The sequence below is a fragment of the Trebonia sp. genome (assembly GCF_030042015.1).
Classification (GTDB): Bacteria; Actinomycetota; Actinomycetes; order Streptosporangiales; family Streptosporangiaceae; genus Trebonia.
Genome location: NZ_JASIAL010000473.1, coordinates 1 through 47,630 on the forward strand (window position 1 = coordinate 1; position 47,630 = coordinate 47,630).

The window sequence follows — 47,630 nt, forward strand, 5'->3', positions numbered from 1 at the left end:
GCGGCTCAGCCCACTCCTTCGGCTTCGCGATCTACTCCGCCGCCCACGACCGGTACGAAGACGCCATCCTGCTCACCGGACTGCCCACCGGAACACCCCAGCAAGCCCTCGACACCGCCTGCACCGTCCACCTCGCCGGCCTCGGCCACGAACCCGGCAACTGAACCCACGACGAATTAACGGAGCTACCCACTTAGCCATACGTCTAGCATCGCTTGATGCCAGCTGCTGCGGACCACGTATTCACTAGTCCCGCCTCTCTGCTTGCCGCGCTGTGCGGCCGCTCTCCTAAATGATCTTGCTGGCTTTGTTTGTCATCCTTGATCCATGATCTTCCAAGCCGTCACACCCTTTCCTCGGGGCCTTCGCCGCGTCGCGGACTGTCGCATTCCGGCTTGGGGTGATCGGTGCCCGACAGCGTAAGTCGGCGCGTCGCGCACCCATTCTGGTAGCTGATCGGTAACGTTGCGTGTCATCTGAGTCGTGTCGGGGGTGGGAGCTGGGTGGAGAGATACCGTGCGTTCGCGGTGCGGCTGCCGTCGGGGGTCCGGTACTGGACAGTGGCGGACGACGGCTGGGGGTTCACGGGGCGGCGGACGGGTTCTTGCTGCACCTGCGGCTGGGCCGGGACCGGGCGGAGTCGAGCACGAGGGCGTATGCGATCTCGCTGGCGCTGTTTCTTGACTGGTGCGCGGGGGCGGGCCTGGAGTGGCAGCGGGCTCCTCAGGTCCTGGGCCGGTTCGTGCACTGGCTGCGCTACCACGAGCCGGGACGGGCCGGGCCGCCGGATCTGTCCCGGCCGGTGCGGGGCGAGCGGCGGGTCAACTGCGTGCTGGCGGCGGTGCGGGAGTTCTTCCGGCATGCCGTCTCGGCCGGGCTGGCCGGGCCGGGCACGCTGCGGGCGCTGTTCGAGGTGGCCGGTGACCGGCCGGTGCCTGCGGAGGCTCGCGGCGAGGGTCTCGCCGGTGCCCGGCTGCGGCCCCGGCACCGGCTGCGCGAGCCGGAACGCGAAGCCGAGGCCATCAGCGACGAGGAGGTCCTGGAGCTGCTGCGGGCGTGCCGGAACGCGCGGGACCGGTTCATCGTGCTGGCGCTGTGGCGGACGGGGCTGCGGCGCGGCGAGCTGGCCGGGCTGCGGCGGGAGGACGTGCACTTCGTGCCGGACGCCACCCGGCTCGGCTGCGGCGTGAAGGGACCGCATGTGCACGTCCGGCGCCGGGACAACCCCAACGGGGCCGCGGCCAAGTCGCGGCGGTCCCGGGCGGTGCCCGCCGACTGGCTGGTCGTGCAGGCATACGACCAGTACATGAGCGACCGGGATGCCTGCCTGCCCGCTCAGTCGTGCGATTTCCTGCTGGTCAACCTCGCCCGCGGCCAGGTCGGCGGGCCGATGCGGCCCGGCGCGCTCAACGAGCTGCTGGAGGCACTGTCGGAGCGGGCGGGACTGGGCCGGCGCGCCCGCCCGCACATGGCCCGGCACGGGTTCGCGGCCAACGTGTCGGCCTCGGGCGCGACGCTGGATGAGATCAGGGACCTGCTGGGGCACCAGTCGTTCACCGCCAGCGCGGTCTACCTGCACCCCGGCCATGAGCGGCTGCGGGAAGCGGTCGACCGGGTCCCGGTGCCGCGCGGCAGCGCTCACGAGGTCCTCCGGTGACCGCGCAGCTGGCGGCGGTTCCCTGTCCGGACGCCGCAGCCGGCGATGAGCTGGCCGTCCTGCGGGGCATGCTGCGGCCGGACTTCCTGGCCCGGGCAGGCTGGGATCCCGTGGCACAGGTCCTTACCCCGGTGCGCGGTGACCCGCTGCTCAGCCTGAGGGAATGCGCGGTGGCCGGCTGCACCGCCTCGGCCGCGCACAGGCGGGCGGACCTGTGCGTGACGTGCCGCAAGCGGTGGAAGGCCGGCGAGCTGGCATGGGAGGACTTCCTCGCCCGGCCCTGCGGCGGCAGGTCCCGCGGTGAGCGGCCTTGCCTGGTGACGGGCTGCCCGCGCCCGGGTGAGTCCGGTGAGCGGCTGTGCGCTGCCCACGCCGCGCAGCGCCGGCGGCATCCTGGCCTGCCGGCCGAGTTGTGGCTGGCCCGGCCGGAGGCCGGGCCGCTGCCCTCGTTCGGGGCCTGCATCGTGGCGTCGTGCGCGGCCGCGGCGGCGAACCGCTCGGGAATGTGCAGCGCTCACAGCATCGCGTGGTGCCGCCACCGCCGTGATCACGGCGGCGCGGTCCTGGCCGAGTGGGCACGGCACGCTGCCCCGGCGGACGTGGCCGGGCACGAGGTCGTCCTGCGCGGCCTGCCCGAGCGCGTGATCGCAGAGCTGCTGGCCGGGCTGCAGCGGCGCACCGACGCCGGGCTGAAGACCCTGCCCACCTCGACCCGCTGCCTGGTCAAGCTGCTGCACGCCCGGCAGGCGGGCAGCGTGCTGGACCTGGCCCGGGTCCCCGGCGCGGAAATCCGCCCTGATGCCCGCCAGCTGCTGCGGTGGCTGGTATCGGAGCTGTACTGCCTGCTGTCCGGGCCGGAGAAGGAGCGGGCCAGGGACGTCTGGCAGCTTCGGGTATTCGGGCTGCCCGGCAAGCTGGACTTCACCGGCATCAGCCAGCGGTGGCTGCGCGAGGCGGTCAAATGGTGGGCGGCCGAGGACCTTCCGCTGCGCCGCGGCCGGGCGCCCGCCGACTCCGCCCGGGACACCATCCGCGCAGCCGAAGTGCTGTCGCTCAGCCTGCGCCTGTCCCGCGACGACGGCGGGCACCACCCCGCCGCGCTCGGCCGCCAGGACATTACCGCGTTCGCCAGCCGGCTGGCGCACCAGCAGCGGACCGGGGAGATGACTCCGGAGTCCCGGCTGCGCCTGACCCGCCGCATCTTCCGGCTCCTCAACGACGTGCACGCCCTGGGCATAACCGGCACGGGAGAAATCGCCGCCGGCCTTCCCGCCTCCTTCGTCTTGCGCCGCAGCGACATCCCCAAACACCCCGACCGTGTGCCCCGGCCGCGCAGCCTGCCCGACATGGTGCTGAAAGTGATCGCTGAGAACCTGGAGGTGTTCGAAAAGCGCTGCGGCGTGCCCGAGCGGCGGATCACCGAACTGCTCATCGACACCGGCCGCCGCCCCGATGAGATCTGCACCCTGGGGTGGGACTGCCTGGAACGGGACCCGTCCGGCAGCCCGGTGCTGATCTATACCGACGCCAAGAACAACCGGCCCGGCCGGCGCCTGCCCGTCAGCGAGGCCACCGCCGCCGTCATCACCGCGCAGAAGGACTGGACCCGCCGCCGCTACCCGCGCACCCGGCCCGGTGACCTGGCGCTGTTCCCCTGCGACAGGGGCAACAGGGACGGCACCAAGCCGATCCGCGCCGACGCCTACGGCAACGCCCACCGTGTCTTCGCCGACGAGATCGCGCACCTGCTGCTCGACGCCGACGGCCAGCAGGTCAATCCCGCCCTGGTCGTGCCGTATGCCTACCGGCACTCCTACGCCCAACGGCACGCGGATGCCGGGGTCCAGCCCGACGTGCTGCGCGAGCTGATGTCGCACCGCTCCATGCGCACCACCACCGGCTACTACCGGATCACCGAGAACCGGCTGCGCACCGCCGTCGACAAGGTCGCCCGCCACCAGTTCAACGCCGCCGGGCAGCGCGTCTTCACCGGCATCGCCGGGCTGCTGTCCGACGAGCACGCCCGCATGCGCGTCGGCCAGGTCGCCGTCCCGTTCGGCGTGTGCACCGAGCCGTCCAACGTCAAGGCCGGCGGCCACGCCTGCCCCTGCAAGTACACGTGCACCGGCTGCGGGCATTTCCGCAGCGACCCGTCCTACCTGCCCGAGCTCAAGTCCTACCTCCAGCAGCTGCTGGCCGACCGGGAACGCCTGCGCGCCGCCACCGGCCTGCAGCCCTGGGCACGCGCCCAGGCCGCCCCGCCCGGTGAGCAGGTCAGCCAGGTCCGGGAGCTCATCCGCCGGATCGAGGCCGACCTGGAAACCCTCAGCGACACCGACCGGGCGCAGATCCGGCAGGCCGTGGCCGCGATCTGCGCCGCCCGGCAGACCGTCAGCCTCGGCATGCCCGCCATCCGGCCCGCAGCCGACGGCGGGTGACCCGCTGGTGACCGGGACAACCGCGCTCGCCGAGGCCCGCCGCCGCGACGTGGCACGCCGGCGGCAGCGCGTCCGCCAGGCCCTGGCCGAGATGCGCGCCCAGGCCGCCGAGATCACCATCTCCTCGGTCGCCGCCCGCGCCCGCGTCCACCGGTCGTTCATCCACCGCCACCCCGACCTGCGCGCCGCCGTCATCGCCGCCGCCGAGGACCCCGTCACCAGCGGCCCAGCCGCAGCCAGCACCGTCAGCCGCCGGTCGCTGCAGGCCGACAACGCCAACCTCCGCGAACGCAGCCGGCGCCTCGAACAGCACGCCAGCAGCCTCCAAGACCGGCTGTCCGAACTGCTAGGCACCCAGGTCAGCCAGCGCACCGGCCTCGGCCCGCCGCCCGGCATCGCCGCGCTGAAGGACCAGGTCCAGGCCCTCCAGCAGGAGAACCTCGACCTGCGCCGCCGCGCCGAAGAACGCGAGGAAGAACTCGCCGCCGCACGGGAAGCCAACCGGCGGCTGATGGCCGGGCTGAACAAGGCACGTTCCTGAACCGGACCGCGGCAGGTCAGGAAAACCGGGCCCCCGGCGGCACCCGCACCGCACTACCCCCTGAGCCAATCCGGCACAGGCACCGGGACAGTCTCGTGAGCCAGCCTCTCAGCCCGGACACCGTCAACCGGACCGCCTTCATCCGCTTCCTCTAACCTGAAGGTCACCGAACCGGCCGCGGCGATGAAGGAACCCTGCGGCCCCGAGACTCACCTCCGCGCCAGCATCGCGGGACTTACAGGCAACGGCACACCGGTTTCCCGATTTGCGACCTGCTCACACGACCCGCGCATGTCCACGACACACGCCGCGCACGCAATGGCATCAAGAACACAGTCTGACCTGGGCAAATACAGAAATCGGACATTTCAACCCGAGAGACACATTTCACCCCGAGAGACACACCCATGCACCACCTGATGATCATGGTCAGTTCCGCCCGCTTTGCGGGGCGGAGGTAGCCCCTGGCTGTCGTCGGCACACTTAGCAAGGGCTACGACCTGGACTACGTCTGGAGGCAGATCGACCCGTCCCTGGCGCAGAACCCGGCCGGCTACTACATCGAGCCCACCGAGAAAGGCAGCGAACTTCCTGGCCGCTGGTGGGGCCCGGCCACGCAGGCGCTCGGCTTTGCGCCGGGCCAGCTGGTCGAGCGCAAGGAATATGAGCTGCTGTTCGGCGAGCGCAGGACCCCCGACGGCTCTCCCCTGAGCCGCCCGCCCGCGGGCAGCAAGAAGGCGGCCGGGATCTACGCCGGCCTCCCAGCCGCCGAACCGCAAGCCACCGCCGAGCGTAAGCGAGAACTGCGTGTCCAGGCAGCCCGGCAGGCCCGCCAGAGCCCTTTGTTCTTCGACCTGACCCTTTCCCTGTCGAAGTCGATCAGCATCTTCCACGCCTCTCTGGGCGAGAACGCCCGTCTGGCCCGCGAGGTCGGCGACATCGCTGGCGAACGCTACTGGTCAGGCCTAGTCGCCGAGGTAGACGAGCTGATCATGCAGGCCGTCCAGGCCGGCTTCGGCTACTTCCAGCGGGAAGCGGGCTACACCCGCACCGGCTCGCACCACGCCCGGGCCGATGGTCATGGTTATGCCGACGTCGGCATAAGCACGACCTGCGGCACACGGGCGGCACGCTCACGGCCGCCGCTGGCGCGACCCTGAGAGAACTGATGGCGCGCTTGGGCCACTCCAGCATGCGGGCCGCGCTGATCTACCAGCACGCCTCCCGCGACCGCGACCAGGCCATCGCGAAGGCACTCGGCACGTTCGTGCGCGAGGTCCGGACCGCCGCGGACCAGCCGTCTGCCGGGCGGGGACGCGGCGAGCAGGGCGCGTGACAAAACGCCGTGTGGCACGTGCGTGGCACGCGAGCGCCGCAGGGCACTCGGAGAGCGGGTTATCGAACACCGAAAAATTCGCCTGACCGGCCAGGACGCGAAAGAGCGGGCGACGGGAATCGAACCCGCATGACCAGCTTGGAAGGCTGGGGCTCTGCCATTGAGCTACGCCCGCGCGGTCTGCCAGGCGCAGAAGCGCGCTCACGCACCTTTCGCGCCGACAGGTCGTCACGGGTAGCGTACCGGCTCGTGCCCGCTGTCCGCACTGTGCCCACTGTCCGCACTGTGGCCGCCGACAGCTGAGCGGACCGGGTGCCGCCCGCCTGCACCGCCGCCCCGTCCCGCCGCTGTGCGAGAATCGCTGCCACAGCCGCGGAGCCCACCGCGAGCCCACCGCGAGTCCACCGCCAGCGCAGGACCCAGGCACCAGGCACCAGCGCAGACACCAGACAGAGAAGAGCACGACATGCCCGCCACACCCGAAGCGCAGATAGGCGTCACCGGACTCGGCGTGATGGGCCGTAACCTCGCCCGCAACTTCGCCCGTCACGGCTTCGCGACCGCCCTGCACAACCGGACGACCGCGCGGACGACCGAAGTCATGGACAGCTTCGGCCACGAGGGCACCTTCATCCCCAGCGAGACCGCGCGGGAGTTCGTCAGCTCCCTCGAGACGCCACGGCGGATCGTCATCATGGTGAACGCCGGCCCGGCCACGGACGCGGTGATCGAGGAGTTCGCCCCGCTCCTGCAGCCGGGCGACATGCTCATCGACGGCGGCAACGCGCACTTCAAGGACACCCGCCGCCGAGAGGCGCAGCTAAGGCAAAGCGACATCCACTTCGTCGGGATGGGCGTGTCTGGCGGCGAGGAGGGCGCGCTCAACGGCCCGTCGATCATGCCAGGCGGCTCCACCCAAAGCTATAAAGACCTCGGCCCCATGCTCGAGACGATCGCCGCCAAGGTCGACGGCACGCCATGCTGCACGCACGTCGGCCCAGACGGAGCCGGCCATTTCGTGAAAATGGTGCACAACGGCATCGAGTACGCCGACATGCAGCTGATCGCCGAGGCGTATGACCTGCTCAGGCACGCCGCAGGCGAGGAGCCGCAAGAGATCGCCGGCACCTTCAGGACATGGAACACCGGCCGCCTCGACTCCTACCTGATCCAGATCACCGCGGAGGTCCTCGCGCACACGGACGCGGCCACCAAGCAGCCCTTCGTCGACATCGTCGAAGATGAGGCCGAACAGAAGGGCACCGGCCGCTGGACCGTCCAGGACGCCCTTGACCTGGGGGTGCCGGTCAGCGGCATCGCCGAGGCCGTGTTCGCCAGGTCGCTGTCCGGCCACACCGACCTGCGCGCCGCCGCCCGCGGCCTGCCCGGACCGCGGCGGCGGGCCGTCCCCGACGCGGCCAGCTTCGCCGGCCAGGTGGAGCAGGCTCTCTACGCCTCCAAGCTGGTCTCGTACGCCCAAGGCTGGAACATGATCGCGGCCGGCAGCGCCGAATACGGCTGGGACATCGACCTGGGCGCCATGGCCGTGATCTGGCGCGGTGGCTGCATCATCCGCGCCAAGTTCCTCGACCGGATCCGCGCCGCCTACGCGAGCGACCCGCGGCTGCCGACGCTGCTCGCCGACCCGGATTTCGGCCGGGAGGTCGCGGACGCCCAGGATGCCTGGCGCGAGGTGGTGGCCACGGCGGCCCGCATCGGCGTGCCGGTGCCAGGGTTCTCCGCCGCCCTCGCCTACTACGACGCGCTGCGCGCGCCGCGCCTGCCTGCCGCGCTGGTGCAGGGCCTGCGCGATTACTTCGGCGCGCACACATACCGCCGCACGGACCGTGACGGCTCGTTCCACACGCTATGGGCCGGGGACCGCTCGGAGGTTTCCCTGTGACCCATTTCATTATCCCGAACGATCCGTGGCGCCTCCCCCGCCCGCCCTCCGCCCGGAAAGATGGTGTCCGTCTAGCGGACAGGTGTCCGTCAGCGGCGTGCGGCAGGAACCGCCACCGGTTCGGTGTGCCGCCTGTCGGTCGCCAGACGGTGCGGACCTGCCCTGCCGAAGCCGTGCCAGGCTGCCGCGTCCGCAGGGCGGACATCACTGGTAAGTCTCATTTGTGCGTAAGCCGAACGTTAGCTCTTGACACCTGCCGCAGAAACAGACACGCTTCCGATCAAGCTCAAGTGACCGTGTTGCGGACAACAGTCCGCTGACGGGGACCCCCTTCGGGAGCGATGTGTCCCGCCTCAGAGTGGAGGTTCATATGAAGGCAGCATCCGCCGGGTCCGGCCAGGCGTGGCTGCGCTGTTGAGCTATCCGCATGAACAAACCGGTGAGCCGGGCTGCCGCCCGACCCACCGGACTAACCGCTAACCCACCTCCCAGTGAGCGAGCACAAAAGGAGTTTAGCCGTGTCATATATCCCGGCAACGCGGTGCCTCCGCCGCAGTGCCGTCGTGGCGGCGTTGGCCGCCACGACGCTCGCGCTCGCTGCCTGCAGCAGTAGCAGCAGTAGCAGCAGCACCACTCCCTCGACCTCGCCGTCGGCGAGTCCTTCGGCCTCGCCGAAGCCCATGCACATCGCCTACATGTCGTTCGCCGTTGACAACACCTACGACGCCCCGATGCTGGCGGCGGCGCAGGCCGTGGCGGACACCTACGGGGCCACGCTGAAGGTGTTCGACGCGGACAACAGCCCGCAGACGCAATACGACGAGCTGCAGACCGTCATCAACTCCGGCCAGTACAACGGCATCATCACCCAGCCGATCGAGAGCACCAGCCTGGTCAGCCTCGTCGAGGAGGCGATCGCCAAGGGGATCAAGGTCGTGAACATGGACCAGATCCTCGGACCGGCCCTGGACACCGACGCGCCGCAGGTGACGGGGCTTTCGGCCAACGTGACGTTCGTGCCGACGACGATCGGCACCCAGCTCGGCCAGCAGGTGGTGGCCGCGTGCGCCTCCAAGAGCCTGAACCCGTGCAAGGTCGGCTACCTCTACGACATCAAGGACTCCTCGCTTGACACCGCGATCTACGGTGCGTTCACCGCGGCGATCAAGGGCTCCCCGGTCAAGGTCGTGACGTACGGCCAGTCCTACTTCACCCCGGCGATCGGCCTGACCGCAGTGGAGACGATGCTGGCGGCGCAGCCGACCCTGAACCTGATCGTCGGTTCCGACCAGGGCATCGAGGGTGCCATGACCGCGCTCACGACCACGGACAAGTCCTACTCAGGCAAGCTGCTCCTCGTCGGGTACGGGGCGAGCGCCGCGGCGGTGGCCGGGGTCGAGGCGGGCACCATATTCTCCGATGTGGCCCAGGCGCCCGCCAGCGAGGGCCGGCTGGCCGTCCAGGCGCTGGTCGAGGCGCTCCAGACCGGCAAGGTCAGCGGCGCCATCAACCCGGTGGCCGGCTTGCCTGACGGCGGGATTGTCACGAAGGCGGACGCGAGCCAGTTCACCCCTGAGTGGCCGGGCTGATCGTGCCGGATGCCGTAAACCTCCAGGGCGCGCATGTCGAGCTGCGGGACATCTCCAAGTCCTTCGGCGGGACGCGCGCCCTGGAGGGCGTCAGCCTGACCGTCGGCCGCGGGTCGATCCACGCCCTGGTCGGGGAGAACGGCGCAGGCAAGTCCACCCTCGGAAAGATCATCGCGGGGGCGCTCGCCCCTGATCGCGGCCAGCTCCTGCTTGACGGCGAGCCGGTCCGCTTCCACTCGCCCAGGGACGCGATCGCCCGCGGCGTCATCCTGATCGCCCAGGAACTGGCGATCGTGTCGTCGCTGACCGTCGAGCAGAACGTCTTCCTCGGCGTCGAGCCACGGCAGGCAGGCTTCCAGAACCGCCGCGGGCTGCGCCGCAAGTACACGGAGCTGGCCGCCTCGGTCGGCTTCGAGCTCGACGGCGACGCCAACGCGGGGTCGCTGCGCACCGCCGACCAGCAGAAGGTCGAGATCCTCCGGGCGCTGTGCCGCAACGCTCAGCTGATCGTGATGGACGAGCCGACCGCGGCGCTGTCGCGACCGGACGTGGAGGCCCTGCACAAGGTCATCCGCCAGCTCGCCAGGGACGGCACCACCGTGGTGCTCGTCTCGCACTTCCTGACCGAGGTGCTCGAGCTCGCCGACGAGGTGACGATCCTTCGCGACGGCCGCCTGGTGCGGACGGTGCCGGCCGCCGGGCAGACCGAGGAGTCGCTGATGGCGGCCATGCTCGGCCGGTCGTTCGACGCGACGTTCCCGGCCAAGCACTCCGCCGCGGCGGACGCCCCGGTGGTGCTCTCGGTCCGCGACCTGGTGGCGCCGGGAGTGAACGGCGTGTCGTTCGACCTGCGCGCGGGGGAGATCCTCGGGCTGGCCGGCCTGGTCGGCGCGGGCCGCACCGAGGTGGCCCGCGCGATCTACCGGGCGAACCGGGTCAGCGCCGGCACGATCAGCGTGGCCGGGGAAGGGACCGGCACGGTCGCCCTGACCGGCACGCCGCGCGCCGTCATGCGGGCGGGAGTGGCGATGATCCCGGAGTCGCGCAAGGAGCAGGGCCTGCTGCTCACCCGGTCGGTCCTGGAGAACGTCAGCCTCGCCAACCTGACGGCGGTGAGCACGGCGGGCCTGGTCAGGCCCGGCCCCGAGCGGCGGACCGCGCGCGCGGTGCTGACCCGGGTGGATGTCCGTGGCACCGGTCCCGGACAGGTCGTGAGCGCGCTGTCCGGCGGCAACCAGCAGAAGCTGCTGTTCGGCAGGTCGCTGCTGCGCGATCCGCGGGTGCTGATCGCGGACGAGCCGACCCGCGGCGTGGACGTCGGGGCCAAGCGGGCGATCTACGAGCTGCTTGCCTCGCTGACCGGCGGCGGCCTCGGCGTGCTGCTGATCTCCTCCGACGTCGAAGAAATACTCGGCCTGGCCCACCGCGTGCTGGTCATGCGCGGCGGCCGGGTCGTCGCTGAGCTCACTGGCGACGAGGTGACCGAGGCGGCGATCCTCGGCGCCGCGTTCGGTACCACCGAGAAAGGTGCGTGAATGAGTCAGCCGCAGGCCGCCACGCCCGCCCCGGAGAAGCCGGGGAGCGCGGGCAAGCCGGGTGCCTCGGTCCAGGCCATCCTCCGGGCCCGCCCGGCCGAGTTCCTCGGCCGGGCGCGCGAGGGCGGGATCATCTACCCGTTCATCCTGCTGTTCATCGTGCTGTCGGCCTGGCAGGGCTCGCTCTTCTACGGCAAGACGAACCTGCTCGAGATCCTCGACCAGCAGTCATCGACCGTGATCATCGCGGCGGCCGGCACGATGGTGCTGATCGCGGGCGGCATCGACCTGTCGGTCGGGGCGACCTACGCCCTGTGCCAGGTGATCGCGACCAAGATGGCGGAGACCGGCAACCCGGTCATCGCGATCATCGTCGGGGTCCTCGTCGGCATCGGGGTCGGCGCCATCAACGGCGTGATCGCGACGTTCTTCCGGATCAACTCGCTGATCGCCACGCTCGCGATGTCGTTCGTGATCACCGGCGTCGCCAGCCTGGTCACCAACGGGAACCTGATCTACGCCGGCACCGCCCTCGGCTACGCGAACTTCGCCAGGACGGAGTTCCTCGACGTGACGACCGCGACGTGGACGATGATCGGCGTGGTTATCATCCTCGGCATCGTGCTGTCGCGGACGATCGCCGGCCGCTACATGTACGCCGCGGGCAGCAACGCCGAGGCCGCCCGGCTGGCGGGTGTGCGGGTGCAGTGGATCAAGCTGGTCACGTTCGCGATCAGCGGCGGCGCCGCCGGCCTCGGCGGCATCATCGACGCGTCCCGGGTGCTGTCGGCGTCGTCCGCCTACGGCGGGCCTTCGCTCACGTTCACCGTGCTGGCCGGCATCGTGGTCGGCGGCACGTCGATCCTGGGCGGCCAGGGCGCGATCTGGCGCACGGTGATCGGCACGCTGTTCATCGCGATCATCTACAACGGCTTCACCCTGCTCGGCTGGAACCCGCTCTATGAGCCGATCACCGTCGGCCTGATCCTGCTGCTCGCGGTGGGCGGCGACGCCTGGTCCCGATTGCGCACGAGTTAGCGCCGCGATAGCCCCGCCGCCCAGGCGCGGTTCCCCGGCGAATGTCCAGTGCTCGAGACGCGGCACAACATAGGACCCGAGACGCAGTTTTTGTGTCCGGTTTTATCCCGTTTTGTCCCTACCGTTCGGGTCCTATCTTGGCCCGGGCGCCGCCGACCGCGCCGCGCAGGGGTTCGCCCCTGCGTGACGCCATGTCGCAATCGGCCGCAAACTGTTACGATCGCGGCTACCTCAGCGGCGGGAGGAAACCGGAGTGTCCGATGTAGCCGAGAAGAAGGAGCATCCGCGTGGGGTGGCGGGCACGATCTGGCTGCTGGAGCACGCGCAAGACCTCATATCGGTCGTGGTCGGCGTGCTGCTGGTCGTCATGGCCGTGGTGGTGCTCGTGCTCGGGATCGTCGATTTCTTCCGGGACGTCACGCACGAGTCCGTGGAGACCGCGGCAGTCAACCTGCTCAACCAGATCCTGCTCGTGCTGATCCTGGTCGAGATCACGCACACCGTGGTGCTGTCGCTGCGGGCGCACCACCTGGTCACCCAGCCGCTGCTCGCCGTCGGCCTGGTGGCCGTGATCAGGAGGATCCTCTTCGTGCTCAGCAGCGAGGCAGCGGCGAGCACCGCCGAACTGGCCCTGCTGATCGCGATGGTCGCCGTCTTCGTCGCCGCGCTGATCTTCGTATCGAGATACGACCGTACCGAAACCTGACGTCGGGCTGGCGGGACTCGAACCCGCGGCCTGCCGGAGCGACCCGACCGAGTACCGGGGCCCCGGACGTCATGTCGGCGATACTCGGGGACGTTGCCCAGACTCGGACAGTCGGCTGTCCGTGGCGCGCGATGCGTCATCCCGGAACGCTAGACTCTGGTACGCACGGGCTGTAGCGCAGTTTGGCTAGCGCGCCGCGTTTGGGTCGCGGAGGTCGCCGGTTCGAATCCGGCCAGCCCGACGCTGTGATGGCTTCGGACATCGAGGACACCGGGCTGCTGCCCAGTGAGGCAGGCAACGCTTTTCCCTTGCCGGCGGAGGCCGGGGATGGTTACCCCGTGGCAATTCAGGATGACCAGCGAGGTCAGGCCGGAAATCGCCGTGCTGCTCGAAGCTCCCGACGGGAAGGACCGCGCGCTTGGCGTCTCTTCCTTTTTCGTCTGTTGTTGTCGTGCCAGGCAGGACCGCCATCGCCCCGGCAGGCCGGCGCGGCCAGCGATAGTCCCGTAACCCGCCCCGTCGGTGCCGCATAGGTGCCAATGGCTGGCATATGGCTTGGTGATTTCCCCCGGCCCCGGTGCCCTTGTAGCGTCGCGTACGACGTTCGCGCGGGTTGCGTGCGACGGAAGAAGGGGAGCGAGCGGGCAGGATGGGGCGGCTTGACGGCAAGGTCGCGCTGATCAGCGGGACCGCGCGGGGCATGGGCCGCGCGGCGGCGCTTGAGTTCGCCACGCAGGGCGCCGCGGTATTCGGCTGTGACCTGGATGAGAAGGCGAACGCGGAGACGGTCCGGCTCGTCAGCGAGGCCGGCGGTGTAATGGCGGCGCTCGCGCCGGTCGACCTGGCAAGCGCCAGCGGCGCGCGGGCGTGGGTGGACGCGGCGGTCGCGGAGTTCGGCGGCCTGGACATCCTCTACAACAACGCTTCCGCACTGCGCAACGGCCCGCTCATGGAGCTGTCCGACGCTGATTGGCACTTCACGATCAAGAACGAGCTGGACATCGTCTGGTATTCAGTGCGCGCCGCCTGGCTCGAACTGGTCAGCCGCGGTGGCGGGTCGATCGTCAACGTCGCCTCGATCGCCGCGAAGCTCGGCGCCCGGTTCGCCGGCCAGGTGCCGCATGGCTCGGCCAAGGGCGGGGTGCTGGCCATGACCAAGCACCTGTGCGTGGCCGGCGGCGCGTACGGGATCAGGGTGAACGCCATCCTGCCCGGCCTGATCTACACCCCCGAGACCGCCCGGTATATCGACGACCCGGACGGGCCGCTGCCCGGGATCCTCGCGAAGATCCCCCTCGGCAGGTACGGGCACGCGCATGAGGTCGCCAAGCTCGCTGCGTTCCTGGCAAGTGACGACGCCGCGTTCATCACCGGAGCGGAGATCGCTATCGACGGCGGCGATGGATCGGTGGCCGCGTAGCTGAAGGGGCTGAAATGAGGTTCGCACGCTATGAATATCAGGGGGCCGTCATCGACGGAGTGCTCGGGGCCGGCGACCGGCTGCACGGGCTTGCCCCCGGCCAGGACATCGATGGCGTGATCGGGCGCGGGGGGCTCGCCGCCCTGCTCGACTCTGGCGCCGCCGCGCTGCGCGGTACGTCAGGCCCGGCGGTTGCCGACGTCCGGCTGCTCCCACCGCTGCATCCCGCCTCGATCCGCGACTCCGTCTCATTCGAAGCGCACGTCGAGGGTGCCCGCAAGTCCCAGGAGGGAGCCGTAGACCCAGTGCCGCAGCGGTGGTACGAGGCGCCGTGTTTCTTCTTCACCAGCCCGCATGCCTGTATCGGTGCCTTCGATGATGTGGAGCGCTTCCCGGACTGCGAGCAGTTCGACCTCGAACTGGAAGTGGGCGTCGTCTACGGCGCCTACGGGAAGAACCTCACGCCGGAGGAAGCCGAGACCGGGATCGTCGGATACACGATCTTCAACGACTGGTCGGCGCGGGATCTGCAGCGCCTGGAAGGCCAGCTGCCCTTCGGTTTCTTCAAGGGCAAGGACGGCGCGCACACGCTCGGCCCCTACCTGGTGACCGCGGACGAGCTTGAGCAGCACAAGACCGTCGATGGCTTCCTCGACCTGACGATGCGCGCGTCTATCAACGGCCAGCTGCTCGGCGAGGACTCCCTGGCCAACATGGCGTTCACCTTCCCGGAGCTGATCAGCTTCGCCTCCCGCGGCTCGGTGGTCGCTCCGGGTGATGTCCTGGCCTCGGGAACCTGTCAGCGTGGTTGCCTCACGGAGATCTGGGGCCGGGCCGGCGAGCGGGTCCCGCCGCCGCTGGTCCCCGGCGACGTGGTCACGTTGGAGGTCGAGGCCATCGGCACGATCAGCAACCGCGTGGTCGAGCCCGCTCCGTTCCCGCCGGTCCCGCACGCACGCAAGGGCCAGCCGCGCGGTCCGAGGCACTAGGCCGCGGGCCGCGGGCCGCGCGTTACCTTGTGCCGTGAGCCACGGCCAGCGCGTCCGTGATCGACTTGGCGCCGCCGTGCGCTGTGTGGCCGCCGTCGACTGGGATCTCCGCCCCGTTGATGTACGATGCGCGGGCCGATAGCAGGAAGACGACCACATCGGCGACCTCCTCCGGGCGCCCCTCCCGGCCCGCGAGGGTCTGCGTCACGCTGGCCTGGACGAACACCGGATCGGCGCCATCCAGGATCGGCGTGTCGATCGGGCCGGGATGCACCGCGTTCACCCGGATGCCGCGCCTGGCGAGCTCGAGTGCCGCGACCCGGGTCAGTCCGCGCAGGCCCCACTTCGAGACGGTGTACGCGAGCGCGTGGTGTGCGGTCAGCCCTGCGATGGAGCCGATGTTCACGATCGCGGCGTCATCGTTTTCCGGCATCAGCGGGACCATGGTCCGGATGCCGAGCATGGCTCCGGTGAGGTTGATCCCGATGACCCGCTCCCAGCCGGCCAGGTCCATGTCGAGCAGCCGCGCCCGGTAGGGGACGCCGGCGTTGTTGACTAGCCCATGGACTGGACCGCCGGCCAGGTGTGCCGCCAGGCCGGCCCACTGTTCCTCGCTTGATACGTCCAGGTGCCAGTACTCCATGGAGCCCGGGCCGGCCGTCGTCAGCCGGGCTGCCAGTGCCCTGCCCTCGCTGTCGAGGACATCCGCGCCGATAACCCGCGCCCCCTCGCGGACCAGGATCTCCGCCTCTGCGGCGCCCTGGCCGCGCGCGGCTCCGGTGACAACGACCGTCCGGCCGCTCAGTCCGCAGTCCATCGCCTATGCCTCCGGCGCTCGGATCGGGTCGTGTAGCAGTCCGCCAAGCACCCCCGTGCCGAGTGTCTGCATCAGGTCCGCCGTGAACGCGCCGTCCGGCGCGGTGCGCACCACGGGCACGGGCCCGTCGGCGGCGAACACGGACACACCGCGCTCGTCATGGCCGGTCACGACCCGGCGGGGAATGGAGGGCATCGCAAGCTCCGCATTCATCGCTGCTGGCAATTGCTGGGCTTCATCTCAACACGGCGCGGTCGTCGCGGGCAGTGCACCAGCGATCGGGTTTGGTGATGGCTGGTATGCACAGCGCGCCGTCGGCTCAGTAGACCGCGCGCCCACCGGACAGGTCGAACGTCGCGCCGGTGCTGAACGAGCATCGCTCGGAGGCGAGCCAGGACACGAGCTCAGCCAGTTCCTGCGGTCGGCCCATGCGGCCCATCGGGATGCGCGACAGAAACAGCCGCCGCTCCTCTTCCGGCGCCTTGTCGGTGAGGCCAGCGTCGATCACTCCTGGCACGACGCAGTTCACCAGGACACCGGTCTTGGCCGTCTCCTTGCCCACTGACTTGGTGAAGGCGATCACGCCGGCCTTGGACGCGGAGTATGCGGACATGTCCGGATTGCCGTCCTTCCCCGCGATTGAGGCGATGTTCACGACCCGGCCGTAGCCTCCGGCGATCATCGGCGGCAGGCAGGCGCGGGTGCAGTGGAACACGCCGACGAGGTTGACCATGATCACCCGCTGCCAGGCGCCCGGCGGGTAGGCGGTCACCGGCGCGGTCGGGCCGGCGATGCCGGCGTTGTTGACTAGGACGTCGACGCGGCCCCACCGGCCGAGCACGGCGTCGCGCATCGCCGCGGCGGAGTCCGGGTCGGTCACGTCGACTCGCACCATCAGCGTCTGCTCCGTCCCCGGCCCGGAGTCGGCCGCGGTGGGGGCGTCGATGTCCGCGATCGCCACGCGGAATCCGTCGGCGCGCAGCCGCGCCGTGATCGCGCCGCCGAGGCCGCCGACCCCCCCGGTGACGATCGCCACCCGTGCGTTTGCCGAGGTCATCGCGGAATCAGCCCTCCATCCACGCACAGCGTCTGGCCGGTGAGCGCGGCGGCGGCGTCCGAGGCGAGGAACGCCACCGTGGCGGCCACGTCGCCGGGCGCCAGCGGGCGCGGCAGCGCCTGGCGGGATACCACGTCCTCGAACAGCGCGGCGGGCTGGCCGACCCGGGCGGCGGGGGTGTCGGTCAGCCCGGGCGCGACGCAGGTGACCGCGATTTCGTCCCCGCCGAGTCCGACGGCGAGGGTCCTGGCCAGCGCGATCAGCGCGCCCTTGCTGGTGATGTAGGCGAGCATGTCACCGGCGGGCGGCGACCAGACGGTGTCGGAGGCTACGAAGATGATCCGGCCGAAACCGCGCGCCGCCATGCCAGGAGCGAACGCCTGGGCCAGCAGCAGCGCCGCCTCCACGTTGACCGCCTGGACCCGCCGCCAGCCGGCTAGGTCTACCGCGGCCAGGTCCGCCTTGTCGAAGGCGGCCGCGGCGTGCACCAGCACGTCGCAGCGGCCGTGCGCGCGCAGCACGGCGGCGGCGGCGGCGTGCACCTGGTCAGCGACAGACAGGTCGACCGGCGGGTCGCCGGCCTGGTCGAGGACCGCCACGGTATGCCCGCGGGCGGCCAGTTCCGCCGCGATCGCGCCGCCGATGGCGCCCGCGCCGCCGGTGATCACGGCCACCCGGCCCGCATGTTCTCCCATGACCGGGAACGTAACACCGAGCAGGCGCCGCTATGTCAGGCATTGCCAATGGGAATTCACCGCGGAGGGGCGCGCCCGATCCGGCTCAGCGCTGCCGCGGTACCGGGCTGAGCGCGCCCGCCGTGTCGCGCAGCACTCCGCGCAGCCAGGACAGCGCGGGGTCGGCGGACCGGGTGGGGTGCCACCAGGCGGCCTCGATCAGTTCCACGGTGCCGAACGGCGGCTCCACCACGAGCACCCCCGCCGGGTCCGCCACCCGGCGAGCCAGCCGCTCGGGGACGATCGCCAAGAGGTCCGTCCCGGCGACGACGAACGGCAGCGGCAGCCACCCGGTGACCCGGACCTGTACCCGCCGCCGCACGCCGAGTTCGTCAAGTACCCGCTCGGGCGGGTTCAGCCCGCCATGGCCGAATGAGGCAGCCGCCTGCGGCAGCGCGCCGATGTCCTCGAGCGACAGCCAGCCGTCCCGCAGCCGGGGGTTGGCCGGATCCACCACACACACGAACCGGTCGCGGAACAGCACCTCGGACTCGCCGGGAAAGGCGAACCCCATTGGGCCGATGAGCAGGTCGTGCTCGCGCAGCCGCCGGTCGCTGTCCTGCATGTCCCGCGGGATCGGCGACAATCGCAGCCCCACCATCGGGGCCTGCTCGTGCACCCGGCGCAGCAGCGGCTCGATGAGCACGGTCACCGCGTAGTCCGACAGCGTGATGCTGAAGACCTGCTCGCTCTTGCCGGGCACGAACGTCTCGGTCCGTCCGAAGGCCGCGTCCATCAGTCGCAGCGACTCCGACACCGCGGGCAGCAGCGACTTCGCCAGCGGCGTCAGGCAGTAGTCCCGCCCGTTCCTGACCAGCAACTCGTCCTTGTAGTGGCGCCGAAGCCGGCCGAGCGCGATCGACATCGAGGGCTGGCTCAGGCCGAGCCGCGCTCCGGCGTGCGTGACGTTCTCCTCCTCGAGAAGCGCTCGCAATGTCACGAGCAGGTTGAGATCGACGCCTCCGAGCGGCATGCCCATATGCTGGCATTTACCTGGGAAAATGTCACGAGTTGTTTACCGGACTGTAATTGGAGGCGGAGCTTCTCCATGGCGGGCGTCTCCTCGATCGACCTCAACCTTCTTATCGCGCTTGGCGCGCTGCTTGAGGAGCGGAACCTGACGCGGGCCGGGGAGAAGACCAACATGAGCCAGCCCGCGATGAGCGCGGCGCTGGCCAGGCTGCGCCGTCACTTCGGCGACGAGCTGCTCGTGCGGGACGGCCGCCAGTACCGGCTGACACCGCTGGCCGAGGGGCTGCTGCCCGACGTCCGTGACGCGCTGCGCCAGGTGGAGCGGACGCTGGAGGCGCGGCCGGAGTTCGATCCGGCGACGAGCACGAGGACGTTCTCGCTGGCGATGTCCGATTACGCGGTCACCGTGCTGGTCGACCCGCTGCTCCGGCGGGTGCAGGAGCTGGCCCCTGGGGTCGGGCTGACGGTGAATCCGATCCCCCCCGACATGCACGAGACCGACCGGGGCCTGCTCCAGCACGACCTGATGATCGCCCCGCTGGGCTTCCCGTTTCCAGGGGAGTCGGAGGAAATCTTCCGCGACAGGTACGTGTGCCTCATCGACCCGGGCAACCTGCGGCTGGTTGGCGGCGCCCTCAGCCTGGCCGACTTCGGTGAACTGCCGCAAGCCGTCGCCACGTTCGGGCAACGGGAGGTGCTCAATCAGGCGGAACTGGCGCTCACGGTGCTCGGCGTCCCGCGCCACGTCCAGGTGACCACGGTCGGCTGGCTGCCGCTGCCGTTCGTGGTGGCCGGGACCGATCTGGTCGCGGTCGTCCCCGAACGGCTGGCCAGGCGGGTAGCAGGCACCGCAGGGGTGACGGTGTGCGAGCCGCCGTTCGGGACCATCGAGCTGGTCGAGGCCGTGTGGTGGCACCCCACCCGCAGCGGCGACCAGGCGCTGCGCTGGCTGCGGTCGATCGCCGCGGAGGTGGCCGCCCCATTGTGACCTGGCTGCTCATGCCAGGTATTGGTGATCGATATTTTGCAGGTCACAGGCCCGCTCTTACGATTCCGGCAACTGATCGGACGGCGGGGAGGTGGCCGTGGCGTACACCCCGGGCAGCCACGCGGGCCCGTTCGCGGTGGGCATGTTCGCCGACGGCCGCCGCGAGTTCGCCGGCCTGGTTGCTGGCGAGCGGGTGCGCGAGATCGGCGCGGACACCGGGGCGCTGCTGCGCGACTGGGACGCCGCCCTGGCCTGGCTCGGCGAGCTGGCCGCAGGCGACGGCGGTGGCCGTGACTGGCGCCCGCTTGCGGAGGGCTTGCGCGTGCTGCCCCCGGTCCGCCCTGGGCAGATCCTGCAGTCCGGCGCCAACTACCGGCAGCACGTGATCGACCTGCACGTCGCCGAGGGCGGGGACCGGGCCGAGGCGGAGGCGCTCATGGATGCCCGCGCCGCGACCGGCGAGCCGTACATTTTCACCGGGCTGCCGAGTGCGATGTGCGGGCCCGCCGACGACGTGGTCCTCCCAGTCGAGGGCACCAGGCACGACTGGGAGCTGGAAATCGCGGTGGTGATCGCCAAGCCCGTCCGGCGGGTCAGCCGCGACGACGCGATGGGATGCGTCGCCGGCTACACGATCTGCAACGACATCACCACCAGGGACCTGGTGTACCGGCCGGACCTGCAGCGGATTGGCACCGACTGGACACGGGCGAAGAACCGGCCCACATTCCTGCCCACCGGGCCCTACCTGGTGCCGACGGCCTTCGCCGGCGACCCGGCCGACATGTTGATCACGCTGCGGCACAACGGCGTCGTCCGGCAGCACGAACTGGCCAAGGACATGATCTTCGACGTCCCGCGGCTGGTGTCCTACGCCTCCGCGCTGGTCCCGCTGTCGCCGGGGGACCTGCTGCTCACCGGCTCGCCCGCCGGGAACGGCGCACACTGGGGTGTCTTCCTCGCGCCCGGCGACGTCATGGAGGCGGAGATCACCGGCCTCGGCCGCCAGCGGAACACCTGTGTTAGCGAGAGGGTCACCACACATGCCTGAAGGGCTCATCACCCACCTTCGCCACGTCGACATCGCCGTCCCGGATTACGCGAAGCAACTCGACTTCTACACGAGCGTCTGGGGGCTTACCCAGACCGGCGGCGATACCGGGGTCGCGTTCCTCGCCGCCGAAGGCTCGCCGGAGCAGTACGTGCTGCGGCTGCGCGAGGGCGGCAAGCGGCTCGACCTTATCGCGTTCGGCGCGGCCAGCCGCGCGCACGTCGACGAGCTCGCGCAGCGGCTGGCGGCGGCCGGGGTGAGGCTGGTCAGCGAGCCCGGCCCGGTCGGCACCCCCGGCGGCGGCTACGGATTCAGGTTCTTCGACATCGACGGCCGCACGATCGAAGTGTCCTGCGATGTGGCGGTGCGCGCGCACCGGCTGGTCGAGGAGAAGGAGGCGATCCCGGTCCGCCTGTCGCACGTGGTGCTGAATTCTTCCGACATCGACGCGACGCGGGACTGGTACGCCAGCCACCTCGACTTCCGGCTGTCGGACACCCTCCGCGGCGTCATGCACTTCATGCGCTGCAACCCGCGCCACCACAGCTTCGCGATCGCCCGCGGCCCGCACGTGTCAGTGCACCACATCTCGTTCGAGATGCGCGGCCTGGACGAGTACATGCGCGGCAGCGGGCGGGTGATTCGCTCCGGCGCCCGGTTCATCTGGGGTCCGGGCCGGCACCTGGCAGGCGACAACACCTTCAGCTACTTCCTCGATCCGCAAGGCAACACGATCGAGTACACCACCCAGCTTCAGGAACTCGACGAAGACAGCTGGCACCCGCACATCTACGACATGCGCGACCCGGCTGTCCAGGACCAGTGGGGAACGGCGAACCCGATGAACGAGCTCGTCGCGAAGGAAAGCTTCAACGACGTCGACCCGGGGCTCTTCAAGGCCCCGCCCCTATAAGGAGAACCGAATGAGACATAAAACCGTGCGGCTGACGCTTGGCCTCGGTGGCGCGCTGCTGCTCGCCGCGGCCACCGCGTGCTCGTCGAGCTCGTCGACCACGACCGCGCCGAGCTCGTCGAGCTCACCGACGGCGAGTGCTAGCTCCGCGTCCGCGCTCACCGGGAGCTGCGGGACGATCCCGGACATCGCCTACAACGACCAGAGCGGGCTGGTGGCCTCGCTGGGCAGCTACGCCGCGAACTACGACGGCTTTGACGGCACGATCTACAAGTCGCCCTGGTCTACCTGGAAGGGCCTGACCGGCAAGATCAAGGTCGGCATCCTCATCGACGGCCTGAGCAACGGCTTCCAGCCCGTGCTCGAGAGCTCGCTCGAGTCCGACCTGCAGGCCTACGGCTACTCCACGATCGCGCTCGTGCCGTCTTCGGCCTCGGTGACGGACCAGCTGCAGGGGTATCAGACGCTGCTCAACGATGGCGTCAACATGATCATCGCCCAGGCGCAGTCCCCGACCGCGTACAACTCGCTTATCGACAAGGCGGCCAAGGAAGGCATTCCGACGATCGGCGTGCTGAACGAAATCGCCGACGCGAACGCGGTCAACGTGGTGCCGAACTCGGTGCTCGGCGGTATGAAGCTCGCGCAGTTCGTGGTGCAGCAGGCGAAGGGCAAGGGCCTGGTCCTGTTCCTCCACGGGATCCCCGGGGTGCCGATCGACACCGACACCGCGAATGGCGCGAACGACGTGCTGAAGCTCTGCCCGCAGATCACGACCAACGAGTCGATCGTGACCCAGTTCGAGGCGTCGATCGCCAAGCAGCAGGTGCTGAGCTACCTCAACACGCACCCCCAGCCGGTGGCCGGCGTGATCACGGCGGGGCCGTTCACCTCCGGCGTGATCGAGGCGTTCGAGCAGGCCGGCCGGACCGTCCCGGTCATCACGAACAACGGCCTGGACGACGGTGGCCTCGCCTACTGGCTGCAGCACGAGTCAACCTTCGACGGTGTCGCGCTGGCGAACACCCCCAACGGCCTGGCCTACGCGGCGTCTGTCGTGGCGCACAAGATGCTGATCGGCGACGGCGTGAAGATCAACACGCTGGCGATCGACCCGCCGCTGGCGACCAGCGCCGACCTGACGCAGTACGTGGACGTGAGCTCGAGCTGGACGATCAACTCCGCTGGAACCGCGATCGGCCCGCCAAGCGCGTACGTGTCTGGCGCCTACATTGACTCCATCTTCACCAAGTGAGACTCCGGCAGGCCTGACGGCAAAGGCGGGCTCGGTCGCGCTGCGCGTCACCGGGCTCGCCAAGGCCTTCGGCCCGACGGTGGCCCTGCGCTCCTGCTCGGCGGAGTTCCGCGCGGGCGAGGTGCACGCGATCATCGGCGAGAATGGCTCGGGCAAGTCCACCCTGGTGAAGATCCTCACCGGGGTGCACCGGCCGGACGCCGGGTCCGTCGAGCTCGCGGACACCGCCGGACGCCTGGTTGCGGCGCCCGCGCTGCGCAGCCCGGCCGCCGCCATCAGCGCGGGGATCATGGCGGTGTTCCAGGAGGTGCTCGTCGTCGACTCCCGCTCGGTCCTTGACAACGCCTGGCTCGGCGCGGACACCACGTTCGGCGCTCCCCTGCCCGATCCCGAGCGCCGACGACGGGCGAGGGCGGCGTTCGCCGAACTGCTGCCCGGCGGCATCGACCTCGACGCCCCCGCCGGCGCGCTTCCCCTGTCCCAGCGGCAGGCATGCGCGATCGTCCGCGTGCTGCTGCGCGAGCCGCGGGTGCTGATCCTGGACGAGGCGACGTCCGCGCTCGACGTCGCCACCAGGGACCGGCTGTTCGTCGCGATCGGACGCCGTCGCACGGGCGGGATGTGCATGCTGTTCATCTCGCACCGGATGGACGAGATCGGCGAGATCGCCGACCGCGTGACCGTGCTGCGCTCGGGAGAGTCCGTGGGCACGCTGACCCGCGCCGAGGCCACGCCGGACAAACTCGTGCAGCTGATGACCGGCACGGACCACCTGGCCGGCGGCAAGAGCGCGCACCAGCGGCTCGAGCGCCCCGCGTCGGCCGATGGCGTGCTCGAGGTGCGCGACCTGAGGCTGCGGCCGGGCGCGGCGCCGGTATCTTTCACGCTCAGCGCGGGGGAGGTCGTCGGACTGGCCGGGCTCGAGGGTCACGGACAGGACGAGTTCCTCCGCGCGCTTTGGCAGGGTCATCAGAACGGCCAGGTGCTCCGCGTCACCGGTCCGGTTCAGACGCCTATCCGGTCCGCCCGGCACGCGGCTGCGCTCGGCATCGGCTACGTGCCGCGGGATAGGCGGGCCGAATCGTTGTTCGCGCCGCTGTCGGTCCAGGAGAACTTCGGCGTGGTCACGTCCCGCGCCGACCGCAGGGCCGGCCTGCTGTCCCATGCCGCGCTGCGCGGCCGGCTCGCCGCCTACCGCGAGAGCCTTGGCATCCGGATGGGCAAGCCCACGGACCTCATCACCACGCTGTCGGGCGGCAACCAGCAGAAGGTCGTCATTGCCCGCTGGCTCGCCCGCGAGCCGCGAATCCTGCTGCTCAACGACCCGACCCGCGGCATCGACCTCGGCGCCAAACGTGATATCTACATGCTGCTCGACAAGCTCGCCGCCGACGGGGTCGCGGTCGTGATGCTGTCCACCGAGGTGGACGAGCACGTGGAGCTGATGGACCGGGTGCTCGTCTTCCGCGAGGGGACCGTGGGCGCCGTCGTGGAACGCGACGGGCTGTCGCGCGCCGCCCTGGTGTCCGCCTTCTTCGGTCAGGAGGGCAGCCGATGACGCGCTTCCTGCGATCCCGGCCATACGCGTTCGCGCTCGCGGTGTTCGTGGCGCTGCTGATCGCCAACATCGTCGCCCAGCCCAGGTTCGCGAGCCCCTCCAACTGGGCCGAAACGCTGGCCATCTTCGCGCCGTTCGCGATCGCCGCCCTCGCGTCCACACCCGCGATCATGTCCGGCGGCGGGGGCATCGACATCTCGATCGGCCCGCTGATGACCGTGATCGACATGGTCATCGTGGCCGACCTGCTGCCACACGGACTCGGCTCGGTGTGGATCGTCGTGCCCTTCTGCCTGGTCGCGGGCGCCACGGTGGGCGCGCTCAACGGCACGCTCGTCACCGTGCTGCGCTTCCAGCCGGTGGTCGCGACGCTGTGCATGAACTTCATCCTCACCGGCCTGGCTACCCAGATCGAGGGCGCGACCACGCCGCAGGGCTCCACCTGGTGGACCAATGACCTGGCCAACTCGTTCGGCCCCATCCCCGGCGGGCTGATCTCGATCGGGTTCGTGCTGCTGGTCTGGCTCGCGCTGTCCCGCACCGCCTACCTGCGGAACCTGTACGCGACCGGCGGCGACGACGCCACCGCGTTCTCCGCCGGCGTGGACGTGACCAGGGTCAGGGTCTACGCCTACGCGACCGGCGGCCTGTTCGCCGGCGTCGGCGGGCTCGCGCTGATGGCGGTGCTGCGGGAGGGCGAGGCGGGCGACGCGACGATGTACACGCTGGTCGCGCTGGCCGCGGTGGCCCTCGGCGGCACGGCGTTCACCGGCAAGCGCGGCAGCCTTATCGGCTCGCTGTTCGGCGCCGGGTGCATGTACCTGATCACGAACGTGCTCAGCGCCGCCCGCGTGCCGGACACCTGGACGGACGCGATCTACGGTGCCCTGCTGATCATCGCCGTGATCTTCGGCGCCGGGCTGGCGAGCGCGACCCAAGCGAGGACCGCATGACAACGATCAGCGCGGCACCGCGGCAGCTGGCGTCCCGGCACCACATCGCCGACCTGCAGCGACGCTTCCCGCTGCTGCAGGTCACCGCGCTGGCGGTGCTCTACCTCGTCGGCGCCGTCACGATCCCCGGCTGGATGTCGCGGGACACGATCTCCTCGATGCTGGTCATGGCCGCGCTGCTCGGGCTCGCCGGGGCCGGGCAGACGGTCGTGGTGCTCGGCGGCGGCATCGACTTTTCCGTCGGCTCCTTCATCACCGCGGGCGGCGTGTTCATCACCGAGCTCACCAGCGTGGACAACTGGCCGGTGTGGGCCGCCATCGCGCTCTCGGGCGCGGTGGCCGTCACCGGCGGCGCGCTCAACGGCGTGATCTCCTACCGGTTCCGCATCGAGCCGCTGGTCGTGACCCTCGGGGTCGGCTCGCTGCTGACCGGGGTGCTCACCGGCTGGACCAGCGGCGCGGTGACCGGTACCCCGCCGAACTGGACGGATTCGGCCGTCTCGGTCACCACGAGCACGTTCGGCATCCCCGTGCCGCCGGTCGTGGTCATCTGGGCGGTGCTCGCCGTGGTCGCCGGGATCGTGCTGGCCAGGACCAGGGCCGGGCGCAGCGTGTACCTCATCGGGACCAACCCGGTCGCCGCGAGGCGGGTCCTGGTCCGCACCGGCTGGACATGGACCGCGGGGTTCATCGTGAGCGCGCTGGTGGCCACGTTCGTGGGCATCCTGCTGGCCGGGGACGGCGGCGGGAACCTGGACGCCGGCGACCCCTACCTGTTCCTTGCGCTTACCGCGGTGATCGTCGGCGGCACGATGTTCGGCGGGCGGGGCGACTACTGGCGCACGGTGCTCGGCGCGCTCATCCTGACCGTCGTCACCTACCTGCTCGAGGCCCACAACTACAGCGCCGGCGTGCAGGAGATGGTCTACGGGCTGCTGATCATGATCGTGGTCGCCATGTACGGCCGGGAGCGGAAGGTAAGGGACAGGGTATGAACCTGCGGCACCACCACGTCGGGCTCTCGGTATCGGACTTGGAGCGGGCGAAGAGATGGTACGCGGACGTGCTTGGGATGACCGAGGGCTACGCGTTCGAGATACCGCCCTTCGGGGTGCGCGGCTGCTTCATGGTCGGCCACGGCACCCGGGTGGAGCTTTTCGAGCGGGCTGGCTCTGCCCAGGGCATCGGCGGGCAGGATCCGCCAGCCGCGTTGCTCACCCGCGGCTACGGCCACGTCGCGTTCGTCACGAGCGACCTAGACGGCGCCTTCACCGGGGTCGTCGCGTGCGGCGCGGTGCCGGTGTGGGAGCCCCGGCCATCCCCGGAGCCAGGAGTGCGGATGGCCTTCATCGCTGACGTCGACGGCAACCTCATCGAGTTCGTCGAGGCTGCCTCCGACCGTGGCGCATGAGCCGCCCCATGGCAGCCATCATGGCCGGGCACGCATGACCGAGCCCACGGGAAGCACCCTCACCGACGCGCTCGCCGAGGCCAGGCGCAAGTACCGGAACTGGGGCCGATGGGGCCCGGACGACGCGCTCGGCACGCTGAACTACATCGATGACGGCAAGCGTTCCGCCGCGGTCGCAGTTGCCCGCGCCGGCCGCGTGTTCTCGCTGGCCCTTGAGTTCAACAGGGACGGGCCGCGCAGCGGCAGCCGCGGCCGGGGCAATCCGATCCACACCATGCTCGACTCGGGCCTGGAAGCCGCCGCGGGCGCGCAGGGCCTTCCCCATGGCTTTGGCGACGCCGACGACGTCGTGTTTATGCCGCTTCGGGCAGGTACCCACTGGGACGGCCTCGGACATGTATACGACAAGGGGTTCGCCTGGAACGGGCGGCGCTGCGAGGACGTGGTGACCGGAGCCGGCGACCAGGTGACCGGTGTCGAGCGGCAGGCGGCCTCGTTCGTCACCCGCGGCGTGCTGCTCGACGTGGGCCGCGCCGTCGGCGACGGGGAACTGCCCGACGGTTTCGTGATCACCGAGCACCACCTGCGGACGACGATCGCGGCACAAGGGCCGTCATCCGCGATCGACCGCGGCGACATCGTGCTGGTCAGGACCGGCCAGCTGGCCCGCTGCCGCCGCCTGGCCGGCTGGGGCGGGTACACGACGGGGGCGGCGCCAGGCCTGTCGTTCGGTGTGCTCGGCTGGCTGCACGGCAGCGAGATCGCCGCCGTCGCGACCGACACGTTCACCGTCGAGGTCAGGCCGCACGAGTTCGACCCGCCCTGCGTCCTGCCCCTGCACCAGATCGCGATTCCCAACATCGGGCTCTTCCTCGGGGAGATGTTCGACACCGACGCGCTGGCCGCCGACTGCGCCGCCGACGGAGTCTACGAGTTCCTCCTGGTCGCCGCGGGCCTGCCGATCACCGGCGGGGTCGGCGCGCCGGTCAACCCCATCGCCATCAAATGACGCCGCCATCCGCAGATTGGAGCCCCAGTGGAACGAGCCGACTTCGACACTTACATCAGCCGCTTCAACAAGGAGGATCCAGGGGCCTTCGAGGACTACATGGCGCCCGACGTCCACATGCTGAACGGCACCCTTGCGCTCAATGGCGTTGCCGAGGTGAAGGAGCACTACGCGCGGATCTGGCGTTCGATGCGCGAGTCGCTCAACGTCGAGCGGTTCGTCAGCGACGAGCAGACCGCCGCGATCCAGATGCACACCCATTTTGCGGTGCTTACCGAAGACCCTAACTCACCCTTCGGCCTCATCCGTGCCGGCGAGACTTTCGACTTCCATGGCCTGATCATGTACCGGTTGCGCGCGGACGGGAAGTTCGCCGATGTCAGGGTCGCCTACAACAGCTTCATCTACACCCGTGCCGACGGCACCGCTACCGACCTCGGGATACCGCACTGATGCCCGGACCGTTCACCGGCCGGCTGCTGCGCCCCGGCGATGAGGGGTTCGGCGACGCCGCGGTCGGCCGGATCTTCAACAAGCGGCGGCCGTCCCGGCGGCCGGCCGCCGTGCTGTGCGCCGCCGATGCCGCCGACGTGGCAGCCGGGGTGCGGCTGGCCCGCGAGGAGGGGCTGCGGGTCGCCGTCCGCTCCGGCGGGCACAGCTGGGCCTCCTGGTCGCTGCGGGACAACACGCTGCTCATCGACTTGGCCGCCTTTACCGGCCTGAGCTATGACGAGGAAACGGGAATCGTCACCGCCGGCCCGGCGGTTCGCGGCGGCAGCGACCTCGACCCGTTCCTCGCCGCCCAGGACCGGTTCTTCGCCGGCGGGCACTGCCCGACCGTGGGAATCGGCGGCTTCCTGCTGCAGGGCGGGATGGGCTGGAACTGCCGAGGCTGGGGCTGGGCGGCGGAGTCCATCGCGGCGGCCGAGGTAGTTACCGCGGGCGGCGAGATCCTCTGGTGCGACGAGGCCGACAACGCCGACCTGTTCTGGGCGGCGCGCGGGGGCGGGCCCGGATTCTTCGGCGTGGTCACGGCGTTCCGGCTGCGCACCAGGCCAAGGTACCGCGAGCTGACCCAGACCACCTACGTGTACCCGGCGTCGGTGGCGGCCGAGGTGCTCGCCTGGCTGCACGCCGCACGTCACGACGTGCCGCGGTCGGTCGAGCTTGTCGCGGTCGGTATCACTCCGCCGCTGCCGCCGGAGCTTGACGGCGGCGGGCCGGCCCTGGTCGTGGACGGGGTCACCTTCGATGGCGGCCCGGCCGCGCTTGCCGCGCTGGACACCTGTCCGGTCGCGGGCAAGGCCCTGGTCCGCAAGATCGGCCAGCCGGTGACGATCTCCGAGCTGCGGGCCGAGCAGCTGCGCGCCAATCCCGAAGGGCACCGCTACTTCGTCGACAATGCCTATCTCGCCGGCGATCCCGGGTCGCTGATCCCGGCGCTGACGCCGGCGTTCACCGGGCTGCCGACGGCCAAGTCATTTTCTCTCTGGTTCGACCTCGCTGGCAGGCCGGCCTCGCCTGAGCCTGGCCGGCCGATGCCGGACATGGCGCTGTCCCTGCAGACCGACATCTACTTCGCCACCTATGTCGTGTGCGAGTCGCCAGCCAGCGACCCGCACTGCCGGAGCTGGGTCGATGACACGATGCGCCGCCTGAGGCCGTTCGCGGCCGGCTGCTACCTGGGCGACAGCGACTTCACCGTCCGGCCCGACCGGTTCATGAGTGACGCCGCCTGGCAGCGCTTCGGCCAGATCCGCGCCGCCCGCGACCCCGGCCGGCTCTTCGCGGGTTACGACATCGCGGACGAGTCCGCGCTGAACCGTCCCGCCGGGGCCATCGACCGTGACCGACCGATCCCGACAGACCCAGGACGTGGAGTGTTACCGGCAATGAGCAAGGCATACCTGAAGAAAGCGGTTCCCGCGGCGCAGGTCGCCGCCGGCCTGGCCGAGGTCAAGGAGACCGTCGGGGCCGTCATCGGCGACATCCGCGAGCGCGGCGACGAGGCGCTGCGGGAGTACTCGGCGAAGTTCGACAACTGGTCGCCGGAGAGCTTCCGGCTGTCCGCGGCGCAGATCGAGGACGTCGTGGCGGCCGTGCCTGAGCAGGTCATCACCGACATCCAGTTCGCACAGTCGCAGGTGCGACGGTTCGCCAGGGCGCAGCTCGCCTCGATGACCGAGATCGAGGTGGAGACCTTGCCCGGTGTCTTCCTCGGCCACAAGCACCTGCCGGTCCGCTCCGCAGGCGCGTACATTCCCGGCGGCCGGTACCCCCTCACCGCCTCCGCGCACATGACCGTGCTGACCGCGAAGGTGGCAGGCGTCGAGCGGGTCGCGGCCTGCACTCCGCCGATCCGCGGCGAGATTCCCGCGGCCACCGTCGCGGCGGCGCACCTGGCCGGCGCCGATGAGATCTACCTGCTCGGCGGCGTGCAGGCGGTCACGGCGCTCGCCCTGGGCACGCAGACGATCGGGAAGGTCGACCTGCTTGCCGGCCCAGGCAACGCCTACGTGGCCGAGGCGAAGCGGCAGCTGTTCGGCGAGGTCGGCATCGACTTGCTCGCCGGGCCGACGGAGATCTTGGTGATCGCCGATGGCGACGCCGACCCGCGGACCGTCGCGGTGGACCTGCTTTCGCAGGCCGAGCACGGCCCGGACTCCCCCGCCATCCTGGTCACCACCTCGCGGTCGCTTGGCGAGACCGTGCTGGCGTACATCGAGAAGATCCTGCCTGGCATGCCGACGGTGGACTTTGCCGGACCGGCCTGGCGCGATCACGGGCAGGTGATCGTCACAACAGACATCGATGAGGCGTTCGCGGTCGCGGACTCGTTCGCCTGCGAGCACGTGGAGGTGCTGACCGCCAGCCCGCGCGACGCGCTAGAGAAGATGCGCAGCTACGGCGCGCTGTTCCTCGGCGAGGGCACTTGCGTCTCCTATGGGGATAAGGTGATCGGCACCAACCACGTGCTCCCCACCCGCGGCGCGGCGCGCTACACGGGCGGCCTGTGGGTCGGCAAGTACCTCAAGACCGTCACCTACCAGGAGGTCCGCGACCCGCAGTCGTCCGCGCTACTCGGCGAGGTCTGCGGCCGCGCCTCCCGCGTCGAGCTCTTCGAGGGCCACGCCCGGTCCGGCGACATCCGCGCCGCGAACGTCCACGGCACCCGCCCGAGCTGGCTCGCCACAGCGCTGGACGCCGCGACACTGGACAGCAGTTGACGAGGGACACCGCGCGCCGCGGCGAGCTGGCCGGCCGCACCGCCCTGGTCACCGGTGCGGGCAACGGCCTCGGGCGGGCGATCGCGCTCGCCCTGGCCGGCTGCGGGGCGCGGGTGATCCTCACCGGGCGCACGGCGGCGACGCTGACGAAGACGGCATCCCTGATCAAGGACGAGCGCCTGGCGCGCGTCGCGCCGGCCGACGTGGCCTCGCCGGGAGCCGTCGCCGCGCTGCGGGAGGCGCTCGCGGCCGAGGAGATCGACCTCCTGGTCAACAACGCCGGGATCGGCGGGCCGGTCAAGGCGCTCACCGACATCGAACCGGGGGAGTGGGATGAGGTCTTCGGCGCCAACGTGCGGTCGGTCTACCTGATGTGCCGGGCGTTCCTGCCCGCCATGTACAACCGGGGCAGCGGCGACGTCGTCAACATCGCATCGGTCACCGGTAAGCGCCCGCTGACCAGGCGCGCCCCGTATGCGGCGTCCAAGATGGCGGTCCTCGGCCTCACCAGGACCCTCGCGTTCGAGGCCGGGCCGCTCGGCGTCCGCGTCAACTCGCTGTCTCCCGGACCCTGCCGGGGGGAGCGGATGACCCGCAACTTCACCAGGGAAGCCGCGGCCACCGGCACCACGTACGAGCAGGCAGAGCAGGCGTTCGTGTCCCGCGCCGCGCTGCACCGGCTGGTCGAAGAAGACGAGGTCGCTTCCGCCGTGCTCGCGATGCTCCGGATGCCCGGCCTGTGCGGTGCCGACATCGACCTGTCCGCCGGCATGATCGCACCGGCCTGAGAACACTCGAAACCATGACGCAGGAACTGACAATAGGGAGCACACCGTGAGCGTGTCGTCGGTGCTGATCGTCGGGGGCGGTATCACGGGCAGCGTGCTTGCCCTCGCGCTTGCGCAGCGCGGGGTCAGGGCCGACCTGGCCGAGATCACACCGCAGTGGCGCGGCACCGGCCACGGGATCACCGTCCAGGGCAACCTGCTCGCCGCGCTCGGCAAGGTCGGCGTGCTCGATGAGGTGCTGCGCCGGGGCGTGCCGTTCAACCTGCTGCGGATGCGGCAGGCCGACGGCACGCTGATCGCCGAGTTGCCGACGCCGCGCACCGGCGGTGACAGGCTGCCCGCCACCCTCGGCGCGCTGCGCTCAGACATCCAGGAGGTGCTCTGCGACCGGGTGTACGCCGCCGGCGTGCGGGTCAGCCTCGGGCTGAGCGTCCGCGCGATTGCCACCGGCGAGGGGCAGGCCCACGTCGAGTTCACCGACGGCAGCACCGGGCGCTACGACCTGGTGGTCGGCGCGGACGGCATCAGGTCCACCGTCCGGGCGATGCTCGGCATAACCACCGCGCCGCGGCCGAGCGGCATGTCGATCTGGCGGGTCGTCGCGGACCGCCCAGCCGAGATGGACTGCGCCGAGCTCTACTACGGCGGCCCTCGGTACAAGGCCGGATACAGCCCCATCTCGGCGGACAAGTGCTACGCCTACATCCTGGACACCGACGGCAGGCTCGGCGACTTCGGCGACCAGCCGGCCTGGCAGCTCATGTACGAGCGGTCCGACGGCTACGGCGGGACCTGGGGCAAGGTCCGCGACACCATCGGCCCGGACTCCAACGTCTCGCACACCAGGATCGAATGGCTGCTGGTGGACGACCCGTGGTACCGGGGGCGGGCGATCGTGATCGGCGACGCCGCCCACGCCTGCCCGCCGCTGATCGCCCAGGGCGCCGCCATGTGCGCCGAAGACGCCGTGGTCCTCGCCGAACTGGTCACCACCGACCTTCCGGTCCGGCAAGCGCTCCGGGCCTTCATGGCCCGGCGACTGCCGCGCGTCGAACTCGTCGTGCGCAACTCGATGCAGCTGGTGCGCTGGGAGATGGGCCTGGAACCGCACACGGACGCGGACGTCGCCGAGACCATGAGTTCCACCCTCGGCTTCCTCGCCGCCGCGGAGGCCTGACCTGATGACGTCGCGGCACCACCACTCCGGGCGGCCGGTGATCGACACCCACGGCCACATGCTCGTTCCCGAGGCCAGCGGCCTCGCCGAGGGTCACCCGCGGGAGTCGGCGGACGCGGCGGCCGAGCGCGCGTCGTTTACGGCCGCGTCCGTCGCGGCGAACCAGTCGCAGCTCAAGCGGGTCTGGCCGCAGCTCACCTCGGCGCGGCGGCGGCTGGCGGACCTCGACGCCATGGGCGTGGACATTCAGCTCGTCGGCCCGATGCCGATGCATCGCTACTGGGCCGAGCCTGCGCTGGCCGAGAGGCTGACCACGGTGATCAACAACGCGGTCGCCGCGCACTGCGCCGACGGCGCGGGCCGCCTTTACGGTCTCGGTACCCTCCCGCTTCAGCACCCGGCCATCGCGGTGCGCGAGCTTGAGCGCGCGGTGACCGAGCTCGGCCTTAAGGGCGTCAGTGTCTCAACCAGCGTCGACGGCCGCGAACTCGCCGACAAGGCGTTCGACCCGGTATGGGAAGCGGCGGCCGGACTCGGCGCCGTCGTCTTCATCCATCCCTGGGGCTGCTCGCTAGGTGCCCGCTTGGCCGCGAACTTCCTCGGCAACACCTTCGGCCAGCCAGCAGAGACCGCCCTGGCACTGTCCCACCTGATCTTCGGTGGCACGCTCGACCGGCATCCCGGCCTGAAGCTGCTCGCGGCACACGGCGGCGGGTTCCTGCCCACCTACATCGGACGCTCCGACCACGCCTGGGCAAACCGCCCCGACGCCCGGGGCTGTGCCCAGACCCCCAGTTCCTACCTGCGCCGGATCTGGTACGACGCCTTGGTCTACACCCCGCGGGCGCTGCGCCACCTGATCGACGCAGCCGGCGCGGACAAGGTGGTCCTCGGCACCGACTACCCCTTCGACATGGGCGTCACAGACCCGGTAGAGCGCGTACGCGCGGCCGGCCTCCCGGCCGCCGGCATCGCGGCCGTCCTCAGCGGCAACGCCGCCGCCCTCTTCACGCTGACCGAGGGAGATGGCAGGTGACCACTTTTCTCACCGATGCCGATGTCCGGGGCGTGTTCGACTGGCGCGGGGCGATCGAAGCGCTGCGTGACGCGTACTCCGTGCCTGACGACGCGGCACGGTTCCCGGCGCGCACGATGGCACGCGGGGACTTCGGCTGGCTGCGCACGCTGAGCGGCGTGCCGGCGAACACCGGGCTGATGGGCGGAAAGCTGATCGCGGCCTCGCTTGCCGGCCGCCGTGCCTGCTACCTGATCCCGCTGTTCGACCAGCGGACCGCGGAGCTGGTGGCCCTGCTCGACGGCAGCTCGGTCACCGGGTTCCGTACCGCGGCGACGTCGGCGCTGGCAGTCGATGTGCTGGCGCCCAGCAGGCCGCTGCGGGTCGGGGTCGTCGGCTCGGGGTTCGAGGCGCAGCACCATGTGCGCGCCCTGTCCGCGATCCGCGAGCTCACCACGGTCACCGTCTTCAGCCCCAACCCCGCCAGCCGCGCCAGGTTCGCGGACTCCCTGGCCGACCTCACGACGCCGCCGACGGCGGCTCGCACTGCCGAGGAAACGGTGGCAGGTGCGGACCTGGTACTGTGCGCGGCCCGCTCCCGCGATGAGACGCCGACCCTGCGGGGCGCGTGGCTCGCCCCGGCAATGACGGTCGTCTCGATCGGCTCCACGCTGCCGGAGCAGCGCGAACTGGACGCCGAGGCGATCGGGCGCGCTGACGTGATCGTCGCCGACACGGTAGACGAGGTCGCGCACGACACAGGCGACATGATCGCTGCCGCGCAGGTCGGCGTGGCCTTCGCCGGAAAGCTCATCTCGCTCGCCAGCGTGGTCTCCGGCCAGGTCCCGGGACGGCCTGACCCGCAGGCGGTCGTCCTCTACAAGTCGGCAGGCGCGGCGATCCAGGATCTCGCCGTCGCGGCGATGTGTGCGCGCCGCGCCGCCGAGCGACAGATCGGCACCCCGCTCACCGGCATCGTCACCCCGGTCAGCAAGTAATCGGGCAACCAGGAAAGGGGAGCTTTCATGGCTCGATACAACCGCGATGAGGCCAGAGACTGGGCACGCGAGACCCTGGTCGGGGCGGTCAACTGCACGATCCCCTCCTTCACAGGCGACCTGAAGGCCATTAACGAGAAGGCGATCAGGCACGACACCCGGCTGGCGCGAGAGCACGGCTTCATCGGCACGCTCGGTGTCTCCGAGGTCGCGATCACGCTGCCCGAGTACCTGAACTTCCTGCGCATCATCAAGGACGAGGCCAGCGACGACTTCGTCGTCGTCCACCACGGCAGCTGGTCCGACCTCGCGCAGAACATCGAGGCGGTCAACGGCGCCGAGGAGGCGGGCGCGGAACTGGTGCTGCTGTCCTACCCGCCGAACTTCTACCCGGAGACCGAGCAGGACATCTACGACTACACCAGGGCCGTCTGCGACGCGACGAACCTCGCGGTCATGCTCTTTCCCATGTACCTGTGGGGATTCAGCCCCCGCATCCACCCCTCCGACATCCCGGTCCGGCTGATCCGCGCTCTGATCGACGACTGCCCCAACATCGCGGTCATCAAGGCGGAAGGAGGCTTCCCCGGCATCCAGGGCGTCATCGAATGCCACCGCCATTTCGGCGCCGAGGTCGTCATCTCGATGCCGATCGAAGCCGAGCTGATCCCGCTGTCGCAGATAATGCCAATTCAGCTGTCGGCGACCAGCGACCACGAGTATTACGGCCCGATGATCCCCCGGGTCATGACGCTGCTCCGCGACAAGAAGTACGACGAGGCCGCCGACATCTACTGGCAGCTCAGCCCGGCCCGCAAGGCGAAGGCGGGCCTGGCGGGGACCCTGCACGGTGGCGCCTTCCTCAACCGGCAGGCCTGGAAGTTCCAGGGCTGGCTGCAGGGCTACAACGGCGGCCCGCTCCGCCAGCCCACGCAGCGCATCCACGACCAGCAGATGACCGTGCTCCGCAAGGGCCTGATTGACGCCGGCCTCAACCCGAGCATGGATCCCTTCCGCGACTTCTTCACCGGCCGTAACCCCGCCTGAGCTTCCCGTCGCGCCGCCAACGGAGAACCAGAATTATTTCCTCCTGGCCGCGACACCTTCGCGTTAGGGCACCGGGGATGTCAATTATCGCGAGGATCAGCCACCATTTTCGCATCGGAGGTCGAAGCCATGGGCGCGCTCAGCGACGAGATCGGCACACTGAAGTTCGTGCACACCTACGGTGTGGGCCTGCACTCGGGCGACGCCGATCCAGATGTTCACGATCCGCGCTGGCAGCGGCGCCAGGTGGAGGACTTCGTGGAGTTCGCGGTCACGGCCGAGGAACTGGGCTTCGATGGGCTTACGGTCACCGAGCATCACGCTCCGCTCATGACGTGCCCGTCTCCGCACCTGCTCCTGGCGGCCGCCGCAGTGCGGACCACCCGGATCAGGCTGGGCACCGCGGTGACCGTGCTTCCGCTGCACAGCCCGCTGCGGGTCGCGGAGGAGGCCGGGACGCTGGACTTGCTCAGCGGCGGCCGGTTCGAGCTTGGGCTCGGGCGCGGAATCCCCGGCGAGGCACAGGTCGCGGTGGGCCGGAACCTGAGCGATGACGACCTCAAGCGGGCCTGGCTCGAAGGCCTGGAGGTGGTGCGGCTGGCGCTGACCGAGCGGGACTTCACCTTCGACGGGGAGTTCTTCCCGGTAGAACGCCCAACCACGATCGCGACGCGCCCGCTCCAGGACCGGTTGCCCGTGTGGCTGGGCGGGGCGAGCCAGGAGACGATGAGGCTCGCCGCCGCGCGCGGCTGGAACGTGATGCGCAACTTCGGCAGCAACCAGGACCACAAGGACGCGCTGGAGGACTACATCAAGGTCGCCGCGGAGCACGGGTACGCCCGCTCGGGTGCGAACATGATGCTCGAGCGCTTCGTGGCGATCGGCGAGACCGAGGACCAGGCGGAGGCCAACCTCGCCAACCTGGTCCAGTCCTTCGGGCAGTTCCTCACGCTGTACGCGGCCGGCGGCCGGCGGGCCATTCCCCGGGCCGACGGCGAATTCCGCGTCGACAGCGGTGCCGCCGTGCGGAACAGGCCGGCCATCGCTGTCTCCGGTACCCCCGGCCAGATTGCCGGTGCCCTCCAGCAGGCCATCGACGAAACAGGTGCGCGGCGCCTGCTAGTCGAGACCTTCTCCCGCAAGGAGGCACGCCTGTTTGCCCGCGAGGTAATCCCGGTGCTGAAGGAGCGGAATGCGCGGGCAGCCTGACGCGGGTCGAGGCAGGGAACGGATTCCGGCGTCGCGCCAATACTTACGTGTGGACGACGAGAAGCTGCGATCCGGTCCAATCGAGGCGCCGGCGGACTTCGAGGACGCGTTCCGGGAGCACTTCGCGCAGGTTTACCGGTTCATCGCCCGGCGCGTCGGAACCGGCCTGGCCGAGGACTTGGCGGCCGAGACCTTCGCCACCGCGTACCGGCGCAGGGCTTCCTACGACCGTGAGCGCGGGTCGCTGCGATCGTGGCTGTTCGGGATCGCGGCCAACATTGTGCGCGAGCACTGGCGCGACGAGCAGCGGCTGCTGGAGCTTGACGCGCGGCTGGCGTCCGGCGGCACCGGGTCTTTCGACGATGACGCCGACTCCCGCGTGGTCGCGGCCGCGCTGGCACCGCAAATCGCGGCGGCGCTCGCGGCGCTGAACCGGGAGCAGCGCGAGGTGCTGCTGCTGCACGCGTGGGCCGACCTCAGCCACGAGGAGATCTCGGCGGCCCTGGGGATCGCCAACGGGACGGCCCGGTCGCGGCTGTCGCGGGCCCGCGCGGCGCTGCGTGCCAGGCTCGGCGAGTTCGACTTCAACCTGTGGACCTTCAAGGAGGCTGACCATGCCTGATGAGATCGACCTGCTGCGGGCGTTCCGGGCGGACACCGCGGGGCCGGATGACGCCGCCTGGGCGCGCGCGCGTGCGGCCGTGGCACAGGCCGAGGGTGCGGCCACGCCGGCCCCCCGCTCACGCCGCCGACGGCCGCGCGGGAACTGGAGATTTCCCGGGTACCGGGTCAACCGCGGCCGGGTCATTGTCGCCGCCGCCGCGGTCGCCGCCGTGGTCGCCGCCGGGGTAGTTGCGACGGTCCTGCAGGGGCCGCCGAGCCTGAGCGCGCCGGTGGCCACCGCGTGGCAGCCGGCCCGGCCGCTGCCATCCGGTTCCGGGGGCGTCACGGCTCCGGCCGGCACCTGGCGCCTGCTGAGCTACCTCGTCGCCAGGGGCTGGCAGGAGAACACGTCGGGCCCTGAGCCGGGACTGCTCACCTGCCCCACGGCGGCGACCTGCTACGTCGAGGGCGACAGCTCGACGTCGCCGAGCGGCCCGTCGGACATGAACTCGTTCTACGTCTCCAGCGACGGCGCGCAGACCTGGAGCGTGCTGCCCGTGCCGGCCGGTGTCACGTTCACGTCGGCCCTGTCGTGCGCGTCCGTGACGGACTGCTCGGCGGGCGGGCTGTACTACGGGCACCAGCCCGTGTACCTGACGACCGCGAACGGCGGGCATTCCTGGACCATGCGGCCGCTGCCCGCCGACGTGGGCCAGATCATCACATTGGCCTGCGTCACCGCCACGACCTGCCGGGGACTGGCATCAGCCGCTGGGCAGACGATGACCCATGGCTTCGGGACGCTCTTCTCCGGCACGTGGTTCTTCGTCACTTCCGACGGCGGCAGGGACTTCGCCCTGGCGTCGTTCCCCAAGGACGCGGCGATCCAGAGCGTGGCCTGCCCGACCGCCTCCCGCTGCGTAGCGATCGGCGTGTACGGCGACTTCGATCCCAAGACGGGCCCCGACCTCGACCACGGCGTGCTGCTGACATCCGATGACGGCGGCATGACCTGGCAATGGGGTACCTGGCCGAAGGGCTACGGCCCCGGCGCGGAACCCGAGGTCACCTGCGCGGACGCCAGCCACTGCGCGATGATCGGCTTCGTTGAGCACGACGGCACGGAGCGAGATCAGGTCGGCTACACGTCGGGGAAGGACGCCGCGCAGTACACCGTGATCGGGTTCTCCTCCGACGGCGGGAGGACCTGGACGACCAGCACGTTCCCGCGCTCGATGCCCTACCCGATGATCGACGCGCTGACCTGCCCCACGCCGGCGACCTGCTACGCGGCCGGAAGCGACCTCATCGCGCAGCGGATCGGCAACACGTACAACGCGGGGTCCTCGGTCGTCGCGGTCACGCACGACGCCGGCCGCACCTGGCAGCGCGTCACCTTCGCCGTCCCCGCGCAGGTACCTGGCGGGATGCAGGGCGACTCGTTCCTGGACATCGGCCAGATCCAGTGCCCGCAGGCGGACGCGTGCGTCGCGATCGGGATCTCCGACCAGGGGTCGACATCCACTCCGATTTACACCAATCACGGCTAGACATCCCTGGGTCGTGTGGGGTGCCGGTGCGACGGCGATGCAGGTGATGTCGCGGCCGCGTCCGCGGCGGGGTGACGCGACGACAGTGCCACTCAGGTCTGGGCGGCGGCGGGCCGCGGCTCGCCGCCGCCCAGCACCGCGAGCACCGACCGGACGGCAGCGGTGACGGGTTGCGGCTCGGGATCGGCCGGCAGGTCGCCCCGGGTTGGCACGGCCCCGGCTTGTATCGCGTCCGCCGCCCCGCGCAGCGCCGCGGACAGCTGGCGCACCGAGTCGGGCGCGGGCGCGGGGGCACCGCGGCTGATGGCGACCGCCGTCGCGGTGACCGCGTCCATCACTTCTTCGAGGCCGACCTCGGCGGGCCACCAGGCCGTCGCGCGGCGGCTGACGGGCGCCGGCTCGGACATGGTCCGCTGGAACTCGGCGCGCAAGTCCGACAGGGAGCGGCCCACTTTCCGCCGCAGCTGCGAGCGCCGCTCGGGCCGCCCGGCGTCGGCCGCCGGTGCCCCGAGCGCCCCGAGCGTCCCGAGCGTCCCCGGCGCCCCCGGCGCCCAGGCGGTGACGAGCGCTTCCTGCATGTACGCGCTGACCGTCTTGAGCGTCGCGGCGAACTGCCCGGGCAGGTGCGCCTGCCAGCTCGACGGCCACGGCGCGTACCCGATCAGCAGGACTATCGCGCAGCCGAGCAGGGTGTCCACGAGCCGGTCCACGGCCAGCCGCCAGCCGGAAGAGACCTGCAGGTCGATCAGCAGCACGACGAGGGGCGTCAGGAACATCGCGGACAGCCCGAAGTTGCGGCTCTTCCCGTACGGGAGCAGCGCCGCGAACACGCCGAACGGGACCAGCAGCCACAGCCCGAACGGGACCACCGCCAAGGTCGCCGCGCCGAGCACGGCGCCAGCCACCGTCCCCGCGCCGCGCTGCACGGCGCGGGTGAATACCGAGCCGTAGTCCGGCTTGAGGATGACCGCCACGGTGAGCACCACCCAGTACGACCGTTGCACCGTGAGCACCTGGGTCAGCACCGCGGCCACGCCGGTGCACACGATCAGCCGGATGGTGAACGTCCAGGCGATCCGGCCCCCGGCCAGCTGGTCGCGCAGGTACGCCGCCCGGCCCCTGACCCGGGACCGCCAGTCAGTCGGCGCCGGGGGAGCGGACGGCGGCGCCGAGTTTCCCGAGATCGCGCGGGCCAGGCTGACCATGGAGTCGCGCAGTGCGAGCGCCCCAGGACCCTGCGACCACTGCGGGGGGATCAGCGGCAGTCCCGCGCCGGCCCGTGCGGCGCCCCGTCCCCGGCCGGTCCCGCGTCCGGCGGGACCGCCGCGTCCGTGCGCGATGGCGTCGGCGAGCCGCTCTATCGTGTCGGTGACCCATGGGGGCGGCCGCTCGCCGGCGGCGCGCAGCGACAGCGCCGCCTCGGCCATCTGATGGCTCACGTTCAGGACGGCCACCAGGTGCATGGCCGCGCGGTTGCGTCCGCTGGCGTACGAGCGGCCGGTGAGCAGCATGTCGTAGGCAGCGTTGAGCGCGTTGGTCACCTGCCCCCGCACGGTCGCCACCGCCGGGGTCCCGATCGCGCGCAGGAAAGCGGCGAAGGAGTGGTAGACGGCGGCGACCGCCCGCTGTTCGGCTCCGCGCGGGGAGAGCAGCCAGCTCGGCGTGATCAGCGCGAGCGCCCACGCCGCCCCGGCGGCAAACTCCAGTGCCGTGTGCCACCACGGCCGCAGCGCGCCGATCGAACCGAGGCCGAGCGCGCTGTAGGTGAGCAGCTGCAGGCCGGTGGCCGAGCCTGTCCCGCCGAGCCGGGCGAGGATCGCTGACACCCCGGCGACCACGACGAGGGCGATGACCGCGAGCCAGCCGCGGCCGTGGATCAGCGAGCCGACGACCAGCCCCCCGGCGCCGCCGAACACGGCGGCGGCGCCGATCCGGCGCACCCGCGCCCAATACGGGCCGCCGTTGTCGATCAGGACGCCGAGCAGCCCGCCCAGGGCGGGCAGGATGACCAGCTCACGCCGTCCGGTGATGTACCCGGCGGCGAGCGGGACCCAGATGGCGAACACGGCGCGGATCATGTCCGGCCAAGGGACCGGCGCCTTTTTCGGGCGCATCGCCCCGGCTAGCCAGTCGGGAACGGCCAGCCGTGCGCCGTGAACGCTCCTCACAACAGATCTTCTTACCCGGGGCCGGCGCCCGGGGTCGACCGCCCGCCTCCCGCCGCGGGCAGCCTGCGCGGCGCGGCATCGCGACGCTGGCGCCGAGGGGCCGGCGACTGGACACTTGGCGGTATGAGCATAAGCGCCATGAAACTGACCGGGATGCGGATTTTGCCCCGCGCTGCGGTGCTGACCGCCTGCGCGGCCGCCGCCGTGGCGGCGACGGCCTGCAGCGGCACGCCCGCGTCGACGGGATCGGCAGCGCCCACGGCGTCGTCGGCGACGGCGCAGCCGGCGCCCACACCGACGCCAGCGCCGCCCGCGCTGTCGGTTCCCCAGCTCAAGCAGCGCGCCGCGGCCGACGCCGCCTCGATCCTCGCGTCGTTCGTCCCCCCGCCTGGCGCGCGGCGGCTGGCGAAGGCGCCGGCTGTCGCCCACGGCTTGCTGACCCGCCCGGCTTTTTCCATCGGCTCGTTCGACCAGGTAGACGACGTGTCCTGGTGGGAGGCGACCGACCAGCCGCAGTACGTGCTCGCCTGGGAGCTGGGCCAGATACCTTCCAGGTTCCAGGTCGGCGGCCCCACGACCCTGGTGCCGGGCCCGACTCTGGCCTGGTATGACACCTACTGGCTGTCCCCGGTCACCGGCGTGCTGGTGTGGCGGGACATGGTGATCGAGACCGTGGGCGCGGGCGGCGGGCGGACCGCGATCCGGGTGGACGCCCAGGTGACCTGGCAGCCGCCCCGTCCCGCGTCCGAACGCGTGCCGGCCGCCGCCCGGGTGGTGACGATCGCCGAGGTGCCGGCCAGCAAGTCCGCCACGGGCCTGCCGAAACCGGAGACGATCACCAACCCGGCGGTCGTCAGCAGGCTAGCGGCGGCCACCGACGGCCTGGAGCTGCTCCCGCCTGGCAAATATGCCTGCCCGCCGCCGACGGGCAACGCGCTCATGCTGACGTTCCGCGCGCAGGCGGCCGGCCCGGCGCTGGCGGTCGCGAACAGCATCGGCGGCTGCGAGAGCGTGACGTTCACGGTCGATGGCAGGTCGCAGCCCGCGCTCGCGGGCGCGGAGTCGTTCAACACCCAGGTGCTCAGCCTCGCCGGCCTGAGGTGGCAGCTGTAGCGAGCAGAAAGAAGGCGCCACCCAACGGCCCCCGAGGGGTCGGCCAGGGACCGGCCGGCCTGCCGCGGTTGACACGGCGATAGATAACCGCTATCTATTAGCTAACCGTTAGAGAGAAGGCAGCGCGCCGTGCAACAGGAAGTGGTCCTCGCCATGCTCGCGAAGGAGCCGTCACACGGCTACGAGCTCCGCGCGCGGCTCAAGCACGCGCTCGGCCCGGTCGGCGCGGACCTGAACGCCGGCCAGGTGTACGTGACGCTGACCCGGCTGGAGAAGGCGGGCCTGGTCGTGAGCGCGCCCGCCGACGGGGTCCGCGACCGGCCGGACCGCAAGGTGTACGAGCTGACGGCTCTCGGCCAGCAGCGCGTGACGGAGTGGCTGGCCGAGGTGAGCTGGCCTAGGCCCGACCTGACGGAGTTCCACCTGAAGCTGATCGCCGCGGCCGCCGCGCGGCTCGCCGATCCGCTGGCGATCGTGGACGCGCAGCGCCGTGAGCTGCTGCGCCGGCTGCGGGACGCGCAGCGGGCCGCGCTCGCCGAGCCGGATGACTCGAACGCGGCGCTGCTGCTCGAAGGCATCGTGCTCCGCCTGCAGGCCGACCTGCGCTGGCTTGAGGCCTGCGAACGCGACTGGACAGACCGGAGGAACCGCCCGTGAACGCACCGCTGCTGAGCGCCCGCGGCCTGCGCAAGGAATACGGCAAGGCAGACGCCCTGGTCCGCGCCGTCGCCGACGTCGACATCGACGTCGCGGCCGGCGAGACCGTGGCGGTCATGGGACCGAGCGGCTGCGGCAAGTCGACCCTGCTGCACGTGCTCGGCGGCCTCGACCGCCCGAACGCCGGCCAGGTCACGCTCGCCGGCCAGCGCCTCGACGAGCTGAGCGAGCGCGGCCTGGCCAGGCTGCGGCGCGACGCCGTCGGGTTCGTCTTCCAGGCGTTTCACCTGATGGACGAGCTCACCGCGGTGGAGAACGTGGAGCTGCCCGCGCTGCTGGCCGGCCGCTCGGCGCGCGCCGCCCGGCGCCGCGCCATGGAGCTCCTGGACCGGACCGGCCTGCGGGACCGCGCCCGGTTCCTGCCGTCCGCGCTGTCAGGGGGTCAGCGGCAGCGGGTCGCGATCGCCCGCGCCCTGGCCAACGACCCGCTGGTCGTGCTCGCCGACGAGCCGACGGGCAACCTGGACAGCGCCGCCACCCTCGAGGTGCTCCGGCTGTTCGACGGCCTGCACCAGGCCGGCCAGACGCTGCTCGTCGTCACGCACGACTCGCGGATCGCCGCGACGGCGGACCGGCTGATCAGCATGCGTGACGGCGAGTTCACCGACGAGACCCGGCTGACCGGCGGCACAACCGGCAGCCTCGGCAAGCTCGCCGGCCTGGAGAGCTGACCATGGGCCGCCTCGCCCTCGTCGCCCGGCTGGCCGCCCGCGATCTGCGGTACCGCCCGTCCGAGGCCATCCTGCTGCTGCTCGCGATCACCGCCGCCGCCACCACGCTCACCCTCGGCCTCGTCCTGCACGGCGTCACCTCCGGCCCCTACGAGCGCACCCGCGCCGCGACCGCGGGCCCGGACCTGGTGGCCACCGTCTCCCCCGCGAAAGGCAGCAGCCAGCCCGGGGTCCGCGCGAACCTGCTCGCACTGGCCAAGGCGCCAGGCGTCACCGCGTCGAGCGGCCCGTACCCGGTCACCCTCGCCGCGCTGCGCGGCGGCGGCTACACGGCGCCGGCCATGGTGGAAGGCCGTGCCGAGGCACCGTCGGCGGTCGACCGGCCGCTGCTGACGGCGGGCAGCTGGGTGCGGCCAGGCACGGTGGTGCTCGAGCGCAGCTTCGCCGCCGCGCTCGGAGTGGAGGTAGGAAACAAGATCACTCTGAACGGGCGGTGGTTTCTCGTCTCGGGCATCGCCGTCTCCGCCGCGGTGCCGCCCTATCCGGGGGCCTGCCTGATCGGCTGCTATTTCACCCCCTCCGTGCCGCCCGGCCAGCCGGGCCTGGTGTGGACGACTCAGCAGGCCGCCGAGTCGCTGGCCTCGTCCGAGCCGCTGGTCTGGCTCATGAACCTGCGACTCGCCGATCCCGCCGGCGCCACTTCGTACGCTAATTCGTATAACGCCACGCAAAGAGCGCACACCGCGTTGTCTGCGCCCTATCTGGTGTCGTGGCAGCAGATCGCGGCGCAGGCCGGCCTGGTCGTGTCCGACGAACAGCAGGTGCTGCTCGTCGCCAGCTGGCTGCTCTGCCTGCTCGCGGTGGCCAGCGTGGCGGTGCTGGCCGGCGGCCGGATGGTCGGGCAGGTCCGCCGGGTCGGGCTGCTCAAGGCGGTGGGCGCCACCCCGGGGCTCGTGGCCGCCGTGCTGCTCGCCGAGCACCTGGTGCTCGCGCTGGCCGCCGCGGCGATCGGCCTGGCGCTCGGCTGGCTAGCCGCGTCGCTGCTCACCAGCCCCGGCGCCGGCCTGCTCGGCAGCGCGGGCCCGCCATCGATGACCGTGTCCGGCGCCGGGCTCGTCGTGGCCGTGGCCCTGCTCGTCGCGGTCGCCGCGACCGCGGCGCCCGCGATCCGCGGCGCGCGCGCCAGCACGGTCGGCGCGCTCGCCGAGGTCGCCAGGCCGCCCAGGCGGCGGCCGCTCATCACCAGGTGCTCCGCGCTGCTGCCCGTGCCGCTGCTGCTCGGCACGCGGATCGCCGCCCGGCGGCCGCGGCGCACGCTGCTGAGCGCGGTCAGCGTGGTCGTCACGGTCGCCGGGGTGGTCGCGGCGCTCACGGTGCACGCCCGGTTCGACAGCTCCTTCGGCGCCGGCGGCGGGCTCGTGAATCCGCTCTTCACCCGCATCAGCCAGGTGATGTCGGTCCTGACCGTCGCGCTCCTGGTCCTGTCGGCGGTCAACGCGCTGCTCATCACGTGGGCGACCACGCTCGACGCGCGCCGGCAGGCGGCCCTGGCCCATGCCCTCGGCGCGACTGCGGGACAGCTCAGCGCCGGCCTGGCGGTCGCGCAGATGCTGCCCGCGCTGGCCGGCGCGATCGCGGGCATCCCGGCGGGCCTGCTGCTGTACGCGGCGGTGCGCACGGGCGGCCCGATGACCTACCCGCCGGCCTGGTGGCTGGCCTGCGTCGTGATCGCGACCCCGCTGGCGGCCGGCGCCCTCACCGTGGTCCCGTCACGGCTCGCGGCCCGCACCGGGGTCGGCCCGGTCCTGCAGTCCGAGGCGGCGTTATGGGACGTGTCCTTCTTACCTGCCGGCTTGCCGCCCGCGACCTGCGGCACCGGCCCGCGCAGGCGGTGCTGCTGCTCCTCGCGATCACCGCCGCGACCGCGACATTGACGCTGGGACTCGCGCTCAACGGGGTGACAGCCAGCCCCTACCTGCGCACCAGGGCCGCGACGAACGGGCCGGACGTGACGGCCAGCGTCTATCCCGGCGGACCGGACGGGACCCAGCCGGCGAACACCGCCCCGCTGACGGCGCTGCTCGCGGTGCCCGGCGTCACCGCGAGCAGCGGCCCCTTCCCTGTCGCCTCCGCCATGCTCAGGGCGCGCGGGTATGCCGTGCCCGTGCAGGCGGAAGGACGCGACGAGGCGCCGGCCGCCGTCGACCAGCCGGCGCTGACGCAGGGCACCTGGGTCCGCCCAGGCGGCGTGGTGCTCGAGCGGACGTTCGCGCAGGCGCTCGGCGTGACCATAGGCGACCGGGTCACGCTGAACGGCCGGCCTTTCGTGGTCGCTGGCATCGCCGTCACCGCCGCGATCCCCGAATACCCGGGGGTCTGCTACTACCTGACGTGCAACGCGGACGCGCAAGCCGAAGAATCCGGCATGGGCCTGGTCTGGGTCACCCAGCCCGCCGCCCTGAGCCTTGCCACAGCCGCGATGCCGGTGTCCTACGTGCTGAACCTGAAGCTCGGCAACCCGGCAGCCGCGCCCGCGTTCGCCGCCGCGCACGGCCCGGTCACCCCGGGGGGTGCGCAGACATCGTCGCCCGTTGAGGTGCTGACCTGGCAGCAGATCCAGTACGCGGACGACGACCTGGTCTCCGTCGCGCAGCAGGTGCTGACGCCGGGCGGCTGGCTGGCGGTGGCGCTCGCGGTGGCCAGCGTGGCCGTGCTGGCCGGCGGGCGGATGACGGAGCAGGCCCGGCGCGTCGGGCAACTCAAGGCGGCCGGCGGCACCCCGGCCATGGTCGGCGCCGTGCTGCTCGCCGAGCACGTGTTCCTCGCCCTGGTCGCGGCCGCGGCCGGGCTGGGCGTCGGCTGGCTCATCGCGCCGCTGCTGACGAACGCCGGAGCGGGCCTGATCGGCGCCCCAGGGGCGCCGGCGCTTACCGGCGGCACGATCGGGCTGGTCGCCGCCGTGGCGCTGGGCGTGACGCTCGCGGCGACGCTCGTCCCCGCCGTCCGCGCGGCGCGCACGAGCACGGTCGGCGCGCTGGCCAATTCCGCGCGCCCGCCGAGCCGCGGGGCACTGCTGATCGCCGTCTCCGCGCGGCTGCCGGTTCCGCTGCTGATCGGGCTGCGGCTGATCGCTCGCCGGCCGCGTCGTGCGCTGCTCGGCGCCGCGAGCACCGCGGTAACGGTCACCGGGATCGTCGCGGTCATGGCCGCACACCACGCCGGCGACGTGGCGGCCAGGCGCAACGACTGGTTTACCGGGCTCAGCGATCCGGTCACCGGCCGCGTCGGCCAGGTGATGGCGGTGCTGACGGTCGTGCTCGTCACGCTGGCGGCGGTCAACGCGATCGTCATCGCCTGGGCCACGGCGCTGGACGCCAGGCAGCCCACGGCCCTGGCCCGCGCGCTCGGCGGGACGCCGCGGCAGGTCACCGCCGGCCTGGCGGCGGCCCAGGTGCTGCCCGTGCTGCCCGGCGCGCT

42 protein-coding genes and 2 tRNA genes are annotated in these 47,630 nt (G+C 71.2%); 37 read left to right on the forward strand and 7 right to left on the reverse strand.

Annotation, left to right across the window (positions count from 1 at the left end; translation table 11 throughout):
- Window positions 1-604 precede the first annotated feature (604 nt).
- From Q1N79_RS25005 to Q1N79_RS25025, 5 genes are all read left to right on the forward strand, one after another.
- On the forward strand, window positions 605-1,657 hold the full coding sequence (locus Q1N79_RS25005) for a tyrosine-type recombinase/integrase (RefSeq protein ID WP_300613031.1): 1,053 nt from the start codon (window positions 605-607) through the stop codon (window positions 1,655-1,657).
- Window positions 1,654-4,095, forward strand: a complete 2,442-nt coding sequence (locus tag Q1N79_RS25010) for a tyrosine-type recombinase/integrase (RefSeq protein WP_300613033.1) — start codon at window positions 1,654-1,656, stop codon at window positions 4,093-4,095. The genes Q1N79_RS25005 and Q1N79_RS25010 overlap by 4 nt, the downstream gene beginning before the upstream one ends.
- 7 nt (window positions 4,096-4,102) lie before the next feature.
- Window positions 4,103-4,636 (forward strand): DUF6262 family protein, encoded by a 534-nt coding sequence (locus tag Q1N79_RS25015; RefSeq protein ID WP_300613035.1) that lies wholly within the window; start codon window positions 4,103-4,105, stop codon window positions 4,634-4,636.
- Between the two features lie 533 nt (window positions 4,637-5,169).
- Window positions 5,170-5,796, forward strand: coding sequence for a relaxase domain-containing protein (locus Q1N79_RS25020; protein ID WP_300613116.1), 627 nt, complete (start codon window positions 5,170-5,172; stop codon window positions 5,794-5,796).
- Between the two features lie 8 nt (window positions 5,797-5,804).
- The gene (locus tag Q1N79_RS25025) at window positions 5,805-5,972 is read left to right on the forward strand and encodes a hypothetical protein (protein ID WP_300613037.1); all 168 of its coding nucleotides are present in this window, start codon (window positions 5,805-5,807) and stop codon (window positions 5,970-5,972) included.
- Window positions 5,973-6,076: 104 nt separating this feature from the next.
- Here the strand turns inward: Q1N79_RS25025 and Q1N79_RS25030 are convergent.
- Window positions 6,077-6,147: transfer RNA gene (locus Q1N79_RS25030), tRNA-Gly, on the reverse strand.
- 291 nt (window positions 6,148-6,438) lie between these two features.
- Between Q1N79_RS25030 and gndA the strand changes: the two genes are divergently transcribed.
- From gndA to Q1N79_RS25070, 8 genes are all read left to right on the forward strand, one after another.
- Window positions 6,439-7,875 carry an NADP-dependent phosphogluconate dehydrogenase gene (gene gndA, locus Q1N79_RS25035; RefSeq protein ID WP_300613039.1) on the forward strand — a complete coding sequence of 479 codons (1,437 nt, stop codon included), beginning with the start codon at window positions 6,439-6,441 and terminating at the stop codon, window positions 7,873-7,875.
- Between the two features lie 563 nt (window positions 7,876-8,438).
- Window positions 8,439-9,464 (forward strand): sugar ABC transporter substrate-binding protein, encoded by a 1,026-nt coding sequence (locus Q1N79_RS25040; protein WP_300613041.1) that lies wholly within the window; start codon window positions 8,439-8,441, stop codon window positions 9,462-9,464.
- A 2-nt stretch (window positions 9,465-9,466) separates the two neighbouring features.
- Window positions 9,467-10,999: a sugar ABC transporter ATP-binding protein gene (locus Q1N79_RS25045; RefSeq protein ID WP_300613043.1), complete on the forward strand. Its 1,533-nt coding sequence runs from the start codon at window positions 9,467-9,469 to the stop codon at window positions 10,997-10,999.
- Window positions 11,000-12,037: an ABC transporter permease gene (locus Q1N79_RS25050; protein WP_300613045.1), complete on the forward strand. Its 1,038-nt coding sequence runs from the start codon at window positions 11,000-11,002 to the stop codon at window positions 12,035-12,037.
- A 253-nt stretch (window positions 12,038-12,290) separates the two neighbouring features.
- Complete coding sequence (locus Q1N79_RS25055) at window positions 12,291-12,743, forward strand: phosphate-starvation-inducible PsiE family protein (protein WP_300613047.1); 453 nt, start codon at window positions 12,291-12,293, stop codon at window positions 12,741-12,743.
- Between the two features lie 166 nt (window positions 12,744-12,909).
- Window positions 12,910-12,984: transfer RNA gene (locus Q1N79_RS25060), tRNA-Pro, on the forward strand.
- 408 nt (window positions 12,985-13,392) lie between these two features.
- A complete protein-coding gene (locus tag Q1N79_RS25065) occupies window positions 13,393-14,163 on the forward strand; it encodes an SDR family NAD(P)-dependent oxidoreductase (RefSeq protein ID WP_300613049.1) in 771 nt (256 codons plus the stop codon).
- Between the two features lie 14 nt (window positions 14,164-14,177).
- Window positions 14,178-15,152, forward strand: coding sequence for a fumarylacetoacetate hydrolase family protein (locus tag Q1N79_RS25070; RefSeq protein ID WP_300613051.1), 975 nt, complete (start codon window positions 14,178-14,180; stop codon window positions 15,150-15,152).
- Between the two features lie 22 nt (window positions 15,153-15,174).
- Here the strand turns inward: Q1N79_RS25070 and Q1N79_RS25075 are convergent, their stop codons facing one another.
- The 5 genes from Q1N79_RS25075 to Q1N79_RS25095 all read right to left on the reverse strand — a co-directional run bounded on the left by Q1N79_RS25075 (window position 15,175) and on the right by Q1N79_RS25095 (window position 18,733).
- The gene (locus Q1N79_RS25075; RefSeq protein WP_300613054.1) at window positions 15,175-15,969 is read right to left on the reverse strand and encodes an SDR family NAD(P)-dependent oxidoreductase; all 795 of its coding nucleotides are present in this window, start codon (window positions 15,967-15,969) and stop codon (window positions 15,175-15,177) included.
- Window positions 15,970-15,972: 3 nt separating this feature from the next.
- Window positions 15,973-16,164 (reverse strand): hypothetical protein, encoded by a 192-nt coding sequence (locus Q1N79_RS25080; protein ID WP_300613056.1) that lies wholly within the window; start codon window positions 16,162-16,164, stop codon window positions 15,973-15,975.
- A 124-nt stretch (window positions 16,165-16,288) separates the two neighbouring features.
- Window positions 16,289-17,026: an SDR family NAD(P)-dependent oxidoreductase gene (locus Q1N79_RS25085; RefSeq protein WP_300613060.1), complete on the reverse strand. Its 738-nt coding sequence runs from the start codon at window positions 17,024-17,026 to the stop codon at window positions 16,289-16,291.
- Window positions 17,023-17,721, reverse strand: a complete 699-nt coding sequence (locus Q1N79_RS25090) for an SDR family NAD(P)-dependent oxidoreductase (RefSeq protein ID WP_300613062.1) — start codon at window positions 17,719-17,721, stop codon at window positions 17,023-17,025. The genes Q1N79_RS25085 and Q1N79_RS25090 overlap by 4 nt, the downstream gene beginning before the upstream one ends.
- Before the next feature lie 85 nt (window positions 17,722-17,806).
- Window positions 17,807-18,733 carry a LysR family transcriptional regulator gene (locus tag Q1N79_RS25095; RefSeq protein ID WP_300613064.1) on the reverse strand — a complete coding sequence of 309 codons (927 nt, stop codon included), beginning with the start codon at window positions 18,731-18,733 and terminating at the stop codon, window positions 17,807-17,809.
- A gap of 75 nt (window positions 18,734-18,808) precedes the next feature.
- On the opposite strand from Q1N79_RS25095, the gene Q1N79_RS25100 reads away from it, so the two are divergent.
- The 19 genes from Q1N79_RS25100 to Q1N79_RS25190 all read left to right on the forward strand — a co-directional run bounded on the left by Q1N79_RS25100 (window position 18,809) and on the right by Q1N79_RS25190 (window position 39,484).
- Window positions 18,809-19,720 (forward strand): LysR family transcriptional regulator, encoded by a 912-nt coding sequence (locus tag Q1N79_RS25100; RefSeq protein WP_300613066.1) that lies wholly within the window; start codon window positions 18,809-18,811, stop codon window positions 19,718-19,720.
- 97 nt (window positions 19,721-19,817) lie between these two features.
- Window positions 19,818-20,771 carry a fumarylacetoacetate hydrolase family protein gene (locus Q1N79_RS25105; RefSeq protein ID WP_300613068.1) on the forward strand — a complete coding sequence of 318 codons (954 nt, stop codon included), beginning with the start codon at window positions 19,818-19,820 and terminating at the stop codon, window positions 20,769-20,771.
- Window positions 20,764-21,684 (forward strand): VOC family protein, encoded by a 921-nt coding sequence (locus Q1N79_RS25110; RefSeq protein ID WP_300613070.1) that lies wholly within the window; start codon window positions 20,764-20,766, stop codon window positions 21,682-21,684. The genes Q1N79_RS25105 and Q1N79_RS25110 overlap by 8 nt, the downstream gene beginning before the upstream one ends.
- A 10-nt stretch (window positions 21,685-21,694) precedes the next feature.
- Window positions 21,695-22,939 carry a substrate-binding domain-containing protein gene (locus Q1N79_RS25115; RefSeq protein WP_300613072.1) on the forward strand — a complete coding sequence of 415 codons (1,245 nt, stop codon included), beginning with the start codon at window positions 21,695-21,697 and terminating at the stop codon, window positions 22,937-22,939.
- Window positions 22,917-24,497, forward strand: a complete 1,581-nt coding sequence (locus Q1N79_RS25120) for a sugar ABC transporter ATP-binding protein (protein ID WP_300613074.1) — start codon at window positions 22,917-22,919, stop codon at window positions 24,495-24,497. The genes Q1N79_RS25115 and Q1N79_RS25120 overlap by 23 nt, the downstream gene beginning before the upstream one ends.
- Window positions 24,494-25,450 carry an ABC transporter permease gene (locus tag Q1N79_RS25125; protein ID WP_300613076.1) on the forward strand — a complete coding sequence of 319 codons (957 nt, stop codon included), beginning with the start codon at window positions 24,494-24,496 and terminating at the stop codon, window positions 25,448-25,450. Before Q1N79_RS25120 ends, Q1N79_RS25125 begins: the two co-directional genes overlap by 4 nt.
- Complete coding sequence (locus Q1N79_RS25130; protein ID WP_300613078.1) at window positions 25,447-26,445, forward strand: ABC transporter permease; 999 nt, start codon at window positions 25,447-25,449, stop codon at window positions 26,443-26,445. Before Q1N79_RS25125 ends, Q1N79_RS25130 begins: the two co-directional genes overlap by 4 nt.
- Window positions 26,442-26,861, forward strand: a complete 420-nt coding sequence (locus Q1N79_RS25135; protein ID WP_300613080.1) for a VOC family protein — start codon at window positions 26,442-26,444, stop codon at window positions 26,859-26,861. The genes Q1N79_RS25130 and Q1N79_RS25135 overlap by 4 nt, the downstream gene beginning before the upstream one ends.
- Window positions 26,862-26,895: 34 nt before the next feature.
- Window positions 26,896-27,870, forward strand: coding sequence for a cyclase family protein (locus Q1N79_RS25140; RefSeq protein ID WP_300613082.1), 975 nt, complete (start codon window positions 26,896-26,898; stop codon window positions 27,868-27,870).
- 27 nt (window positions 27,871-27,897) lie between these two features.
- Window positions 27,898-28,323 (forward strand): nuclear transport factor 2 family protein, encoded by a 426-nt coding sequence (locus Q1N79_RS25145; protein ID WP_300613084.1) that lies wholly within the window; start codon window positions 27,898-27,900, stop codon window positions 28,321-28,323.
- The gene (hisD, locus tag Q1N79_RS25150; RefSeq protein ID WP_300613086.1) at window positions 28,323-31,097 is read left to right on the forward strand and encodes a histidinol dehydrogenase; all 2,775 of its coding nucleotides are present in this window, start codon (window positions 28,323-28,325) and stop codon (window positions 31,095-31,097) included. Before Q1N79_RS25145 ends, hisD begins: the two co-directional genes overlap by 1 nt.
- Window positions 31,094-31,885, forward strand: a complete 792-nt coding sequence (locus Q1N79_RS25155; protein ID WP_300613089.1) for an SDR family NAD(P)-dependent oxidoreductase — start codon at window positions 31,094-31,096, stop codon at window positions 31,883-31,885. Before hisD ends, Q1N79_RS25155 begins: the two co-directional genes overlap by 4 nt.
- A gap of 46 nt (window positions 31,886-31,931) precedes the next feature.
- Window positions 31,932-33,062: an FAD-dependent monooxygenase gene (locus tag Q1N79_RS25160; protein ID WP_300613091.1), complete on the forward strand. Its 1,131-nt coding sequence runs from the start codon at window positions 31,932-31,934 to the stop codon at window positions 33,060-33,062.
- Window positions 33,063-33,066: 4 nt separating this feature from the next.
- A complete protein-coding gene (locus tag Q1N79_RS25165) occupies window positions 33,067-34,098 on the forward strand; it encodes an amidohydrolase family protein (protein ID WP_300613093.1) in 1,032 nt (343 codons plus the stop codon).
- Window positions 34,095-35,075, forward strand: coding sequence for an ornithine cyclodeaminase family protein (locus tag Q1N79_RS25170; protein WP_300613094.1), 981 nt, complete (start codon window positions 34,095-34,097; stop codon window positions 35,073-35,075). The genes Q1N79_RS25165 and Q1N79_RS25170 overlap by 4 nt, the downstream gene beginning before the upstream one ends.
- Before the next feature lie 27 nt (window positions 35,076-35,102).
- On the forward strand, window positions 35,103-36,122 hold the full coding sequence (locus tag Q1N79_RS25175) for a dihydrodipicolinate synthase family protein (RefSeq protein ID WP_300613096.1): 1,020 nt from the start codon (window positions 35,103-35,105) through the stop codon (window positions 36,120-36,122).
- 129 nt (window positions 36,123-36,251) lie between these two features.
- Window positions 36,252-37,331, forward strand: a complete 1,080-nt coding sequence (locus tag Q1N79_RS25180) for an LLM class flavin-dependent oxidoreductase (protein WP_300613098.1) — start codon at window positions 36,252-36,254, stop codon at window positions 37,329-37,331.
- 49 nt (window positions 37,332-37,380) lie between these two features.
- Window positions 37,381-37,953, forward strand: coding sequence for an RNA polymerase sigma factor (locus Q1N79_RS25185; RefSeq protein WP_300613100.1), 573 nt, complete (start codon window positions 37,381-37,383; stop codon window positions 37,951-37,953).
- Entirely contained in the window at window positions 37,946-39,484 is a 1,539-nt protein-coding gene (locus tag Q1N79_RS25190; protein WP_300613102.1) for a sialidase family protein, read from the forward strand. The genes Q1N79_RS25185 and Q1N79_RS25190 overlap by 8 nt, the downstream gene beginning before the upstream one ends.
- Window positions 39,485-39,576: 92 nt before the next feature.
- Here the strand turns inward: Q1N79_RS25190 and Q1N79_RS25195 are convergent, their stop codons facing one another.
- Window positions 39,577-41,652 (reverse strand): FUSC family protein, encoded by a 2,076-nt coding sequence (locus Q1N79_RS25195; protein ID WP_300613104.1) that lies wholly within the window; start codon window positions 41,650-41,652, stop codon window positions 39,577-39,579.
- Window positions 41,653-41,775: 123 nt separating this feature from the next.
- On the opposite strand from Q1N79_RS25195, the gene Q1N79_RS25200 reads away from it, so the two are divergent.
- The 5 genes from Q1N79_RS25200 to Q1N79_RS25220 all read left to right on the forward strand — a co-directional run.
- Window positions 41,776-42,765, forward strand: a complete 990-nt coding sequence (locus tag Q1N79_RS25200; protein WP_300613106.1) for a hypothetical protein — start codon at window positions 41,776-41,778, stop codon at window positions 42,763-42,765.
- A gap of 129 nt (window positions 42,766-42,894) precedes the next feature.
- Window positions 42,895-43,422 (forward strand): PadR family transcriptional regulator, encoded by a 528-nt coding sequence (locus Q1N79_RS25205; protein ID WP_300613108.1) that lies wholly within the window; start codon window positions 42,895-42,897, stop codon window positions 43,420-43,422.
- A complete protein-coding gene (locus Q1N79_RS25210; protein ID WP_300613110.1) occupies window positions 43,419-44,153 on the forward strand; it encodes an ABC transporter ATP-binding protein in 735 nt (244 codons plus the stop codon). Before Q1N79_RS25205 ends, Q1N79_RS25210 begins: the two co-directional genes overlap by 4 nt.
- Window positions 44,154-44,155: 2 nt before the next feature.
- Window positions 44,156-46,087 carry an FtsX-like permease family protein gene (locus Q1N79_RS25215; protein WP_300613112.1) on the forward strand — a complete coding sequence of 644 codons (1,932 nt, stop codon included), beginning with the start codon at window positions 44,156-44,158 and terminating at the stop codon, window positions 46,085-46,087.
- Window positions 45,979-47,630 (forward strand): FtsX-like permease family protein (locus Q1N79_RS25220; RefSeq protein WP_300613114.1); only part of this gene is annotated, 1,652 nt, incomplete at its 3' end. The genes Q1N79_RS25215 and Q1N79_RS25220, both read left to right, overlap by 109 nt.

Coding starts and splice junctions, on each gene's coding strand:
- Q1N79_RS25025 (WP_300613037.1), top strand. CDS start 5,805: ATGGCGCGCTTGGGCCACTCCAGCATGCGGGCCGCGCTGATCTACCAG.
- gndA (WP_300613039.1), top strand. CDS start 6,439: ATGCCCGCCACACCCGAAGCGCAGATAGGCGTCACCGGACTCGGCGTG.
- Q1N79_RS25050 (WP_300613045.1), top strand. CDS start 11,000: ATGAGTCAGCCGCAGGCCGCCACGCCCGCCCCGGAGAAGCCGGGGAGC.
- Q1N79_RS25065 (WP_300613049.1), top strand. CDS start 13,393: ATGGGGCGGCTTGACGGCAAGGTCGCGCTGATCAGCGGGACCGCGCGG.
- Q1N79_RS25070 (WP_300613051.1), top strand. CDS start 14,178: ATGAGGTTCGCACGCTATGAATATCAGGGGGCCGTCATCGACGGAGTG.
- Q1N79_RS25075 (WP_300613054.1), bottom strand. CDS start 15,969: ATGGACTGCGGACTGAGCGGCCGGACGGTCGTTGTCACCGGAGCCGCG.
- Q1N79_RS25080 (WP_300613056.1), bottom strand. CDS start 16,164: ATGCCCTCCATTCCCCGCCGGGTCGTGACCGGCCATGACGAGCGCGGT.
- Q1N79_RS25085 (WP_300613060.1), bottom strand. CDS start 17,026: ATGACCTCGGCAAACGCACGGGTGGCGATCGTCACCGGGGGGGTCGGC.
- Q1N79_RS25090 (WP_300613062.1), bottom strand. CDS start 17,721: ATGGGAGAACATGCGGGCCGGGTGGCCGTGATCACCGGCGGCGCGGGC.
- Q1N79_RS25095 (WP_300613064.1), bottom strand. CDS start 18,733: ATGCCGCTCGGAGGCGTCGATCTCAACCTGCTCGTGACATTGCGAGCG.
- Q1N79_RS25100 (WP_300613066.1), top strand. CDS start 18,809: ATGGCGGGCGTCTCCTCGATCGACCTCAACCTTCTTATCGCGCTTGGC.
- Q1N79_RS25110 (WP_300613070.1), top strand. CDS start 20,764: ATGCCTGAAGGGCTCATCACCCACCTTCGCCACGTCGACATCGCCGTC.
- Q1N79_RS25115 (WP_300613072.1), top strand. CDS start 21,695: ATGAGACATAAAACCGTGCGGCTGACGCTTGGCCTCGGTGGCGCGCTG.
- Q1N79_RS25125 (WP_300613076.1), top strand. CDS start 24,494: ATGACGCGCTTCCTGCGATCCCGGCCATACGCGTTCGCGCTCGCGGTG.
- Q1N79_RS25130 (WP_300613078.1), top strand. CDS start 25,447: ATGACAACGATCAGCGCGGCACCGCGGCAGCTGGCGTCCCGGCACCAC.
- Q1N79_RS25135 (WP_300613080.1), top strand. CDS start 26,442: ATGAACCTGCGGCACCACCACGTCGGGCTCTCGGTATCGGACTTGGAG.
- Q1N79_RS25140 (WP_300613082.1), top strand. CDS start 26,896: ATGACCGAGCCCACGGGAAGCACCCTCACCGACGCGCTCGCCGAGGCC.
- hisD (WP_300613086.1), top strand. CDS start 28,323: ATGCCCGGACCGTTCACCGGCCGGCTGCTGCGCCCCGGCGATGAGGGG.
- Q1N79_RS25165 (WP_300613093.1), top strand. CDS start 33,067: ATGACGTCGCGGCACCACCACTCCGGGCGGCCGGTGATCGACACCCAC.
- Q1N79_RS25175 (WP_300613096.1), top strand. CDS start 35,103: ATGGCTCGATACAACCGCGATGAGGCCAGAGACTGGGCACGCGAGACC.
- Q1N79_RS25180 (WP_300613098.1), top strand. CDS start 36,252: ATGGGCGCGCTCAGCGACGAGATCGGCACACTGAAGTTCGTGCACACC.
- Q1N79_RS25190 (WP_300613102.1), top strand. CDS start 37,946: ATGCCTGATGAGATCGACCTGCTGCGGGCGTTCCGGGCGGACACCGCG.
- Q1N79_RS25200 (WP_300613106.1), top strand. CDS start 41,776: ATGAGCATAAGCGCCATGAAACTGACCGGGATGCGGATTTTGCCCCGC.
- Q1N79_RS25215 (WP_300613112.1), top strand. CDS start 44,156: ATGGGCCGCCTCGCCCTCGTCGCCCGGCTGGCCGCCCGCGATCTGCGG.